Source organism: Mycobacterium lehmannii (assembly GCF_001499925.1).
Lineage (GTDB): Bacteria > Actinomycetota > Actinomycetes > Mycobacteriales > Mycobacteriaceae > Mycobacterium > Mycobacterium lehmannii.
The window spans coordinates 342,456-398,151 of record NZ_LQIR01000023.1 but is presented as its reverse complement, the minus strand read 5'-3'; the positions used below and the strand labels follow the sequence as shown (position 1 = coordinate 398,151).

The following is a 55,696-nucleotide window of genomic DNA, read 5'->3' as shown; positions in this document are numbered from 1 at the left end:
CGGGGTGTGATCACGAAATCCGGCCTGGGACGGCACATGTCGTGGTGCTTCCGGCCGATATGGGGGAGCGAGCCGCCGACGAACGTCGGCACTGGCACACGCCGTGCTGGACGCACCGCGCCACGCGCGGCCCGACCCGCAAGTGGTCTTAGTGGTCGCCGTCCGCAGCGGGCTCGACGAGCTCGACGAGAACGCCGCCGGCGTCCTTGGGATGAATGAAGTTGATCCGCGAGTTCGCGGTGCCGCGGCGCGGGGCGTCGTAGAGCAGTCGCACGCCGTCGGCGCGGAGACGCTCGCTGAGCGCGTCGATGTCGCTGACGCGATAGGCCAGTTGCTGAAGACCGGGGCCCCGCTTGTCGATGAACTTGGCGATGGTCGAGGTCTCGTCCAGCGGCGCCATCAACTGAATCTGCGCGCTGCCGACCGGGGCGCCACGCACCGAGAGCATCGCCTCGCGCACCCCCTGGTCCTCGTTGATCTCCTCGTGAAGAACGATCATGCCGAGATGATCGTGGTACCACTTGATCGCGGCGTCGAGGTCCGGAACGGCGATCCCCACGTGATCGATCGCCGTCACCAGTGCGCTGGCGAGCGCTGGACGTGCGTCTACGTGTTCGGTGGTCATAACGTAACGGTAACCTTGAGACAGATGTTTGTGGAATGTGTCATGGAACACAGATCGCTATACCCACTTTTTGGAGGTAGTAAATGACCACGTCGGTGATCGTTTCCGGGGCGCGCACACCGGTCGGCAAGCTGATGGGCTCGCTGAAGGACTTCTCTGGCAGCGACCTCGGCGCGATCGCGATCATGGCGGCGCTCGAGAAGGGCAAGGTCGACGCGGCCGCCGTCGAGTACGTGATCATGGGCCAGGTCCTCACCGCGGGCGCCGGGCAGATGCCGGCCCGGCAGGCCGCCGTCGGGGCGGGTATCGGCTGGGACGTTCCCTCGCTGACCATCAACAAGATGTGCCTGTCGGGTATCGACTCGATCGCGCTGGCCGACCAGCTGATCCGCGCCGGGGAGTTCGACGTCGTCGTCGCCGGCGGCCAGGAATCGATGACCCGGGCGCCGCACCTGCTGATGAACAGCCGGTCGGGCTACAAGTACGGCGACGTCACCGTGCTCGATCACATGGCCTACGACGGTCTGCACGACGTGTTCACCGACCAGCCGATGGGCGCGCTCACCGAGCAGCGCAACGAGGTCGACCAGTTCACCCGCGCCGAACAAGACGAGTTCGCCGCCCGGTCCCACCAGAAGGCCGCAGCCGCTTGGAAAGACGGTGTCTACGCCGACGAGGTGGTGCCGGTGCAGATCCCGCAGCGCAAGGGCGACCCGCTGGAGTTCGCCGAGGACGAAGGCATCCGCGCCAACACCACCGTCGAGTCGCTGGCCGGTCTGAAGCCGGCATTTCGCAAGGACGGGACCATCACCGCCGGGTCGGCCTCGCAGATCTCCGACGGTGCCTGCGCCGTCGTCGTGATGAACAAGGCCAAGGCCGAGGAACTGGGGCTGTCGTGGTTATGTGAGATCGGTGCGCACGGCGTCGTCGCAGGCCCGGACTCCACGCTGCAGTCGCAGCCGGCCAACGCCATCAAGAAGGCGGTTGAGCGCGAGGGCATCTCGGTCGACCAGCTCGACGTCATCGAGATCAACGAGGCGTTCTCCGCGGTCGCGCTGGCCTCGACGAAGGAGCTCGGAGTCGATCCCGACAAGGTCAACGTCAACGGCGGCGCGATCGCCATCGGACATCCGATCGGGATGTCGGGCGCCCGTATCACGTTGCATGCGGCGCTCGAGCTGGCCCGGCGCGGTTCGGGCTATGCGGTGGCGGCGCTGTGCGGGGCGGGCGGTCAGGGTGATGCGCTGATCCTCCGCGCGCGCTGAGCGCCTACGACGTCGTGTAGTAATCGACACGTGTTTCGGGCACAATGGCGGCCATGACCCGCCTGCTGAACCAGCGCACCGTCGCGAGATGGTTTCGATTCGTCGCCTTGCTCGAGGCGGTGAGCTGGGTCGGCCTGCTGGTGGGCATGTACTTCAAGTACCTCGGCACCCCGCGCACCGAGATCGGCGTCAAGGTGTTCGGGCCCGCCCACGGAGCCGTCTTCGTGGCGTTCGTCGCGCTCGGGCTGCTCGCGGCCGTGATGTTCAAATGGGCGACCGGTACGTGGTTGCTGGGGATCGTCGCGAGCATCGTGCCGCTCGCCAGTGTGGTCTTCCTCATGTGGGTGGAGCGCACCGGCCGGCTGGGAGCGGAGTCCGTCGTCGCGCCGATCGCGCAACCGGGGCAGCCGGTCGGTGAATCGACGTGACAAACTTATGGGCGTGAGTCGTCCACGCCCTTCTATCGCGGCCTCGATGGCCGGTGCGGTTGATCTGTCCGCCCTCAAGCAGCGGCCCTCGACGGGTGATAGCGAATCGTCGGCGCCCGCCGGTGGAGTGGAAGTCACCGAGGCGAACCTCGAAGCCGAGGTGCTGGTCCGGTCCAATCAAGTTCCCGTCGTGGTGCTGCTGTGGTCACCGCGTAGCGATGCCAGCGTCCAAGTGGGTGATGCCCTCGGTCAACTGGCCACAGCCGACGGCGGGAAATGGGCGTTGGCGACGGTCAACGTCGACGTCGTCCCCCGAGTGGCGCAGATGTTCGGTGTGCAGGCGATCCCGACCGTGGTCGCGCTGGCCGCCGGACAACCCCTGTCGAGTTTCCAGGGCATGCAGCCCCCCGAGCAGTTGCGCCGGTGGATCGACTCGCTGCTGAACGCGGTCGCCGGCAAGTTGTCCGGCGGGGCCGAGGAGGGGGAGCCCGAAGAGGTCGATCCCGAACTCGCGCAAGCCCGTTCGCACCTGGACGCCGGTGACTTCGACGCCGCGCGCACCGCGTACCAGGCGATTCTGGACGCCAACCCCGGTCACGCCGAAGCCAAGGGCGCCGTCCGCCAGATCGATTTCCTGCAGCGGGCCACCACCCGGACGCCCGACGCGATCGCCGCCGCCGACGCGGACCGCGGCGACATCGAGCTGGCGTTCGCCGCCGCCGACGTCGAGGTCCTCCAGCAGAACATCGCGGCGGCCTTCGACCGGCTCATCGACCTCGTCAAGCGGACGTCCGGCGACGACCGCACCACCGTGCGTACGCGACTGATCGAGCTGTTCGACCTGTTCGATCCGGCCGATCCCGAGGTCATCGCCGGTCGGCGCAAGCTGGCCAACGCGCTGTACTGACCTTCGACTCCTTTCGTCGAAGCCGACGAATTGGCGGTTTCTCGTTGTGTTTTTCCGCCATTGCGTCGGTTTCGGCGCAACCTGGCGTCCCCTACTCGGCGACGTATTCGAACCAGAGCGCGGACAGCGGGGGCAGCACCATGACCGCCGACGCCGGACGTCCGTGCCACGGCTCGTCGGTCGCCTCCACCGCACCGTAGTTACCGATGCCCGACCCGTTGTAGATGTCGGCGTCGGTGTTGAGCACCTCGCGCCAGGTGCCTGCGTGCGGTAAGCCCAGGCGATAGCGGGAGTGCTCGGCGCCGGAGAAGTTGAACACGCACGCCAGCACGGAGCCGTCGTCGCCGTAGCGCAGGAAGCTCAGCACGTTGTTGGCCGAATCGTTGGCGTCGATCCAGCTGTAGCCCTCGGGTCGGGTGTCTTGGGACCATAGCGCCCGCCGGGTTCGGTAGACGGTGTTCATGTCGTGCACCATGCGCTGGATGCCGGTCGAGAAGCTGTTCTCGTCGAGCTGATACCAGTCGACGCCGCGCTCCTCGGACCACTCGGCGCGCTGACCGAACTCCTGGCCCATGAACAGCAGCTGCTTGCCTGGATGCGCCCACTGATACGCCAGCAGGCTGCGCAGCCCGGCGGCCTTGTTGTGGTCGTTGCCCGGCATCCTGCCCCACAGCGTGCCCTTGCCGTGCACGACCTCGTCATGGCTGATCGGCAGCACATAGTTCTCGCTGAACGCGTAGAGCATCGAGAAAGTGATCTCGTGGTGGTGATAGCTGCGGTGGATCGGATCGCGCTTGATGAACTCCAGCGTGTCGTTCATCCAGCCCATATTCCACTTCATCGAGAAGCCAAGGCCGCCAAGGTTCGTCGGCCTGGTCACGCCGGGCCACGAGGTGGACTCCTCGGCGACCGTCACGATGCCGGGGGCGGCCTTATGTACGGTCGCGTTCATCTCCTGAAGGAACTGCACGGCTTCGAGGTTCTCGCGACCGCCGTAGATGTTCGGGGTCCACCCACCTTCGGGGCGCGAGTAGTCGAGGTAGAGCATCGAGGCGACCGCATCCACCCGCAGGCCGTCGATGTGATACTCCTGCAGCCAGTACAACGCGTTGGCCACCAGGAAGTTGCGCACCTCCGCACGGCCGAAATCGAAGACGTAAGTGCCCCAATCCAATTGCTCGCCGCGGCGGGGATCGGAGTGCTCGTAGAGCGCGGTGCCGTCGAAACGGCCGAGCGCCCAGGCGTCCTTCGGGAAGTGGGCGGGCACCCAGTCCATGATCACGCCGATGCCGGCCTGATGCAGCGTGTCGACGAGGTGGCGGAACTCGTCAGGGGTGCCCAGCCGCGACGTCGGCGCGTAATACGAGGTGACCTGATAACCCCACGAGCCGCCGAACGGATGCTCGGCCACGGGCATCAGCTCGACATGGGTGAACCCGTTCTCGACAATGTATTCGGTGAGCTGGGTGGCCAGTTCGCGATAGCTCAGGCCCGGACGCCACGACATCAGGTGCACCTCGAGGGTGCTCATCGGTTCGAACACCGGGTTCTGGGCCGCGCGGCGCGTCATCCACTCGTCGTCGACCCACGTGTAGTCGCTGCGGGTCACCTTCGAGGCGGTCTTGGGCGGCACCTCGGTCGCGAACGCCATCGGGTCGGCGCGCTCGCTGACCGAACCGTCGGCGCCGTGGATGCGAAACTTGTACAACCCGCCGATCTCGAAGCCCGGCCAAAACACCTCCCACACGCCGGTCGACCCGAGCACACGCAGCTGGGCTTCGTTGCCGTCCCAGTGGTTGAACTCGCCGATCAGGCTGACGCCCTTGGCGTTCGGAGCCCACACCGCGAACGAGACACCGTCGACGACGCCGTCGGGGGTGGTGTAGCTGCGGGGGTGTGCGCCGAGGATCTCCCACAGCCGCTCGTGGCGGCCCTCGGAGAACAGGTGCAAGTCGACCTCGCCGAGCGTGGGCAGGAACCGGTACGCGTCGGCCACCGTGTGCACCTGGGTCGAGCCATCGCCGCCGGAGTAGTGCACCTCGAGCCGATAGTCGGCCAGCCCGGTGAACGGCAACGCGACCGCGAACAGCCCGGATTCGATGTGCTGGAACGCATACCGCTCACCGCCGACGACCGCGACCACCTCGACGGCATGGGGCCGGTAGGCGCGGATCACGGTGTGGTCGTCGTACTCGTGGGCACCGAGCACCGAATGCGGGTCGTGGTGCTCGCCGGCCAGCAGCCGGTTGAGGTCCGCGGTGTGCGGCCGAAGATGTGGGCTGCTCGCTTGTTTGGTCTGCGTCATGTCGTCACTCCCTACGCAGCAGATTGAGTCGTTGGTCTGCGGGCACCTGCGGCATGTTCAACACGTGTGCCACCGCACGCACCGGGTCCAGGCGCACGTAATTGGACTGTCCCCATTGATATTCGTCGCCGGTGATCTCGTCGCGGACCCAGAACCGGTCGTAGGGCTCCATCCCGAGGGCGGGCATGTCCAGCCACAGCGTGGCCTCCTCGGGTCCGAAGGGGTTGAGCGTGACCACCACCAGCACCTGGTCTCCGGTGGCGGGATCGAACTTGCTGTAGGCCAGCAGCGCGTCGTTGTCGGCGTGGTGGAACGTGATGGTGCGCAACTGGTGTAGAGCGGGGTGCAGTCGACGGATCTCGTTGAGCCGGGTGATGAACGGCTCCAGCGATTCACCGTCGGCGAGCGCCGCGTCGAAGTCGCGGGGCCGCAGCTCGTACTTCTCGGAGTTGAGGTACTCCTCGCTGCCTTCCCGGACCGCACGGTGTTCGTACAGTTCGAATCCCGAGTACATCCCCCATGCCGAACTCATCGTCGACGCCAGCACCGCGCGGATAGCGAACATCCCGGGTCCTCCGTGCTGCAGGCTTTCGTGCAGGATGTCGGGCGTGTTGACGAACAGGTTCGGGCACGCGTAGTCGGCGTGTTCGGCGATCTGTTGGCCGAACTCGGTGATCTCCCACTTGGCGGTGCGCCAGGTGAAGTACGAATACGACTGTGTGAAGCCCAGTTTGGCCAATCCGTACAGCCGTGCGGGACGGGTGAACGCCTCGGAGAGGAACAGCACGTCGGGGTGCTCGTTCTTCACCTGGCCGATCAGCCAGGCCCAGAAGTTCGGCGGCTTGGTGTGGGGGTTGTCGACCCGGAAGATCTTGACGCCGTGCGAGATCCAGTGACGTACCACCCGCAGCACCTCTTCGTAGAGCCCGGCGGGGTCGTTGTCGAAGTTCAGCGGGTAGATGTCCTGGTACTTCTTCGGGGGGTTCTCCGCGTAGGCGATGGTGCCGTCGGGCAGCACGGTGAACCACTCGGGGTGTTCCTTGGCCCAGGGATGGTCGGGGGCGCACTGCAGCGCGAGGTCGAGCGCCACCTCCATGCCGTCGTCACGAGCCGCGGCGACGAAGTCGTCGAAGTCGTCGATCGTGCCCAGGTCCGGATGGACCGCGTCGTGGCCGCCCTCGTCGCTTCCGATGGCCCACGGCGAGCCGACGTCGTTGGGCGCGGCGGTGACGCTGTTGTTGCGGCCCTTGCGGTGCACCTTGCCGATCGGGTGGATCGGCGGGAGGTAGACGACGTCGAAGCCCATCCGGGCGATGCGGGGCAGCGCCTTGGTGGCGGTGGCGAAGGTGCCGTGCACCGGGTTGCCCTTGGCGTCCCAGCCGCCGGTCGAGCGGGGGAAGAACTCGTACCATGCGGTGAACCGCGCCTCGGGGCGGTCGACCCAGACGCCGTACTGCTCGCCGCGGGTCACCAACTCGCGCAGCGGATACTCGTCGAGCAGGCGGGTGACCTCCGGTGCCAGCGCAGCGCCGGCACGAGTGAACGGATCGCCCGGCTGGCGCAGCCGGGCCGCGGCCTCGATCAGCGGATAGCGATGCTGACGCGGCACACCGGTCGAGGCGCGCTCCAGCAGCCGGGCTCCGACCAGCAGGTCGTTTGACAGCTCCGATTCGCTCTGACCCGCGTCGAGCTTGGCGGTGACGCTCTTGCGCCAGGTCGCCACCGGATCACCCCAGCCGTCCACCCGGAACGTCCACAACCCGGGGCAGTCGGGGGTGAACGCACCGTGAAAGACGTCGGGAGTCCGCCCCGTCGTCATCGGCAGATGCTGCGGCTTCTTGCGCGGCGTAGCGCCGAGCACGGTTTCGATCGGCACCGCTTCGGCGGTCACCAGCCCCGGCGGATCGTCGGCGAGCTGGGGATATGCCGTGCCGTGGTAGCGCACCACCAGGGTCGCGGCGACCGCGTCGTGGCCTTCGCGCCAAACGGTGGCCGCAACCGGAACGATTTCGTCGACGACCGCCTTTGCGGGGTACCGCCCCTCGGAGACGACAGGCGCGACGTCATCGATCTCGATTCGACCGGCCACCTATCACTCCTCCTTTTGGCGCGGCCGCCGAAGTGCTCTGCCGGCACCGCCGGCGTGGCCGCTGCGTTGTCTTGGTCGCGTTCACAGTCAAGATGAATAAGCCTCGTCGCGCCCTATACCCACGTTAGTGCGCAGCCCAACCCGAAGCGGGCCAAGCAGTCCGACCGGGCGCCCTGCGAGCCGCCGGATTGTCAGTAATGTTGTTCCGCGTGATAGCCCGATGAAAGCGCTGAGAAGGTTCACCGTCCGAACGCATCTGCCCGACCGGCTGGCTGCGCTCGAACGGTTGTCGATCAACCTGCGCTGGTCCTGGGACCGACCGACCCAGGATCTGTTCGAGACGATCGACCCCGAGCTGTGGAAGCGGGTCGGCTGCGATCCTGTCGGCCTGTTGGGGCAGGTCAGTCCGCAGCGCCTGGATGCGCTCGCCGGTGACGAGGAGTTCTTGCGCCGCCTCGACGGGCTGGCCGCCGATCTCGACGACTACCTCAACCGGCCGCTGTGGTACCAGCAGGAGCTCGAACACGGTGTCCAACTGCCCAACGGCATCGCGTACTTCTCGATGGAGTTCGGGGTGGCCGAGTCCCTCCCGAACTACTCGGGGGGCCTGGGCATCCTCGCCGGCGACCACCTCAAAGCCGCGTCGGATCTGGGCCTGCCGCTGATCGCGGTCGGGCTGCTCTACCGTTCGGGTTACTTCCGCCAGTCGCTGACCGCCGATGGCTGGCAGCACGAGAGCTATCCGGCCCTGGACCCGCAGGGGCTGCCGCTTCGGCTGCTCACCGACCGCGACGGGCAACGAGTTCTCGTCGCCGTGGCGATGCCGAGCGAGAACGGTTACGACAGTCACCTGCAGGCGCGGGTGTGGATCGCCCAGGTGGGCCGAATTCCATTGCTGCTGCTGGATTCCGACGTCCCGGAGAACGACCACGACCTGCGTGGTGTTACCGACCGGCTCTACGGCGGCGATCAGGAGCACCGGATCAAACAGGAGATTCTCGCCGGTGTGGGCGGGGTGCGGGCGATCCGCGCATTCATCGAGCTGGAAGGCCGGCCCTCGCCCGAGGTGTTCCACATGAACGAGGGACATGCCGGCTTCCTCGGTGTGGAGCGCATCCGGGAACTCATCGACGCCGGCCTCGACTTCGACACCGCGCTGACGGTGGTGCGGTCCTCGACGGTGTTCACCACGCACACCCCGGTACCCGCGGGGATCGACCGGTTCCCAGTGGAGATGGTGCGCCGGTACTTCGGCGGTTCGACCGACGGCCCTTCGGGTGCGATGTCGCGGCTGCTTCCGGGCCTTCCGCTCGATCGCATCATCGCGTTCGGCGAGGAGGACGACCCGACCAAGTTCAACATGGCCCACATGGGGCTGCGCCTGGCGCAGCGCGCCAACGGTGTCTCGATGCTGCACGGCAACGTCAGCAGGCACATGTTCAACGAGCTGTGGCCGGGTTTCGATCCCGGCGAGGTGCCGATCGGATCGATCACCAACGGTGTGCACGCGCCGACCTGGGCGGCGCCGCAGTGGATGGAGCTCGGGCGCGAACTGCTCGGCAGCGAGGACCTCACCAGTGCGCGCGAACCCGCGGTGTGGGGCCGCCTGCAGCAGGTCGACACCGGCCACCTGTGGTGGATCCGCTCGCAGCTGCGCGAGCAGCTCATCGAGGACGTGCGCGCCAGGCTGCGCCGTTCCTATCTGGAACGCGGCGCGGCGGAAGCCGAATTGGGCTGGATCGCAACGGCTTTCGATCCCGACGTGCTGACGATCGGGTTTGCGCGACGGGTACCGACCTACAAGCGCCTGACGTTGATGCTGCGCGACCCCGAACGGTTGGAGCGGCTGCTGCTCGACGACGAGCGGCCGATCCAGCTCATCGTCGCGGGCAAGTCCCACCCCGCCGACGACGGCGGCAAGACCCTGATCCAGCAGGTGGTGAAGTTCGCGGACCGGCCCGAGGTCCGGCACCGGATCGCCTTCTTGCCCGACTACGACATGTCGATGGCCCGCCAGTTGTACTGGGGATGCGACGTGTGGCTCAACAATCCGCTGCGGCCGTTGGAGGCGTGCGGCACGTCGGGCATGAAGAGCGCGCTCAACGGCGGGCTGAACCTGTCCATCCGCGACGGGTGGTGGGACGAGTGGTACGACGGCGAGAACGGGTGGGAAATCCCCACTGCCGACGGTCTGGCCGACGAGAACCGGCGTGACGACCTCGAGGCGGCCGCACTGTATGACCTGCTGGAGGCGACGGTGACGCCGAAGTTCTATGACCGCGACGAGCGTGGCGTTCCGGCGCGGTGGGTGGAGATGGTGCGGCACACGCTGATCGTGTTGGGTCCCAAGGTGCTGGCGTCGCGGATGGTGCGTGACTACACCGAGAAGTACTACGCGCCGGCGGCGCAGTCTCTTCGACGGACCGTCGAACCCGGCGATGATGGTGAACCGTTCGGCGCCGCAAGGGATCTGGCCGGCTACCGGCTGCGTGCCCAGGAATCGTGGCCCAAGATCCAGATCACCGACGTCGACAGCTACGGGCTGCCCGACACCCCGCTGCTGGGTTCGGAGCTCACGTTGACCGCCACCGTGTACCTGGCGGGCCTGCGCCCCGAAGAGGTTGCCGTGCAAGCGGTGCTGGGTCGCGTCGACGCGAGCGATCAACTCGTCGAACCGGTGACGGTGCCGATGACGCACACAGGGACCGCCGACGCCGGCAGGGACGTGTTCTCCGTGACCGCCCCGTTGCCCGTCGCCGGGCCGGTGGGTTACACCGTGCGCGTCCTGCCGCACCACCCCCTGCTGGCGGGCGACAACGAGCTCGGCCTCGTCACGCTCGCGTGACACAAGCGCTCAAGGTCGCGCTCGACGGCGGGCCCTACGGGATCGCGGCAGGTCCGGACGGCGCGCTCTGGGTGACGCTGGTGCACCACGGCGCGATCGCGCGGGTCACCGACAGCGGCGAGGTCGCGACGTATCCCGTGGCGGCGGACTGCCGGCCGTCGCTCATCACCGCGGGCCCCGACGGAGCGCTGTGGTTCACCCGCAACGGCGACGACCACATCGGCCGCATCACCACCGCCGGCCAAGTGAGCGCATTCGAACTCCCTGCGGGAAGCGCTCCATACGGCATCACGGCGGGCCCCGACGGGGCGCTGTGGTTCACGGCGATGGGCTCCGGAGTGGTCGCCCGGATGTCGACGGACGGTGAGGTTTCGAAGGTCCACCCGGTCGGCGGTGCGCCGTCGATGATCGTCACGGGTCCCGACGGCGCGCTGTGGTTCACGCTGAACCAGGCCGGCGCCGTCGGCCGCCTCACCCTCGGCGGCGACCTGACCATCCGCGAAACACCCACTGCCGCTTCGGGTCCCGTCGGCATCACAGCAACCCACGACGACGCCGTGTGGTTCACCGAGATCGTCGCCGAACGCCTCGGCCGGGTACCGATCGACGATGCCATCCAGGAAATCGACCTGCCCGGCAAGCCGCATGCGGTGATCGCCGATCCCAGCGACGGCGTGTGGGTGACGCTGTGGGGCTCCAGCCAGCTCGCCCGCGTCGGCGGCGACGGTGACATCGTGACGATCGACCTGCCGCCGGGCAGTGAACCGCACGGGCTCGCGCTGGACGACGATGGCGCCGTCTGGGTCGCCCTGGAAGCCGGTCACGTCTTGCGAATGCCGACCTGACCAGGCAATCGGAACGATTCTGGGAGCATCCGCACGCGTCGCACATCGGGCGCGGTAGGTTCCCAAGCGTTGCTAACGACGGAGGGTGGCCAGTGACGATTGGGATTGTGCTGCGGCGAGGCCTCACCGTGATCACGGTCGCGGGGGTGCTCGGCAGTTTGGGCGCCGCATCCGCGTCGGCCGATCCGGAGGCCGAGCCTGTCGTGGCCGAAGTGCCCGCCGAAGGGGCGCCCCCTCCGCCGCCGCCTCCGGACGGCGCCGTCGAATCCACCCCGCCCGCGGTGACCGAGACACCCGACGGTTGGCGCCTGGAAATGAGCGCCGAGAAAGAGACCCAGGCACCGACACCTCCGCTGACGACCGCACTGTCGTCGCGCGAATATGTCGTCGGAGGCACCTATAAGGGTCGGCTGATCGGCCCGGGGGGAGGCGAAGCGCCGGAGGGCAGCCTGGAAGTCGGTTACGAGATCGGCTGCGGCATCGACATGAGCACCTCGAACGGCGTCTCGCTGACCGGCACCGCAGGCATCAACCCGTCCATCGGGCTTCTGGGGCTCACCGTGGTCGGTGGTGGAGAGGACTTCGGAATCCTGCCGAGCCTCGGCGGCAATGTCGGGGGCGGTATCACCGTGGGCCTCAAACCGGGTCTGGTCAACGTGGTGCCGGTGACGAAGAAGAAGTTCACCGGCGCGGAGCCATGGGTGATGGTGAGCAACTTCCGGGTCAAGATCGACGGCTGCGTCGGCGAGTCCTTCATCCGTTCGTATGCGTACCTCAGCCACTCCACCGACCAGTCCGAGGCGATCGTCGCCTGGTACGGCGTGACGAAAAAGATCTGATCAGTCGAAGCGCTTGAAGCAGCGTTCGGTGTCCCCGAGGACGCCGACGCGGAACGCATCGATGCGGGAGAAGCCCGACGGCACCGATTCGCCGTTGACGTCGCTGGCCACCAGGCCGTTCATCAAGATGCCCGACACGGCTTCGTCGACGTCGCCTGCGGTCAGCGCGACGGTGTTGCCGTCCGCGGTGGTCACGCTCTTCGAGAGTTTGGTGGTGGCGACACCGGTCAGGCATGCCGTGCGCAGCGCGGCCTCGGCGTTGTCCAGAGCGACACCGCCGTGCTCGTTCTGGATCGCCTGCATGTACCGCGACACCAGTATCGAGTACGCGGTGTTGTCACCGGTGGCCAAGCTGACCGGGTCCTCGATGTCGGACTGGGCGCCCATCACCGCCAGCTCGTCGAGGTCGACGGCGATGGTGTTGGTCGCCGGGCAGTAGGACACCGGCGGACTCGGTCGCGCGTTCGCGCACTGCGGGGGGTCGAAGCTGCGCTGCGGTGGGTTGGCGGGTGTGAAGAGGATGTCCATCGCGTCCATGACGGCGCGCACCGACTCTTCGGAGACCGGCCATTCACCGGTCTCGTCCTCTTGCAGGAGCACCGGCAGATCGCCCCGGCGTTGGCCGATCTCGCGCATGTCGATGGCCGCGCAGGCCGACGGGCCGTCGGTGAAGCCGAACTGGAAGGCCGACAGGCGTTCGAACGCCGAACCGTGTTCGTCGACGCCGACCTCGGGGTCGTACTCGCTCAACAACGGATCCCGGAACGCGATGACGGACGCCAACACGTTGTTGAGCCCTTCGCCGGTCGACAGCGTGAACCGCGGCGAGTTGTCTTCTGCGACCCAGCGCATGTAGGCGCCCGCCAGACAGTCGGCCTGTTGTTCGGACACCAGCGTCGGGGTGTCGTCGTCGACCAGGCCCGCCTGCCTCTGCACGGCGTGGCCGTATTCGTGGGCGAGCACCATCGTCACTCCCATGTCGCCGAACTCCTGCCGCAGGCTGGGCAGGAGCTCGCCGCGATCCCATCCGATGGTGTTGTCGGTGGTGCAGTAGCCGGCGTTGACCAAGGCGTAGGTGTCGGTGTCGCAGAACCCGGTGCTGTCGAATCCGTTGGCGTCCCAGGAATAGACGCGGTCGACCGGCTTGAACCGGCCGTCGAACGCGGCGCCGTAGGCGCCTTCCCAGAACTGTTCGATGTCGCTGATCGCCTGGCGGGCCAGCTCGTCGGAGTCACTCCCGTTGGTGCCCACCACCACTCGCGTCGGATCGCGCGGGTCCGGCCGTAAACCGGTGGGGCCGTCGGTCGCAGGCATGCCTGCGACACGGAACGGATCGTTGAACACCGATACGGGTTCGCCGCGAAGCGTTGTGGTGCATCCGGTGATGACGAGCACCGCCGACATCGCGGTCACGGCGCCCCACACGTGTCGTCGATTCATGGACGCCGCCTTTCGCGTCGAGGCGGCCGCAGGGCGCGCACTGAACCGTTGTCAGAATAGAAAACAATCACCGCGCGCGGAGACGTTCGAGCGCCTGACGCACGCGGTGCGAGTCGGTCGTTGCCCAGAACGGTGGCAGAGAGGCTCGCAGGAAGCCGCCGTAGCGGGCGGTGGCCATTCGCGAGTCCAGCACGGCGACCACGCCGCGGTCGTCGACGGTGCGCAACAGCCGACCCGCACCTTGGGCCAACAACAGCGCGGCGTGGCTGGCGGCAACGGCCATGAAACCGTTGCCCCCTCGGGCGGCCACCGACCGTTGCCGCGCCGTCAGTAGCGGGTCGTCGGGACGGGGGAACGGAATCCGGTCGATGAGCACCAGCGACAGTGACGGGCCGGGCACGTCGACGCCCTGCCACAGCGACAGCGTGCCGAACAGTGACGTCTCGGGGTCGTCGGCGAATCGTTTGACCAACGCCGACGTGGTGTCCTCGCCCTGGCACAGCACCGGGGTGTCCAGCCGCTCCCGCATGATCTCGGCGGCCGCCTTGGCCGCACGCATCGAGGAGAACAGCCCGAGGGTGCGGCCGCCCGCCGCGGTGATCAGCGCGGCGATTTCGTCGAGTTGTTCTGCGGATCCAGTGCCGTCACGTCCCGGCGGCGGCAGATGCGCTGCGACGTAGAGGATGCCGGACTTCGCGTGCTCGAACGGGGATCCGACGTCGATGCCCTTCCACTCGGTCTCCCCGCCCGTCAGCCCCCACGCCGATGCCATCGCGTCGAACGTGCCGCCGATCGTCAGCGTCGCCGATGTCAGAACCGTCGTGGTGTTCTCAAAGAGCCTGGTGCGCAACAGACCCGAGACCGAAAGCGGGGCGACGCGCAGTATGGTCCGCACCGTTGCGCGCGTGTCCTCGCGTTCGATCCACACCACGTCCGTGCGGTCGGGGATGGCGGGCAGGAAGGAGTCGAGGACGCGCGAGGCGGTGTCGCCGATATCGGTCAACGCGGTGACGGCTTCGGTGCGCGCGGATGCGGCCGCCGGGTCGCTCGGCGCGGTGTCGATCGTCGACCGGGCCCGGTACGCGGCGTCGCGCACCGCGGTCAGGTAGGTCGCCAGTTCGTCGTCGAGGACGTCGATGCGGCCAGGCTCGGTGTCGTGGATCGCCGACGACAGCGTGGCCGTCGCCGCCTCCAGCCGTTGCGCCAGTTCCTCGTCGACCAGGCGCGCGGCCCGGCGGTGGGCGACGCCGAGCGAGGTTGCGGACAGCTCGCCGGTGGCCACCGACGTCACGCGGTCCACCAACTCGTGCGCCTCGTCGACGACGAGCAGGTGGTGTTCGGGGAGTACGGCGGCGTCGGAGATCGCATCGATGGCCAGCAGGGCATGGTTGGTGACGACGACATCGGCACGGCCGGCTTTCTCCCGCGCCTTTTCTGCGAAACAGTCGGTGCCGAACGGGCACCGGGCCACTCCGATGCATTCGCGCGCCGACACGCTGACCTGCGACCAGGACCGGTCCGGAACGCCCGGGGTCAGCTCGTCGCGGTCACCGGTGTCGGTGTCCGACGACCAGGCGATGAGCCGCTTCACATCTCGGCCCAGGGCACTGGTCGCCACCGGTTCGAATAGTTCTTCTTGGGGACGGTCTCCGGTTTCGGTGACACCGCCGGCTGAACTTCCGTTGTGGATCTTGTTCAGGCACAGATAATTCCCGCGGCCCTTGAGCAGGGCGAACTCGGGGGCGCGCGGCAGCACGTCGGCCAGCGATTCCGCCAGCCGCGGAAGGTCGCGGTCGACGAGTTGACGTTGCAGCGCGATGGTCGCCGTGGACACCACGACGGGTTCGTCGGCGCCGACGGCACGTGCCAGTGCGGGCACGAGGTAGGCCAGCGACTTCCCGGTGCCCGTCCCGGCTTGGACGGCGAGGTGCTCACCGGTGTCGAAGGCGTTGCTGACGGCCTTCGCCATCTCGACCTGGCCCGCGCGTTCGCGTCCACCGAGGGCCGCGACGGCGGTGGCCAGCAACTGGGTGATGTCCGACGTGGTGACCTCCTACGCGCCGGGGGGAATCAGCCGCGTCGGCACGGCGGGTTCGCCGCGGGACAGTTTCAACCCGTCCCACGGCAGGCTCGTCAGGCCTTCTCTGACCCGGGCGCGGGCTGCGTCGAGGCCCAGATCGGCGACCGGTTCGCCATGCCGTACCAGTGGAACGGTCAGCACCCGCGCGGTGAGGCCGTCGGGGTCAGCCGGCGGGCGCTCGTAGGGGAAGACGACCTCTTCGACGATCGTGCCGGTCGCCTTGGCCATTCGCATCGCCTGTTTACGTCCGCCGTGAGACTGCTTGTGGCTGCTGCGCTTCTCCACCGGAAGGCCGTCCACCTCGGTCAGCTTGTAAACCATCCCGGCTGTCGGGGCGCCGGAACCGGTGACAAGGGATGTGCCGACGCCGTAGGTGTCGACCGGTTCGGCGCGCAGTGCGGCGATCGCGAACTCGTCGAGATCCCCGGAGACGACGATCTTCGTGTCGGTGGCGCCGAGGTCATCGAGCTGAGCGCGCACCTGGCGCGCGAGCACGCCGAGGTCTCCGGAATCGATGCGCACCGCACCGAGTTCCGGACCGGCGACCTCGACGGCCGTCGCCACCCCCGCGGTGATGTCGTAGGTGTCCACCAGCAGCGTCGTGTCCACACCGAGCGCCTCGACCTGCGCCTGGAACGCCGCACGCTCGTCGGGGCCGTCGCCGGTGGTGTACAGCAGTGTGAACGCGTGCGCGCTGGTGCCGAGCGCCGGGACCCCGTAGTCGCGCTGGGCCTGCAGATTGGACGATCCGGAGAAGCCGGCCAGGTACGCCGCACGAGCGGCGGCGACGGCGGCGTGCTCGTGGGTGCGCCGCGAGCCCATCTCGATCAGGTGGCGTCCCTCGGCGGCGCTGACCATGCGGGCGGCGGCGGATGCGATCGCGGTGTCGTGGTTGAGGATCGACAACGCCAATGTCTCCAGGACGACACATTCGCCGAACGTGCCGTGCACCGAGAGCACCGGTGAACCCGGGAAGTAGAGCTCCCCTTCGGCGTATCCGTCGACATCGCCTCCGAATCGGTACTCGGCCAGGTACGCGAGCGTCTCGGCATCGAGGAAGTCGGCGAGCGACGACAACGCCGCGTCGTCGAATTCGAACTGCGCCAAAGCATCCACGAACCGTGCGGTGCCTGCCACCACGCCGTAGCGGCGGCCTTCGGGTAGTCGGCGTGCGAAGATCTCGAAGGTGGTGCGTCGGTGCGCGGTGCCGTCGCGCAACGCGGCCCCGAGCATCGTCAGCTCATATTTGTCGGTGAGCAGGGCCGGGGATGCGGCGGTCACACCGTCACCGTAGTAGCTCGAAGTGCCGGATATGCGTTGGCTATCCTGAACGATATGGTTACGCCGGCGAAGGCTCGACCGGGGACTCGCGAAGAGCGGAACGTCAAGTCCGTCGCGACTGAAGACGCCGCCGTCGACACGCCCTGGGTGACCATCGTGTGGGACGACCCGGTGAACCTGATGACCTACGTGACCTACGTCTTGCAGAAGCTGTTCGGCTACCCCGAGGCGCACGCGACCAAGTTGATGCTCCAGGTGCACAACGAAGGCAAGGCCGTCGTCTCGGCGGGCAGTCGCGAGGCGATGGAGATCGACGTGACCAAGCTCCACGCCGCCGGGCTGTGGGCCACCATGCAGCAGGACCGCTGACAGACACGTGCGTAAGTGGAAGCGGGTGGACACTGCCGATGGAGCGCGTTTCCGGTCGGCCATCGCACCGCACGAGGCCGCCCTGTTGCGAAGCCTGGCCACCTCGGTGGTGGGCATGCTGGAGGAGCGCGAATCATCCGCGCCCGCAGACGAACTCGAAGCGATCACCGGCATGCGTACCGGCAATTCGACGCCACCCGAAGACGACACGATGAAACGGTTGCTGCCGGACTTCTACCGGCCGCAGACCGAGCACCCCGCCGGCTCCAGTGCCGCCGAGAGCCTCAACAGTGCACTGCGCGGCTTGCATGAGCCCGACATCATCGATGCCAAACGCGAAGCGGCGCAGACACTTTTGGACACCATGCCGGAGCAGGGCGGCAAGTTCGAGCTGAGCGAGGACGACGCGCACGCGTGGGCCGCCGCCGTCAACGACATGCGCTTGGCGCTGGGCACCATGCTCGCGATCTCACCGGAGGGGCCCGACGAACTGCCGCCCGACCATCCGATGGCCGGGCACCTCGACGTCTACCAGTGGCTGACCGTGCTGCAGGAGTATCTGGTGCTGGGACTGATGGGGAAATCGAGATGAACTCGATCACCGACGTGGCCGGCATCCGGGTGGGACAACACCACCGCCTCGATCCGGACGTGACGTTGGGTTCGGGTTGGGCCAGCGGCACAACCGTGGTGCTGACGCCGCCGGGCACCGTGGGAGGCGTCGACGGCAGGGGAGGGGCGCCCGGCACCCGAGAGACCGACCTGCTCGACCCGATCAATTCCGTCCGGCACGTCGACGCCGTGGTTCTGAGCGGCGGCAGCGCCTACGGGCTGGCGGCCGCCGACGGCGTGATGCAGTACCTCGAGGAGCAGGGTCGCGGCGTCGCACTGGACGGCGGCGTGGTCCCGATCGTGCCCGCCGCGGTGGTGTTCGACCTCCCGGTCGGCGGTTGGCAGTGCAGGCCGACCGCGGAGTTCGGCTATCAAGCGGCCGCAAGCGCGGGGACCGAGGTGGCGACCGGCACCGTGGGGGCGGGCACGGGAGCGCGCGCCGGTGTGCTCAAGGGCGGTGTGGGCACGGCGTCGATGCAACTGGATTGCGGCGTCACTGTCGGCGCGCTGGTGATCGTCAACTCCGCGGGCGAGGTCTTCGACACGACGACGGGCCTGCCCTGGCTGGCGTACCAGATCGAGGAGTTCGGGTTGGTCTCGCCGCCCGCCGACCAGATCGCCGCCTACGCCGACCGACACCAGGAGTTCAGCCCGCTCAACACGACGATCGCGGTGGTCGCCACCGACGCCGCGATGAGCCCCGCGGCCTGCCGGCGGGTGGCCGTCGCCGCACACGACGGCTTGGCGCGCACCATCCGGCCGTGCCATACGCCGCACGACGGGGACACGGTGTTCGCGCTGGCCACCGGTGCCGTCGAGGTGCCGCTGGATCCCACGACCCCGGCGTCGATGACCCCTGAGATGCCGCTGATCACGCAGGTCGGCGCCGCCGCGGCGGACTGTCTGGCCCGCGCGGTGATGATCGGGGTACTGGCCGCCGAGTCGGTGGCCGGAATACCGGCGTATCGCGACCTGTTGCCTGGAGCGTTCGAGTAATCGCGAAATTGCATTCCAGCAGCCGTTTACTCGATTTTTCGCTGCTGGAATACAGTTTCGTGGAGAAAGGGGTAGCTGCTGTGTTGGTGATCCGAGCGGATCTGGTCGACGCCATGGTCGCCCACGCCCGCGCTGACCATCCCGACGAGGCCTGCGGGGTGATCGCGGGACCCGAGGGCTCGGACCGACCGGAGCGCTTCATCGCGATGACCAACGCCGAGCGCTCGCCGACGTTCTACCGGTTCGATTCGATGGAGCAGCTGCGGGTGTGGCGGGAGATGGACGACGCCGACGAGGTCCCGGTCGTGATCTACCACTCGCACACCGGGACCGAGGCCTATCCCAGCCGCACCGACATCGCACTGGCCCAAGAACCCGACGCCCACTACGTGCTGGTGTCGACCCGCGACCCCCACGAGCACGAACTGCGGAGCTACCGCATCGTCGACGGCGTCGTCACCGAGGAACCCGTCAAGATCGTCGAGCAGTACTAGAAAGGCTTCACCGATGGCAGTCAACGTTTCCATCCCGACCATCCTGCGCACCCACACCGGAGGGGAGAAGCGCGTCACCGCGTCGGGCGACACCGTCGCGGCCGTGATCAGCGACCTGGAGGCCAACTACTCCGGCATCTCCGAGCGCCTGATGGACAAGGACAATCCCGGCAAGCTCAATCGGTTCGTCAACATCTACGTCAACGACGAGGACGTGCGATTCTCGGGCGGACTCGACACCACGGTCGCCGACGGCGACTCGGTGACGATCCTGCCCGCGGTCGCAGGCGGCTGATGGCGCGATACGACTCGCTGCTCGAAGCGCTGGGTGGTACGCCGCTGGTGGGCCTGCGCCGGCTCTCACCGCGCTGGGACGAGGCGCCCCATGTGCGGCTGTGGGCCAAGCTCGAGGACCGCAACCCCACCGGCTCCATCAAGGATCGGCCGGCGCTGCGGATGATCGAGGAGGCCGAACGGCAGGGCCTGCTGCAACCCGGTGCGACGATCCTGGAGCCGACGAGTGGGAACACCGGCATCTCGCTGGCGATGGCGGCCCTGCTCAAGGGCTACCAGATGATCTGCGTGATGCCGGAGAACACTTCGATAGAACGCCGCCAGCTGCTCGAGTTGTACGGTGCGCGGATCATCTACTCGCCCGCCGAGGGCGGCTCGAACACGGCCGTCGCCCACGCGAAAGAGCTTGCGCTGCAAAATCCTTCGTGGGTGATGCTCTATCAGTACGGCAACGCGGCCAATTCGTTGTCGCACTACGAGGGCACCGGCCCCGAGTTGCTCGCGGACCTGCCGGAGATCACTCATTTCGTCGCGGGCCTCGGCACCACCGGCACCCTGATGGGGACCGGGCGGTTCCTGCGCGAGCGCAAACCCGACGTCAAGATCGTCGCCGCCGAACCGCGCTACGGCGAGGGTGTCTACGCACTGCGCAACATCGACGAGGGGTTCATCCCCGAGCTGTACGACCCGGAGGTGCTCACCACGCGGTACTCCGTCGGCTCCTACGACGCGATCAGGCGCACCCGCGATCTGGTTCAGGTGGAGGGGATCTTCGCGGGCATCTCCACCGGCGCGGTACTGCACGCGGCGTTGGGCATGGCGGCCAAGGCGGTCAAGGCCGGCGAGCAGGCCGACATCGCGTTCGTCGTCGCCGACGCGGGTTGGAAGTATCTGTCGACCGGTGCGTACGCCGGTAGCCTTGATGACGCCGAAGACGCGCTCGAAGGGCAGCTATGGGCATGACCGGATATCCGGGGACCACACCGTCGCAACCGCGCAAGCGGCCCGCGTGGATGATCGGCGCCCTCACCGTCTTCAGCTTCGTCGTGCTGCTGTGGGTCATCGAACTGTTCGACTCGTTGTCGAACCATCGCCTCGACGACAACGGCATCCGGCCATTGGAGTCCGACGGGCTCGTGGGCATCCTGTTCGCCCCGCTGCTGCACTCGAACTGGGACCACCTCATCGCCAACACCGTTCCGGCCCTGGTGCTGGGCTTCCTGATGACGCTGGCGGGGATGTCGCGATTCATCTTCGCGACCGCGATCGTGTGGATCCTCGGCGGGCTGGGCACGTGGCTGATCGGCAATGTCGGCATGCACTGCCCGTACGTGGGGGTGCGGTGCGAGGCCAACCACATCGGCGCTTCGGGGCTGATCTTCGGTTGGCTGGCATTCCTCATCGTGTTCGGGTTCTTCACCCGCAAGGCCTGGGAGATCATCGTCGGCGTCATCGTGATGCTGGTCTACGGCAGCGTTCTGCTCGGTGTACTGCCCGGCACGCCGGGGGTGTCGTGGCAGGGCCACCTGAGTGGGGCGGTCGCGGGCGTCATCGCGGCGTATCTGCTGTCCGGTCCGGAGCGCAAGGCTCGCGAGAAGCGCAAAAGCGTGACGTCGAACCCGTACCTGCCGTCGTGAACCCGGCCGTGTCGGCCGAGGCGCCCGTCGGCATCTTCGACTCCGGCGTCGGCGGGCTCACCGTCGCCCGCGCGATCATCGACCAGTTGCCCGCCGAGAACATCGTCTACGTCGGCGACACGGCCAACGGGCCGTACGGGCCGCTGTCCATCCCGCAGGTCCGCGCACACGCCCTGGCGATCGGCGACGATCTCGTCTCGCGCGGGATCAAGGCTCTCGTCATCGCCTGCAACACGGCGTCGTCGGCCTGCCTGCGCGACGCCCGCGAACGCTATGCGCCGGTGCCCGTGATCGAGGTGATCCTGCCCGCGGTGCGCCGCGCGGTCGCCACCACCCGCAACGGTCGCATCGGTGTCATCGGCACCGCGGCGACGATCGCGTCCGGTGCATACCAGGACGCGTTCGCGGCGGCCCGCGACACCGAGGTGATCGGTGTGGCCTGCCCGCGGTTCGTCGACTTCGTCGAGCGGGGTGTGACCAGTGGACGCCAAGTGCTCGGGCTCGCCGAGGGATACCTCGAACCGCTTCAACGCGCCCAGGTCGACACGCTCGTGCTGGGCTGCACCCACTACCCGATGCTGTCGGGACTGATCCAGTTGGCGATGGGCGAGAACGTCACGTTGGTGTCGAGCGCCGAGGAGACCGCCAAGGACTTGCTGAGGGTGCTCACCGAACTCGATTTGCTGCGGCCGCACGACTCGGCGCCGCCGCAGCGGATCTTCGAGGCGACCGGCGACCCAGATGCCTTCACCACCCTTGCCGCACGGTTTCTCGGCCCGACGCTCGACGGCGTTCGACCTGTTCAACGTCACGTCAGCGCGCAGACATGACTTCGGTCGCTCAAAGCGGCCATGTTTTCGTCAAGTATGGACCGGGCATGGCAAGCTAGTGACTGTGCGAATCACCGTACTCGGTTGCTCCGGCAGTGTTGTCGGGCCAGATTCGCCGGCGTCCGGATATCTCGTCACCGCACCCGACACCCCGCCGTTGGTGCTCGACTTCGGCGGTGGCGTGCTCGGTGCGCTGCAACGCCACGCCGATCCCAACGACGTTCACGTGCTGCTGTCGCATCTGCATGCCGACCACTGCCTCGATCTGCCGGGCCTGTTCGTGTGGCGGCGCTACCACCCGTCGCCGGCGCAGGAACGCGGAATCATGTACGGCCCGGCCAACACCTGGGCCCGGCTCGGTGCGGCGTCGTCGCCCGAGGGTGGGGAGATCGACGATTTCTCCGATGTCTTCGAGATCCGCCACTGGGTCGACAACGAAGCGGTCACCATCGGCTCGCTGAGCGTGACACCGAAATTGGTTTGCCACCCGACCGAGTCGTACGGCATGCGCATCACCAACCAGGACGGTGCCACGCTCGTCTACAGCGGCGACACCGGCTACTGCGAGCAACTCATCGAGCTCGCCCGCGGCGCCGACGTCTTTCTGTGCGAGGCGTCCTGGACGCACTCGCCCGACCGGCCGCCGAGACTGCATCTGTCGGGCACGGAAGCGGGCCGTGCCGCCGCCGAGGCCGGCGTCGGCGAGTTGCTGCTGACCCACATTCCGCCGTGGACGTCGCGCGAGGACGTCATCAGCGAGGCCAAGGCCGAGTTCGACGGTCCGGTGCACGCGGTCGTCTGCAACGAGACGTTCGACATCGTGCGCGCGACGGCCTGATGGTCTCAAGCGATGGGGTCGGAGTCAGCCGATAGGGTTGGCTCGTGTCCCGAAGAGAAGACGGCCGGCTTGACGACGAGCTGAGGCCGGTCCGCATCACCCGCGGTTTCACCACCCATCCCGCCGGTTCTGTGCTGGTGGAATTCGGCGAGACGCGCGTCATGTGCACGGCAAGCGTCACCGAGGGTGTGCCGCGCTGGCGCAAGGGCTCCGGAAAAGGCTGGCTGACAGCCGAATACGCGATGCTGCCCGCCGCAACGCACGATCGGTCCGATCGCGAGTCGGTCAAGGGCCGTGTCGGTGGCCGCACCCAGGAGATCAGCAGGCTGGTCGGCCGGTCGTTGCGGGCGTGCATCGACCTCGCCGCGCTGGGCGAGAACACGATCGCAATCGACTGCGACGTGCTGCAGGCCGACGGGGGTACGCGAACGGCCGCGATCACCGGGGCCTACGTCGCGCTTGCCGACGCGGTGACCTATCTGTCGGCGGCGGGCAAGCTCTCCGATCCGCGACCGCTGTCGTGCGCGATCGCCGCGGTCAGCGTCGGCGTTGTCGACGGGCGCATCCGCGTCGACCTGCCGTACACCGAGGACTCGCGCGCCGAGGTCGATATGAACGTCGTGGCCACCGACACCGGCACCCTCGTCGAGATCCAGGGCACCGGCGAGGGCGCGACGTTCCCGCGCTCGACGCTGGACAAGATGCTCGACGCAGCGATGACGGCGTGTGAGCAGATCTTCGAGATCCAGCGCGAGGCGTTGGAGCTGCCCTATCCCGGGGTGCTGCCCGAGCCGAAAGACCCGCCCAAGAAGGCGTTCGGAAGCTGACCGAGCTGCTGGTGGCCAGCCGCAACCGGAAGAAGCTGGCCGAGTTGCACCGGGTGCTGGCGGCGGCGGGGGTGTCGGGGCTGACGCTGCTCTCGCTCGACGACGTGCCCGCCTTCGACGAGGCGCCAGAAACCGGTGCGACGTTCGAAGAGAACGCGTTGGCCAAAGCGCGCGATGCTCACCGCGCGACGGGCCTGGCGACGATCGCCGATGATTCCGGGTTGGAAGTCGCGGCGTTGAACGCAATGCCCGGGGTGCTCTCGGCGCGGTGGGCGGGCCGGCACGGGGACGACGCCGCGAACACGGCGCTGCTGTTGGCGCAGCTTTCGGACGTACCCGACGAGCGGCGCAGCGCGGCGTTCGTATCGGCCTGCGCGCTGGTGCACTCGGCCGGCGAGGTCGTGGTGCGCGGGGAGTGGCCGGGCAGCATCGTGCGCGCGCCGCGCGGGGACGGCGGGTTCGGCTACGACCCGGTGTTCCTGCCCGCCGGGTCGACGCGGACCGCGGCCGAACTCGACGCCGCCGAGAAGGACGCGGCCTCGCACCGAGGCCGTGCCCTGACGGCACTGCTGCCCGCGCTGCGCGAGTTGGCTGCTCGACCGTGAGCTTGTGCGCGATATTCGTCGAAGTTTTCGATCACGAGCCCACGTTCGGCACCCAAATTTTGTATAGCTCAACTAAGCGGTAGCATCCCCGAGGTGCGCCGCCCCTCCGTCGAATCTGATGTCGGCAGGACGCGACACCCGGCGATCGTCGTGGCGGTGCTCGCGGCGGCGGGCATCAGCGTGTCCCTGATGCAGACGCTCGTCATCCCGCTCATCCCGGAACTGCCCACGCTGCTGGGCACCAGCGCATCGAACGCGTCGTGGGTGATCACCGCGACGTTGCTGACGGCAGCCGTCGCCACCCCGATGTTCGGCAGGCTCGGCGACATGTACGGGCCCAAGCCCATCCTGATCATCTGCGCCGTACTGCTCACGGTGGGATCGTTGATCGCTGCGACGACGACATCGCTGGTCCCGGTGATCGTGGGCCGCGGGCTGCAGGGCTTCGGGATGCCGATCATCCCGCTGGGCATCAGCGTGATGCGCGCATCGGTGCCGGCTCATCGGGTCGGCACCGCGATGGGACTGATGAGCGCATCGCTGGGTGTCGGTGGGGCGCTTGGCCTTCCACTGTCGGCGATCATTGCCGATCGCTTCGACTGGCACGCGTTGTTCTGGTTCGGCGCCGCACTCGGGGTGCTGTCGGCGGTGTCGTTCGCCGCACTGGTACCGCGGCTGCCCTCGGTGTCGGCCGACCGCTTCGACGCGCTGGGCGCGATCGGTCTGGCGGGCGGGCTCATCACGCTGCTGCTGGGCATCTCCAAGGGCGGAAGCTGGGGCTGGACCAGCGCGATCACCGTGACGATGTTCGCGTCTTCGGTGGTGGTCTTCGGGTTGTTCGCGCTATGGCAGTTCCGGACCGTCGCCCCCATCGTCGATCTGCGCACGACGCTGAAACGGCCGGTGCTGACGACGAATCTGGCCTCGATCGCGGTGGGCTTCTCGCTGTTCGCGATGTCGTTGATCGCGCCGCAGATTCTCGAGCTACCGGCGGGCTCGGGTTACGGCCTCGGCCAGTCGCTGTTGCAGACGGGTCTGTGGATGGCGCCCGGCGGGTTGGCGATGATGCTGACGTCTCCGGTGGCGGCGCGGATCGCCGATGTGCGCGGTCCGCGGTTCACCCTGTTCGTCGGGTCGACGGTGGTAGCCGCCGGCTATTTGTCGGGTCTGGTCCTGATGAACAGCGCGTGGCAGCTGTGCGTGTTCAACATGATGGTCAGCATCGGCGTCGGTTTCGCGTTCTCGTCGTTGCCCGCGTTGATCAACGCGGCCGTCCCGGTCTCGGAAACCGCCGCTGCCAACGGAATCAACGCGCTCGCGCGCTCGCTGGGCACGTCGGTCTCCAGCGCGGTGATCGGTGCGGTGCTCACGGTGATGACGACGACGGTGGCCGGGCACGAGGTGCCGTCGCTGGCCGGTTTGCGGGTCGCGCTGTTGATCGCGGCAGGTGCGGCCGTCGTCGCCGCGCTCACCGCGCTGGCCATCCCGAAGGCCGGTGAAATGAACGAGTCAGACCTCGATCTGGTGCTGGCTACAGGCCGTAGCGGTCCTTGATCTCCCTGGTCTGGACCTGCTCGACGATGATGCCGACGAGCGGAATGGTGCCTGCGAGCAGTACGCCGATGGTCTTTCCGATCGGCCAGCGCACCTTGACCGCGAGGTTGGCGGTGAAGAGCAGGTACACGAAATACACCCAGCCGTGGACGACCGCGATCCAGTTCAGACCCTCGACGTGGTAGACGTACTTCATCACCATCTCGTAGCAGAGCGCGATGAGCCAGATGCCCGTCGTCCAGGCCAGCACCCGGTAGCCCAGAAGTGCCTTGCGGACGTTGTCGGCGGAGGTGATCGGCGGTTCGGTCATGTGGCCGGGTGTTCCTTGTCCTTCTCGGCGAGTTCGGCCAGGTAGGCGTTGTACTCGCGCAGTGCGGGGTCGTCGACGTCATCGTCGAATCGGGTTGCGGCTGAGGGCTTTTGCGGAAGCAGGTCCTCGGGGATCTCGGTGATGTCGCTTCTGACCGGCTCGGGTGGTGCTTCCTCGTAGCGCACGAACTTGTAGTAGGCGTACACCACGAAGCCGGCGAACAGCGGCCACTGCATCGCGTAGCCGAGATTCTGGAAGCTGCCCGAGGCCGACTCGAAGCGGGTCCACTGCCACCAGGCCAGCGCAAGGCAGCCGACGGCGCCGACGATCACCAAAGCGATGAGCGCCGGCCTCCTACGTTGCGTAGTGGACACCTTCCAACGGTACCGCGACGTCCTTCGGCCCGACGAACTCATCGCGGCGGGCCGACCGGCGGCAGGTAGCATCGATACGCGTCGCGGGCGTGGCGCAATCGGCTGACGCGCCGGCTTTAGGTGCCGGTGTTCGAAAGAACGTGTGGGTTCGAGTCCCACCGCCCGCACAAACTCACTTGCTAGCGAAGTAGCGCTGCCCGCCGCTGGGGATCCGCCCGAAGCCTGCCTTGAGTAGCGGCGCCAACACTTTGACCGGCAGGCTCATCGCGTTCTTCGGTTCAATGGCGACCACCCACGTGAACCGTGTCTGACCGGCGTCGGCGTCGACGATGTAATCCTCGGCGAAGCGTTTGAACAGCGGCATCGTCGACTCATAGACGTAGAAGGACTTCTGATGGCCCTCGTTCCAACCGAAGAAGCGCTCACGCAGGACGGCGCCGCCGAGGGCGGTCACGTCGCGGGTGGTCCCGACTCCGAACGGCCGCGGTGAGGTCCACGTGACGTTCTTGACTGCCGGTCCCCACGCCGCCAGCGACTCGTCCGAAGTCAGCGACTCCCACACCTGCTCCGGGGTGGCGGCATAGCGCTTCTCGTAGCGGAAGACGTGGGGCGCCGAAGCCAGAGTCAGCGTCGGCGGACAGCAGCGGAAACCAGCGGGCCATAAGTGGCAATCATCGCAGGCTTGTAACGGCGCGCGTCAGTCGTCTGCGCTCTGCTTGCCGAAGCAGACCAAGCTGGCGGTGAAGCTGATTGCGGCGACCAGTCCGGCGGCGGCGGCCAGCGGTGCGTCGGAGGCGCCCCAACTCGACAGGCTCACGGCCACCGCGATGATCGCGATGAAGATGAGGAAGAGGCCTGTGGTGGCGATCGCCTCGGCGGTCGGGTCGTCGGCGGGGGCGAGAGCGCGCTCGCGCATCGAGGTCTCCTGGTGGCTCGCGGAATCGGTTGCGCAGAGGTTGCCCGCTGGCAACGCCGGTGAAACCCGCGGCTTCGAAGATGCGGCTCAGCCCGCCTTCCGGACGGTGAACCCGTTGCGCTCGGCCAGCGACTGCAGTTGCCGCAGTGCGAACTGGCGTGCTCGGCCGGTGTCGGGAATGTAGATGCCGGCCCACACCCCGACGGCTCCGGGCGTCTGGCACGCCTCCTGGGCGCAGAGCCACCGGCGAGGACAGGTCCGGCACAGTTCCTTGGCGCCCTCATCGGCTCCGAGGGCCCACCGGTCGGGGTCCTGAATGCATGCGCCGAGTGCCGTGTCCTGGGTTGCGTTGACCGGAACGGGGCGCGCCGTCCGGCCGTTCGGCCGCTCATCGACGGGCATCTGCGTTTCCTTTCGGTCGGGACGGTTATGCGCCACGCGGGCGACAATACACGTGTATCGGTTTCCTACGATACAGGCGTATTGGCTACTGTGTGGGGGTGAGCTTTCAGACCTGCGGGTATCGATGACGGCGGCGCCGACGGAGCACCGCAGCTCCGGCGACTATCAGCGTTCGAGTGTCGAACGGATCCGCGATGCGGCTCTGCAATGCTTCGCGGCCCGGGGCACGTCGGCGACGTCGCTGCGCGCGGTAGCGGCCGAAGCCGGCGTATCGCTCGGGTTGGTACAGCACCACTTCGAGACCAAGGCCAACCTGATCAAGGCCGTCGACGATCACGTGCTCGGCGTGATGAACACCGCCCTCGTGCAGCGCATGCCCGAAGCGGCAGTCGACTCGATCACCGACGTCGGCGACCGGGTGACGTCCCTGGTCGCCGACGAACCCGACGTGGTCGCATATGTCGTACGCGCGCTGACCGACGGCAGCTCGCTCGGCACGCAGGTCTTCGACTCGTTGGCCGACCTCGGCGCCGAGCGGTGGGAGGCGCGCCGGAACGCCGGGCTGACCCGACCCGACCTCGACCGGACATGGGGCGCACTGAACCCGCTGGTGTTGGCGCTGGGTGCCTGGATCCTGCGCGAACACATCGAGCGTCACCTCCCCGAACCGTTCGACACCCCCGCACAACTTGAGCGATGGAGCAGCGCGGTGAACGCGCTGCTTCGCGGTGGCCAGATGCGCGACGAGTCGTGACGCTCCCTCCTTACAGTGAGGTGCCGCCGACCCGCTTTCGATAGCTCGTCGGCGTCTCCCCGCAGAACTGGGCGAACGCCCGGGTGAAGGAGCTGAGGCTGTCGAAGCCGACCGCCGACGACGTCTCCTGCACCGACTGACCCGGTGCGGCCAGCAACGCCATCGCTTTCAGCATGCGAGCGTGTAAAAGGTATGTGCGCCAAGGTAATCCGACCGAATTCTGGAACAGCCGCCGCAGCGTGCGTTCCGACACCGAAACCGCCCTGCCCACCTCTTCGGCGGTCACTCCGTCGAGATGCTCCTTGGTGTAGGCCATGGCGGCGGCGACGATCGGATGCTCGGACGTGGGCAGGCTCAACGGCGCCTCGTGGTCGAGCGCCTCGGCCACCAGGTTGGCCAGGGTGCGGAAGAACGCCTCGGAGACCTCCTCGTCCTCCGCGGACCCCGGCCGCCGGTCGATCGGCCAGCGCAGCGCGTAGATCATCATCTCGCGGATGAGCGGGGACACCGCGAGGATGCGCGCCCGGTCGCCCGCGTGCGCGATCAACTGTGGATCGAACATCACCGCGACGGTCCGGACGTCGGGATTCATGGTCGCCTGATGGTCCAGACCGACGGGAATCCACGCGGCCTGCTGGGGCGGTAGCAGGTAGTGCGCCGAGTCGGTCTCCACCTCGACGACTCCACCGAGCGCATACTCGATCTGGTGCACATCGTGTGAGTGCCAACCGGTGATCAGCGCATCGCCCTCGTACAAGTAGCTGCCGCCCAACGCCCGACCACCGCGCCGTAGGTCGATGACGCGTCGGTTCGCGCCGGCTGCCAGGTTGGCCGGTCGGGCAAACCCTCTGTCCGATAGCGCAGAGACGGTCACAGGGCTAGACGGTACTACTGGGGTATGAACGTTGACGACTTGATCCTGGTGAGCATCGACGACCACGTTGTGGAACCGCCCGACATGTTCCTTCGGCATGTTCCGGCCAAGTACAAGGACGAGGCGCCGATCGTGGTGACCGACGACAAGGGTGTCGACCAGTGGATGTATCAGGGCCGCCCACAGGGCGTCAGCGGGCTGAACGCCGTGGTGTCCTGGCCGGCCGAGGAGTGGGGACGCGACCCCGCGGGCTTCGCCGAGATGCGTCCCGGCGTGTACGACGTGCACGAGCGCGTGCGCGACATGAACCGCAACGGCATCCTCGCGTCGATGTGCTTCCCGACATTCACCGGCTTCTCGGCCCGGCATCTGAACATGCACCGCGAAGACACCACGCTGGTGATGGTTTCGGCCTACAACGACTGGCACATCGACGAGTGGGCGGGTTCGTATCCGGACCGGTTCATCCCGATCGCGATCATGCCGACGTGGAACCCGCAAGCCATGTGCGACGAGATTCGTCGTGTCGCGGCCAAGGGCTGCCGTGCGGTGACGATGCCGGAACTGCCGCACCTCGAGGGCCTTCCGAGCTATCACGACGAGGAGTACTGGGGCCCGGTGTTCCGCACCCTCTCCGAAGAGAACGTGGTGATGTGCCTGCACATCGGGACCGGCTTCGGTGCGATCAGCATGGCGCCCAACGCCCCGATCGACAACCTCATCATCCTGGCCACCCAGGTGTCGGCGATGTGCGCGCAGGACCTGCTCTGGGGGCCGGCGATGCGCAACTACCCGGACCTGAAATTCGCCTTCTCCGAAGGCGGTATCGGCTGGATCCCGTTCTACTTGGACCGCAGCGACCGCCACTACACGAACCAGAAGTGGTTGCGACGCGACTTCGGGGACAAGCTGCCCTCCGACGTGTTCCGCGAGCACTCGCTGGCCTGCTATGTCACCGACAAGACGTCACTGAAGCTGCGTCACGAGATCGGCATCGACATCATCGCCTGGGAGTGCGACTATCCGCACTCGGACTGCTTCTGGCCCGACGCGCCCGAGCAGGTACTTGCCGAACTGAATGCGGCCGGCGCGTCGGATTCCGACATCAACAAGATCACGTGGGAGAACTCCTGCCGGTTCTTCAGCTGGGATCCGTTCAAGCTCACACCGAAGGAGCAGGCGACCGCGGGTGCGTTGCGCGCCAAGGCAACCGACGTCGACGTGTCGATCCGGCCGCGCAAGGAGTGGGCGCGGCTCTACGAGCAGAAACAACTCGCCAAGGCGTGAGACCAGGCGTTCACGCACGCCGCTGACGTTCGGTCAGCGGCGTGCGTCGCCGTCACGCGGCGGGTCGCCCAGCCGCAGCCTCAGCACCGAGGCGATTATCGACGCCGCCCCGATGCCAACGAAAAGTACGCTCAGCATCAGAAATGTCAGGCCACCGTGCGCGAAGAACGCGTATCCGCGCAGCACACCGAGCACGAGGGCAAATATCCCGCCGAGGATCAGCCACCGCGCCTGGCGCACAGTGGGCGGTACCAGGCTGTTCACCACATCAGTCCGCGAACCATCTCGGGCGGCGGAATGTCCTCCACGGCGATGATGCCCTGCGGCGCACGACAGACCCAGTCGATCACGTTCACCGCCCGTGCCGCGGTGGAGACGCAACCGGCTTCAGTGACGTCCAACGTCGGGTGCGACAGCAGTGTGTTCACCTCGACGCGAGGCTCCCCCTCCACGATCACCTTGTGTACTCCGGAGTGGCCGTCGGGCGGATACTCCCAGTCCGGAGCGGCTGCGGGGGTGAGGCGGGTGGTGTGCTCCACGGTAATCACGGGAGCTCCGCCGCGCACACCTTCTGCGGCGAACCGGATCCCGGCCAACCCCCCGGGTTCGACGGTCATCAGCTTGCAGGTGATCTGCTTGTCGGTGTACCACGGCTCGTAGCGGTCGCGGACCTCGTCGAGTTCGACACCGAGGTGGCGGGCGAGGTTGCGCACCAGCCCGCCGAAGATCGACGTGATGACGCCGGGCTGAAACGCCATCGGTAACTCGTCGCCTGGAAATGCACCGAAACCCATTGCGGTGCCGGTGTACTCGTAGTCGTCGTAGTTCGCGTAGTCGAAGACCTCGGCCACGGTGACCGATTCCGCGCGGGTCACCAGGCTCAACGCGGCCAGTGGCGCGGTATCACCGGAATAGCCGGGGTCGATGCCGTTGACGTAGAGCGACGAATCGCCCGCCGCGCAGGCCTCTTCCAATGGCTTGCGCAGCCAGTCGTCGGCCTGATTCGGTGTCACCAACCACACCATCGACGTCCCGACGACGTTGATGCCCGCGGCCAGGAACTTCGACATCTCGGCGATGGCCTCCATCGGGCGCGGCTCGCCCAGCGCGGTGTAGACCACGCAATCGGGCTTCAGCGCGATGAGCGCGTCGATATCGTCGGTCGCGATCACCCCGGTCGGTTCGGTCAGGCCGCATAGCTCGGCCGCGTCCTTGCCGATCTTGTCGGGGCTGGCGGCGTGCACACCGACGAGTTCGATGTCGGGCCGGCCGATGAGCGCGGGCAACGAGTGCTGTCCGACGTTGCCGGTGGAAAACTGGACTACTCTGCGCATCTGGTATCCGTTCTCGGTCAGTAGTCGGGGATGGGCAGCGGCAGATTGTTCGAGTCTATTCCGCCGTCGACGTGGAAGATGGCGTTGGTCGCATAGCAGTCCTTGGTCGATAGGTAGACGCAGAGCCGACCGAGATCCTCGACGTCGCCGAGCCGATGCAGCGGAGTGAGCGAGAGCATCGTGTCCAGTGCCCCTGGCATCATATCGAGGCCGCTTTGCAGTCCCTCGGTTGCGAATGAGCCGAGTGCGATGGCGTTGACGCGGATCTTCGGCGCCAACTCCTGGGCCATCGCCCGGGTGAGCGCTTCGAGCCCACCCTTCGCGACGCAGTACGCGGTAAGCGCGCGGATGCCGAAACGTGCTGATCCCGAGGAGATGTTGACAATGTTGCCATGTCCGGCCTCGATCATGTGACGGGCGGCGAGTTGACTCATGATGAACGCTGACGTGACACACCAGTCGAAGGTGTGCCGGAAGTCCTCGTCGGTGATGTCGAGAAACGAGCCGAATGTCGAACCACCCACATTGTTGATGAGGATGTCGATGCGCCCGAACTCATTCATCGCCGTGTTCACCACACGTTCGCCGTCTGGACGGCTGATCGCGTCGGCCACCAGGGCGAGTCCTTTACCGCCGGAATCCTCGATGCCTTTGATCGTCGCGGCGATGTCGGATTCGGTGCGAGCCGTGCCGACGACGGTGGCGCCCGCTTCGGCGAGGACTCTCGCGATGCCCTGTCCGACACCCTTGCCGGCTCCGGTGACGATCGCCACCTGCCCGTCGAGATTGAACTGCTCCAACGCCATTGAGCCTCCTCCGTCAAACTGACCGCAGTCAATCACAAATGTGAAGCCAACGAAAGTATTGATATCGTCGACGTATGGCAGTGGTAGACAAGCCATCGGCACGCGAGGCCAAGCGACTACAGACGCGAGAGCGACTGATGGGCGCGGCCATCGCCGAGTTCAAGCGAGCGGGAATGGCCGATGCCGACGTGGGAGCGATCGTCGCTGCTGCCGGAGTTGCCCACGGCACCTTCTTCTTCCACTTCCCGACCAAGCAACATGTGCTACTCGAGTTGGAGCGCCGCGAGGAGGAGCGCATCGCCAAACAACTCGGCCGGTACGCGGATTCCAAACGCACCCTGCCCGCGATTCTCAAAGAGGCGGTCCGGTTGGTGCTGGGGCTGGAACGCCGTCTCGGCGCGGAGCTGTTCAAAGACTTCCTCGCACTGCACTTTTCGCAGAGCCGACCCGCCGATGAGAGCCAGGAACACCCGGTCATCGTCAGGGTGGCCCACGAGATCGAACGCGCTCAGAAAGCCGGCCGGGTGGCCCCTGACGTCAATCCGATGAACAGCGCGGTGTTCTTCCTACTCGGCCTGTACGCCCTGCTGACCACCACGACCCAGTGGCCGACCCAGAGCGCGATGCTCGACGACTACATCGCCAGGACGTTGCGAGGCATCGAGGTGCGCTGATCGGTTGACTTGAGTCAATTCCACTGACAAGCTCATGGCACTTACCGGCTACAGGAGGTGCCTGTGAATCCGCCCGCAATGACCGTAACCGCAAGCGGGCTCGACGAACATGAAGAGGCCTCGCGACTGGCGCAACGTCAGGCCGACAAGTGGCTCATCTCGGGCAGCGTGCTCATTGGCACCGCAGCGCTGGGGATCTTCGGGCTCCCCTTGTTTCTCCGCGGTGTGTGGTTGCTGCGCAAGGCTGCCCGTAGCGGGCTGTCCGTGCGGCCGATGTTGGTGACGCTGCTGGGATACTGCGTGATCGTCGATGCCGCGATCAACGTGTTCGGCTGGGCGCTGGACCTGGTCGCCCACCACACGATACTGGCCCGAGTGTTGTTGAACGGCTGGGGCGCGATGTTCGATGCCGGATATTTCTGGCACTACAACGAACTGTGGATCGGCGGTGCGGCCGGACCGGGGGAGAAGGCGCTCGAAGTCGGCCTGATCCTCACCGTTTTCTGTATGCGCATTGCCGCCGGCATCGGTTTTTTGCAGATGAAGCGCTGGGGTCACCAGTGGATGATCATCACCTGCTGGATGGGCGTGGTGATCTGGTGTGTGTACGTGTTCAACATGACGATGTATGCCGATGTTCGCTACGCCGGGGTTATCCTGCCGGTCGTCGGCTGGTGGATCTACGACATCTTCTACATCACCCCGTTCCTTGCGATTCCGTACCTGCATTCGGTGAACAGGGAAATCTTCTCCGACTAACTTTACGACTGACTGAACTCATTGACTTCAGTCAGCATGTGCGTTACAAAGAGCGGACCATGACGTCACAGGTGAAGGTGTCGGCGCGTCAAGCTCAACGGCTGCAGACGCGCCAACGCATCCTCGCCGCGGCGATCACCGAGTTCACGAAGTCCGGTATGGCCGGTGCCGACGTCAATGTGATTGCGGCGGCGGCCGGTGTCGCACACGGCACGTTCTTCTTCCATTTCCCCAGCAAGGAACATGTACTGCTCGAGTTGGAGAGCCGCCAGGAGGCGCGTATAGCCGCGGAGTTCGCCGACTTCCTTGAGTCCCGCCACGATCTGGTGACCACGTTGACCGCGGTGGTCGACCTGGTGACCGATCTGGAACACCGCTTCGGCCCCGTGCTTTTCAAGGAACTGCTGGCGCTGCACTTCTCGCCGACGAGGCCGCACAAAGACGACTGGACCGACCATCCGGTGGTCGTCCTGCTGGTGCGCGAACTGGAACGCGCCCGCGGCGACGGCGAGGTCCATCCGGAGGTCGACGCCTTCTACAGCGCGACCTTCTTTCTGCTCGGCATCTACGGCGTGCTGACCACCACCGACAACCCGAAGACCCGAGAGATCATGCTGGCCAAGTTGGTCTCGACCGCCATGCGCGGCTTGGAAGTGCGATGACGGGTTCGTACAGGCAACGACACAACAACCGAGGAGTTCGACGTGTGGGCTTGGATATGGGAGATCTTGCGCTATGTAGGGGCATGGGGCGGCGCCGCGCTGGTCATCTGGTTCTGGTACTGGATGTTCTCCAGCCTCGGCACGTTCTAGGGCAGCGATGACTGATCTGTCCGACGCTCACGCACTGGCGGTCGAACGCAGTTGCGCCGTCACCGCTGTCGCCCTGAGCGGCCAACGCCGCGAAGGGGTGCGCCTGGTGACCGGTGAGCATCGCCAATTCAGTCTGAACCCGGGACTGGACTACGTGCTCGTGCCGTACCCGTCTTTGGGCCGCGACTGGACCCGCAGAACGCTGACATGCGGTGTCGCGCTTCAATGTTCACCTTCCAAAGAGCGCCTCGCCCACTACCGGCTCAACGAACTCACCGCGCGCGAGCTTCGTGCGCTCACGCTGGTCGAAGCCGGCGTCGCGTTGGGCTGGGTCGCGGCCAACTGGCCCGGGCTGGTGGTCGAAGCGCGGCGATTGCTACCCGATCTCGAAATGCTGCCCGATGACATGACAGCCGACGCGATGCTCGAACACGCGATCTCGTTGTCGCGCAACGGACAGCCGGTCGGCGACGTCCCGGGTGTGGTGGGCAGGCTGCCGCTGGCGTACACGGTGCCGCAGGGCCTGTCGGACAAACTACGGCGCAGCTTCGGCCGGATGCCGTGGACCACGACGCAAAAGAGGCTGCCGCGTCCGTACTCCGTTCCCGTCGGCGGCGACGGGGGAGTCCGCAACCCCAACCTGCCGCCGCCCAGCCGACCCCAGGACAACGACCTCGATCTAACCCCGGATCACCGGCCCGGCATTCCGTATCCGGAATGGAACGAATGGACAAAGAGTTTCATGCGCGACCACGTCGCGGTGCTGGAACGCGCTCAGTCCAGCCGCAACCGGCAACCCGGAACGGTGTCGGCCGATCTGCGCAAGTGGTTCAGCGAACACACCCACCGTTCGATGAAGAACCGACTCGAAGACGGGTCCGACCTGGATGTCGAGCAGTATGTGAACCATTACATCGACCTCACCACTGGGGAGGCCATCGAACCGCGCATCTTCCGCGAACTGCTCCCCAGCAGCCGCGACGTCACCACCGCGCTGCTGTTGGACGGCAGTTCGTCGCTGGGGGTGCACGGCGGCCGGATCTTCAAACTCGAACTGGCCTGCGCGGACGCACTGTCACGCGCGATGACGCTCGCCCGTGAACGACACGGCATCTTCGTCTTCACCGGCAACACCCGACACCGGGTCGAGGTCAACTGCCTCAAGGACTTCGAGGACCGGCGTTTCGTGCCGCCCAGCCGCCTCGGGTTGTCGACCGGTGGCTACACCAGGCTCGGTGCACCGCTGCGGCACCTGACGAGCCGCCTCCTGGCGCAGCCCTCGGAACGTCGCCTGCTGATCGTCATCGGGGACGGGCTGATCTCCGACGAGGGTTACGAAGGCCGTTACGCATGGGCCGACGCCGCCCACGCGGTCGAGGAAGCCAACGACGCCGGCGTCTCGATGTATTACGTCGGTGTCGGACCCACCCGGGTCGACCCGCTGCCCGAGGTCTTCGGACCTCGCCGCTCCCAACGCATCCGGCGCGTCGAAGACCTGCCGCGGGTGCTCGCCCATGTCCACCGCGAACTTGTCGCCGCCTGAGTGCACAAACCAATCGAAGGAGCTCGAGCACGGATGACCAACGACACCTACTACTCGAACAACAACGAGGTCCAGTTGTTCGAGCAGGCTTACCACCAGCGCCTGCCCGTCATGCTCACCGGGCCGACGGGTTGTGGTAAGACGCGGTTGGTCGAGCACATGGGGGCGCTGCTGCGCCGCCCAGTCGTCACGATCAGCTGCCACGACGACCTGACCAGTTCGGATCTCGTCGGCCGGTTCATGGTCACCGGAGGTGACGTGGTGTGGACCGACGGACCGCTGACCCGCGCGGTCAAGGCCGGCGCGATCTGCTATCTCGACGAGGTCGTCGAGGCGCGCCACGACTCACTTGCCGTGCTGCACTCGTTGACCGACCACCGCCGCACGCTCTACCTCGACCGGGCCGACGAAATCGTCCAGGCGCCGGAGTCCTTCATGCTGGTGTGCTCGTACAACCCCGCCTACCGAAGCTCGCTCAAGGAACTCAAGCCGTCGTTTCGGCAGCGGTTCGTCACCCTGCCGATGAGATATCTCCCGCCTGACCGTGAGGCCGAGGTGATCGTCGCCGAAACGGGCATACCACTGCCGGCGGCGAGCCGGCTCGTCGCATGCGCCACCGCGATCCGCACCGCCGACGAAGCGTTTCACTTCGAGCCGCCGTCCACCCGCGTGCTGGTCACCGCCGCACACTTGATCGCCGCGGGCGCAACCGAATTGGATGCCGCCGAAGCCTGCATCCTTGCGCCGCTGTCCAGCGACGGTGCGGTCACCGACGGCCTGCGCGAAGTGGCCGTAGCCAGCCTGGCCGCCGCCAACAACTCGAGCAACCCCCAGTGAGAAAGGGAGTTTAGATGGACCCCAAGGAGAAGCAACGCAAGAAAGCGCTGATCATCCTGCAGATCGTCATCTACGGCTATCTGCTGGCGATGTTCCTCATTCAGCTCTACATGTCGATCGAGCGTGGCTGGTGGTCACTGTGACCGCGACCGCCACAGTCAGTCTCGAAGACCACCACGAAGAATCTCGGGTCGCGCAACGCCGAGCCGACAAGTGGATGATCATCGGCGCCGCGCTGATGGGCATGTGGGCGCCCGGGCTGATCGGATTCCCCATCTTCATGCGCGGGGTTTGGCTGCAACGGCAGGCTGCACGCGCGGGCCTGTCGGTGCGGCCGATGATTGTCACGCTCATCGGCTACCTGGTGCTGATCGACGGCATGCTCAACAGCCTCGGCTGGGCGCTGGATCTGGTGGCCAACCACACGCTGATCAACCGGGTGCTGATGATCGGCTGGGGCCACATGTTCGATGCCGCCTACTTCTGGCACTACAACGAGCCGTGGGTCGGCGGTTCCGCGGTGCCGGGCGAGAAGGCGTATGTCGCCGGGCTGATCCTGACCGTCTTCGCGATGCGCTGCGCCGCGGCGATCGGCTTCCTGCAGATGAAACGCTGGGGTCACCAGTGGATGATCATCACCTGCTGGATGGGCGTGGTGATCTGGTGTGCCTACGTGTTCAACATGACGATGTATGCCGACGCCCGGTACGCCGGTGTGCTGTTCCCGGTCATCGGGTGGTGGCTCTACGACATCTTCTACATAACCCCGTTCCTCGCGATCCCGTATCTGCACACGGTCAATCGCGAAATCTTCTCGGACTGAACAAAAGGAGCACGTCATGACACCACCTGCGGGCTCATCGACAACCGATGAGAAAGACCCGGCCGAAGACCTTCCCCCGGGCACCACGCCGTACTACGCGCGCATGCACAAGTACATCAAGCGCGCGGTGCTCGTCTGCCTCATCGCCCTTGTCATCGAGGGGGCGTTCACGCTGCCCTTCATGGCGGTGTGGTACGGCTACCCGACCCTGAGCCTGACCGAGATCTGCAGCGGCCTGCTCAAGGTCCGCTACTCCGACGACACGCTCGAGTGCAAGGTTCCGTATCCGCCGCTAGGCCCCCCGGAGGGTGCCGAAGGCAAAGACACCGCACGCGACGAATGGGGGATCCAGCCGGTGCCGAAGTACGACCGGATCGGGTTCCGCGAACTGGTGCGTATTCACGAAGAGAGCGAAGCCCGCAAGGCCGCCCAACAGCAGCAGGAAGATTCGGCTCCGTGAGCGGTAAGTCGGCGGCAGAACACGCGGAGAACTGGGATTTGCGCCACGAGGACTTCAACGACGACGATCTCCTCTACGACGTGTACACGGTGATGCGGCGGAAAGCCCCTTTCACCCACACCGACACCCCTTTTCTCACCACCATGCCGGACAGCGCGTGGGTGGCGGCGCGGTACACCGAGTGTTACCGAATCCTGCAGGACTGGCAGCATTTCTCGAGCAATCCGACTCCGGATGCGACCGAGGCGTTCGGCGGTGATCTGGTGATCACGCTTGATCCGCCCCGGCAGCAGAAGTTCCGCAAGGTGCTCAACCCCTACTTCTCGCCGGCGCGGATGAAGGCTCTACGGCCCCAGATTCGCGATGAGACCGACCGGCTGATTGACAACTTCATCACCACCGGGCGCGGCGATCTCGCGCAGGTGGCGTGGCGTCAGCCGGGCATCGTGTTCTTCAAGTATGTGCTCGGCATGCCGGTCGAGGACGTGCCGTTGTGCATCGAACTCACCGATACCGCGCTCAACGGCGCCACCGAGGAGGAACGGGCACCCGCCTGGGGCGGGCTGTATCAACACATCCACGACGCGGTGACCGCGCGCACCGACGCACCGCCCCGCGACGACATGATCGACGTGCTGCGCAGCGCCGAGATCGACGGGGAGCGACTGCCGTTCAACGACGTGGTGGCCAACGCCATGCTGCTTGTCCAGGCCGGTCTGGAGACGACTGCCAGCGCGATGTCGTGGTCGTTCCACTATCTGGCGACCCACCCCGCCGAGCGGGACCGGCTGATCGGCGAGCCGGAGCTACTGCCGCGCGCGGTGGAGGAGTTCATCCGTTTCGGCGGATCGATCCACGGCATACCCCGCACCGTGGCCGAAGAAGTCGAGTTGGGCGGCCGGACCTTCCGCCCCGGCGACTCGGTGATCGTCAACTACGCCTCGGCCAACCGCGACGAAGAGGCGTTCGTCGATGCACACCGTTGCATCCTGGACCGCCGGGACAACCGCCATCTGGGCTTCGGCGCCGGTGTGCATCGGTGCCTGGGCTCCAACCTGGCCCGGCTGGAATTGCAGGTGGGCTTGGAGCAGGTGCTGACGCGAATGCCGAACTTCACGCTGGACCAGGCGACATCACCTGTGTTCACCGGCAATTCCATCACCCGCGGCTTCCGCTCACTTCCCGTCATGTTCGACCCAGCCGAAACCTCGGCCGCATGACCTATCGCATCGTCCAGTGGACCACGGGCAACGTCGGCAAGCGATCCGTCCGCGCGGTCGCAGTCAACCCGCACCTGGAACTGGTCGGGTGCTACGCGTGGTCGAAGGACAAGGTCGGTCGCGACGTGGGGGAGCTGTGCGGCATCGACGCGCTCGGCGTGTCCGCGACCGATGACGTCGATGCCCTGCTGGCGCTGGCGCCGGATTGCGTTGTCTACAACCCGATGTTCGCCGATGTGGACGAGATGGTCCGGATTCTGCGCGGGGGCGTCAACATCGTCTCCACGTCCGAGTTCATCACCGGACACTTCTTCGGCGACGACCGCGACCGCATCGTCGAAGCCTGTCAGGACGGCGGCTCGACCATCTTCGGTAGCGGGATCAACCCCGGGTTCATCCAACTCTTCGCCGTCGTTTCGGCCGGGCTTTCCGAACGCGTGGACAAGGTTTCGGTCGTGGAGGCCATCGACACCACCATCTACAACTCGCCGGACACCGAGAAGCCGATGGGCTTCGGGTATCCGATCGACCATCCGGACCTCAAGTCGATCACCGAGAAGGGTTCGGCCATCTTCCGCGACGGTGTCCTGCTCGTCGCTGACGCACTCGGCGTCCAACTCGACGAGGTCCGATGCGACGTCGCATACGCCCAGACCACCGCTGACCTCCGACTGCCCGGCGACTGGTTGATCGCCAAAGGCTGTGTCGCCGGAGTCGATGTCGGCTGGAAAGGAATCGTCGGCGGCAAGGAGGTCATCGAAATCCGCGGCCGGTGGCGCAAGGGGCAGACACTCGAACCGGATTGGGAACTCGACATGGGCTACACCGTGGAGGTTCAAGGCACACCCACGATCAAGACCACCCTGAGTTTCCTTCCCCCGGAAGGCTTCGTCGGTGAGACCATCGACGACTACATCATGCTGGGCCTGTCGATCGTCGCGATGCCCGCGATCACCGCGATCCCGGCCGTCGTGGCCGCTCCACCGGGCATCGCGACCTACACCGATCTGCCGCTGCTGCTCCCGAGAGGAGTCCTCAATGTCTGAACGGAAGTATCGCGTGATCCAGTGGATGACCGGCGACGTCGGCCAGGTCGGAGTTCGACACTTCGCCCAGTGCCCGGTGTTCGAGCTTGTCGGTGTGCTGGTGCACAGCACGGACAAGGTCGGCAAGGACGCGGGGGAGATCGCCGGCATCGGGGCGACCGGGGTCATCGCCACCGACGACGTCGAGGCGGTCATGGCGCTCGACGCAGACTGCGTCTTCTACACCCCGGTGATCATGGACGTCGACACCGTGTGCCGGCTGCTGCGGTCGGGCAAGAACATCGTCACCACAAGCGGATTCTTCCATCCCACAGAACATTTCCGCGAAGCTGGCGACAAGATCCGCGCCGCGTGCGTGGACGGCGGCACGTCGTTTCACGCTGGCGGCATCCACCCCGGCTACGCCGGTGACATCCTGCCACTCACGCTCGCTCGGGTCGCCTCCCGCGTCGACAGGGTCGAGGTGTGGGAGGTCGTCAACGTGCTCACCGACGCCCCGATGGATCACATCGACTGGATGGGCTTCGGCAAGGACAAGGACAAGTTCCTCTCGGAGCCGACGATCCTCGGTCTCGGCGTCCCCTTCTTCGCCCAGTCGATGCACATGATCGCCGACGGTCTCGGCGTGACCATCGACGACGTGACCGCAGACGTCAAGGCCGCGACAGCCACCCGCGATATCCCGCACGACGAGGGCGCCATCCCGCGCGGAACCGTGGCCGCACAACACCATACGTGGACCGCGATGGTTGACGGCGCGCCGCTGATCGTGTTCCACGCCATCTACCTGACCGGCGGACCCGACGAACTCGATCCGCCGTGGGACTGGGGACGGACGCGGTACCGCATCGTCATCGAGGGAGATCCCCCGACCGAGCTGACGATGCACGGGCGGGTGGCCGCGGACGGCACCATGACCCACCCCGGATACACCTGGACGGCGATGGGCGCGATCAACGCCATCCCCGATGTCTGCGATGCGGCGCCGGGCTGGCTGACCCATTTGGACCTGGGCCTGATCCAACCGCGCGGGCTGGTGCGCAGATGACGGCCAGTGCGGAGCCGCGCTTGCACCACGTCGTGTTCGCGGTGGCGCCGGAACGTCGCGCCGAGGCGGCCGCGTTGTTCACCGAGCTCGGGTTCGCCCTTCAGGAGGCCGAACTGACCGAACTCGGTGTGCGCGTACATCTGGACTGGGATCGCGGCATCGAATTGATCAGCCCGGTACCCGGATCGACCGCTTCGGTGGCAGCGCACGTCAACGATTTCCTCGAGCGCCACGGCGACGGGGTGTACACCGTCGTGCTGCGGGTGCCGGATGCCGCGGCCGCCGAATCCGTCGCGCAGCGCTACGGTTCGAGTATCCGTTTCCGACAGGGATTCTCGGGAGAGGGCTCATATCTCGACGAGATCGATCTGTCGGTTCTGGGGCTCCCAGTGACGCTTCTGGCCACCAACGTGTCATGACCGAGGTCCCGGGGTTGACGCAGGTCCTCTACGAGGATCTGCCGATGGCGCGCGACCGCGGTGAGGGTTGGGCCAAGCTGCGGGGCCTCGGCCCGGTGCTCCACGGCGAGGGCTGGTATTACTTCACGCGGCGCGACGATGTGCTCACGGCACTGCGTGATCCGGAGACGTTCTCGTCGAGAACCGACTACGACGACATGATCAGCCCGGTGCCCCTGGTACCGCTCGGGTTCGATCCTCCCGAGCACACCCGTTACCGCCGGCTCCTGCATCCGTATCTCAGCCCGCAGACACTGAGCGCGCTGCTGCCGACGCTGCAGGCACAGGTGATTGACATCATCGACGAGATCGCCGGGCGCACCGAGTGTGAAGTGATGGCCGATCTCGCAGTCCCATACCCGTCGCAGGTGTTTCTCACGTTGTTCGGCCTTCCGCTCGAGGACCGCGAACGCCTGATCGCCTGGAAGGATGCGATCATCGCGGTCAGCCTGGCCACGGATCCGACCAGTGTGGATCTGACCCCGGCGGCCGAGCTCTTCGGCTATCTCACCGAAGCCGTTCAGACACAGCGGGAGTCGCCACGCAACGGCATACTGTCTGACGTTCTGCACGCCGAGGATGCGCTGTCGGATGCCGAAGCGACGGGGATGTCGCTGGTGTTCGTCCTCGCGGGCCTCGACACCGTCACCGCCTCGATCGGCGCCGCGATGCTGGAGCTGGCCCGCCGCCCCGATCTGCGCCGGCACCTGCGGGACAACCCCGACGACGTCGGCGCCTTCGTCGAGGAGGTGATCCGGCTGGAACCCGCCGCGCCGGTGCTCGGGCGGGTGACCACCCGACCGGTGACGGTCGCGGGGGTCACGTTGCCCGCCGGGGCGCAGGTGCGGCTTTGCGTCGGCGCCATCAACCGCGACGGAAGCGATCCGCTCTCCGGTGACGATCTGGTCATGGACGGAAAACTGCACAAGCACTGGGGCTTCGGCGGTGGCCCGCACCGGTGTCTGGGCGCCCACCTGGCCAGGATGGAGCTGCGACTCGTCGTGACCGAATGGCTGTCGCGCATACCCCGGTTCGACCTCGTCCCCGGCTACGTTCCCGAGATCACGTGGCCTTCGGCGACGTGCGCACTGCGCGAACTGCCGCTGAGGATCGAGAGGACACCGTGATTGTCGAGGCGGCCAAGCCGAGCGTCTTCGATGCCGGGCTGCCGACGTTGACCTACGACATCACCGCGACACCTCAGGAGATCTACCCGCAGTTCCAGGCAGCGCAGAAGCAAGCGCCGGTCGCGCTCGGCCCGATCGGACCGGAGGTGCTGTCCTACGAACTGGCCAGGACCGTTCTGCGCGACCCGCGGTTCGGGATTCCGCGGGGCATTCACCTGTCGGCGCACGGCATCACCTCAGGGGAGCTGTGGGACAGGGTGACTCGCAGCATCCTGAATATGGACGGCGATGAACACCGCCGGTTGCGCGGTCTGGTTTCGAAGGCCTTCACACCGCGGGCGACCGCTCGCATGGACCCCACGATCCACACCGTCGTCAACGAGCTCATCGACCGCGTCGCGGACCTCGGCCGGTGCGAGTTCGTCGACGACATCGCGAGGCCCTACCCGATCCCGATCATCTGCGCCCTGCTGGGTGCGCCCAGGCAGGACTGGCAGCGGTTTTCGCGTTGGGCCGAGGGCATCTTCAAAATCGTCAGCTTCGACTGCGATCTCGTCGAAGAGGAACCGATGATTCTGCGGGCCTGGGACGAGTTCGACGGCTACATCGACCAGATGATCGCCGACCGGCGCGAGGACCTCACCGATGATCTGCTCTCCGAGCTCATCCGCACCGAGGACGACGGCGACCGGCTCGACGCCAGCGAGCTGCGCATGCTGGCCTTCAGCGTGCTGATCGCCGGAACCGACACCACCCGAAGCCAGCTCGCGGCGTCCATGCAAGTGTTGTGTGAGCACCCAGAGCAGTGGGAACTGCTACGCGACGACCCCGGCCTGGCGATGCGCGCCGTCGAAGAAACGATGCGACATTCACCGTCGATGTGCAGCACCGTCCGAAGTGCGCTCGACGACGTCACGGTCGGTGGAGTCACGTTTCCCGCCGGAACGTTCATCATCGTCAACACCTACGCCGCCAACCGCGATCAGACCGTCTACGACGACCCGGCCCGCTTCGACATCACCCGTAGCGATCCGCCGCCCATCCTCACCTTCGGTGGCGGCGCGCACTACTGCCTGGGGGCCAACCTCGCCCGGCGCGAGCTTTGCGAGGCCCTGGTCATCATCGCGCGACGCATGCCGAATCCGCGCGTTGCTGGACCGGCACCATGGAAGCCGCTGCTGGGTATGAGCGGACCGACGAGCCTGCCGATAGAGTTCGGTTGATGCGGTACAGGATCGACCCCGATGTGCTGCACGGGGTCGCGCAGCAAGTGGTCGGATTGCCCGTCGACAGCGGCGAACTCACCACGCGCGCCGTCGAACTGCTCGCCGACGCGTACCCCGATCTCATCGATGCGGCACCGGGACGGTGGGTGGCGAGCAAAGCAGGCGGCATCCTCGGCAAGGTGCGGTTCGTGTACTTCAGCCCGCGTGAGTACATCGTGATCTTCGGTTCCCCGACGGGCACGCAGGGTTTCTCCGGTCGCTACAAGCGGGTGCAGATCCATAAGTTCTTGATGGCGGGCCGCATCGACTCCTACGACCTCGAATCCGACGACAACACCGCAATGGCATTGCTTCCGGGTGAGCGAACATGCTTGGAGAAGGGGCAGGCGCGGGGCCTGACCATCCATCCCGGGTCGTGGCACCTCGAATACGGGCGCGGTGCAGTGGCGACGACTCTGCCGTTCGCGATGGTCGACACGCTGCTGGTGTCACTCGAACTGGACTCGGTCCGCCGTTCGACGGTCGAGTTCTCGCGGTTGATCCGTCGCCGGCCGCGTCCACGCGCCCGGTAGGAAGCAGGCCGATATCGCCGAGATCACCGAAACCGCAACGAGATAGGCCACAATCGAGTTGCTCGTTCTGGTCGCCGTGTACAGGGCGGTGGCGATTGTCGGAGCGAACGCCGATCCCACCACCTGAGACAGGGTGTAACCGATCGACACGCCGCTGTAGCGGACGTCGGGGTCGAACGCGAGGCTGAACAGCGAGCCGGTCACGCCCGCGGCCGGCGCCATCGCGAGGCCGAAGACCAGCAGGAGCGCGGCACCGAAGAGTAGCGCGCTGCCAGTGTTGATCAGAGCGAACGCCGGGCCGATCGAGATGCCCATCAGGATCACGCCTGCCAGGAAGACGGGCTTTCGGCCCAGCCGGTCAGAAAGCGCCCCGAACATCGGGTAGGTAGCGACCGCTACCACCGCCGCCACGGCCACCCCGAAAAGCGCTTGCGTGCGGTCGATCCCGGCGACGGTCGTGCCGTACGACACCAAGTAGGCCACGCAGATGTATGCGAACACTCCTTGAGACAGGTACGCCCCGGCGACCAGCAGTATCTGCTTCCAGTGCCTGCGGAACGCGTCGGCGATCGGCATGCGCACCACCTGTTCGCGCCGCCGCAGAGCCGCGAAGTCCGGACTTTCCGATATGGACAGCCGGATCACCAGGCCGATGACGATGAGCAGGGCGCTGGCCACGAACGGGATGCGCCACCCCCACGCCAGAAACTGGTCGTCGGGGAGCCGTGACACCGCCCAGAAGGCCAGCGTCGCGCATGCCGTCCCGGCGGGCGCACCCATCTGAGGGAACGCCCCGTAGAGCCCTTTGCGGCGGTCCGAGGCGTGCTCCACGGCCATCAGCGTCGCACCGCCCCACTCGCCTCCGACCGCGAAACCCTGCGCGAGCCGCAACACGGTCAACAGGATCGGGGCGGCGAGGCCGATCTGGGCGTAGGTCGGCAGAAGCCCCATGAGCACCGTCGCGGTCCCCATCACGAGCAGCGAGTAGACGAGCATCTTCTTGCGCCCGACGCGGTCGCCGAAGTGGCCGAACACCACCCCGCCGAGGGGGCGCGCGACGAACCCGACGCCAAAGGTGGCGAACGACAACAGCAATCCCGTGGCAGGTGACACTGCGGGAAAGAACAGTTTCGGGAACACCAGCGCGGCGGCGGTGCCGTAGATGAGGAAGTCGTAGAACTCGACCGTTGTTCCGATGAAACTGGCCAGTCCAACGCGCATCGGCGAGACCGGTGAAGACACCGTCGACATGCATCGATTGTGTGCCATGCCCGATTTCGGTGCACCCGGTTGCGATGAGCGCGACCAAATACGCCGAAATCACCCCGCCTGTGTGCGTTATGTGTGCACCGTCGCCCGCAACGGCTGTCGGGCGGTTTCCCGCATCGTCAAGAGTGTCGCGATGCTGATCACGGCCGCGGCGATCACGTAGTAAGCCGGGGCGATCTGGTTGCCGGTGCGGTCGACGAGCCATGTCGCCACGTACGGCGCGGTCCCGCCGAAGATGGCCACGGACACGTTGTATCCGATGGAGTAGCCGCTGGAGCGGACCCTGGTGGCGAACAACTCGGCGCCGGCGGCCAGGGATGCCGACACGAACACCGACTCCAGCGCCGCCAGGGCGGCGTGGGCGGTGACGGCAGCGGCCAGCGAGCCCGAATTCAACAGCAGGAACAGCGGATAGGCGAAGACGGCGAAACCGATTGCACCCGAGTACAGCAGCGGTTTGCGTCCGATCCGGTCGGACAGCGCACCGAGTGGCGGGATCAGGAGGATCGCCACGATGCTGGCGACGGCTATCGAGATGAAGGCGTCGACCTTGGTGAACTCGAGGGACTCGGTGAAATACGTTGGCAGATAGGTGAACACGATGTAGAAGCCGACGTTGTGGATGACGACCAGGCCGGCGATCTGCAGGATGGGGCGCCACGATGTGCGCAGCGCCTCGCGCAGCGGCGACGTGGCTACCTCGCCTTTTTCGCGCAGGTTTTCGAACTCGGGTGTGTCGCTCAACTGCAGTCGGATGTAGAGGCCGACGACACCGAGCACACCGGCGATCAGGAAGGGGATCCGCCAACCGTAGGAATCCATCGCCGGCTCGGACAGGACGGTCTCGAGACCGGTGACCGTCAGCGCCCCCAGAAGGAAACCGACGACCACCGACCACACCAGGAACGACACGATGAAGCCGCGGTGTTTGTCGGTGGCGTACTCGGCGAGGAAGCAAGCCCCGCTGCCGTATTCGCCGCCCGCTGAGAAGCCCTGCAGACACCGCAGAAACAGCAAGATCAGCGGTGCCGCGACGCCGATGGAGTCGTAGCTGGGGACCAGGCCGATGACCAGGGTCGAGGCCGACATCAGCAGAATGACCAGCGCGAGAACGCGTTGACGGCCGATCCGGTCGCCGAGCGGACCGAAGAAGAAGCCGCCCAACGGCCGCATGAAGAACGCGGCCGCGAAGACGGCGAAAGTGCTCAGCAGCGCGGCGGTCTCGTCACCCGGAGGGAAGAACTTGTCGGCGATATAGGTCGCCAACAACCCGTAGATGGCGAAGTCGAACCACTCCACGGCGTTGCCGATCGACGCGCCGGTAACCGCTTTGCGAACGGCTCGGGGCTCCGCGGTGCGCACAGCCATGCCGCTGTATTCCCCGACCCTCCGCGTCTTTAACCAGGCTCGGCGGTGGGTGTCCACATCTCGGTGGGTGCCGATCGACCGCGCAGGGTTTCTGATCCCTGCGCCTCCCAGCACCGTCGTTCCGCCTCACCGGCACGTTCGATCGCGCCACCCGAGCACAGCGCTCGTGCGGGAAACTCCTTGGCGCGGTCGGCTAGTCGGGCCGCCTCGTTGACCGCGTTCCCGACAACGGTGTATTCGTACCGGTTCTCCGCGCCGATGTTGCCTGCGAACACCGGTCCGGCCGAGACGCCGATTCCGAAGTCGAGTGGTAGGCGCTGCAGGTCGGCGACCAGTTCGCGTGCGGTGGTCAGCGCCGCGGACACCGGATCGTCGGCGCGCAGGGGAGCGCCGAACACGGCGAGCGCCGCATCGCCTTGGAACTTGTTGATCAAGCCGTGCCGCTGATCCACGGCCGCGACGACGATACGGAAGAACTCGTTGAGCAGCTCGGCGACCTCGGCGGGCTCGTGAGTGACCGCCAACCGGGTCGACCCGACCAGATCGATGAACAGCACCGCGACGTCACGTTCGTCGCCTGACAACGATTCATTCTCCTCGACGGCTCGCCGGACCACGTCCTCACCGACGTGGCGGCCGAACAGGTCGCGCAGCCTGTCACGCTCGCGCAGCCCGGCCACCATGCTGTTGAAACCGCGTTGCAGGCGGCCGATCTCGGACCACTCATAGACCTCGACGGACCGCTCGATGTGACCGCGCTCGACCTCTCCCATCGCCTGCACGACCTCTTGTACGGGGTCCGAAATCGACATCGAGGTCAGGATCAGCGAGCGCAGACCGAGCACAACCGCCACCAACGCGAGCACGATCAGCGCCAACTCGATCGGAGCCGTCTCCTCGATCAGCCATCCATTGTTCCGCATCACCAACAGCGCGGCGATCGCCACACCCGGAAGCGCGGTGCACACGGTCCACATCAGCAGCAGCCGTGCCCGGACCCCGGGTGCTGTCAACCGCGATGAGCTGGAATCCACTGCCACGCTGGCCAATACGGGTCGTAACGTCCGCAGCGTGAACAGGAAGCCGGTGCACACCGTGGCGATCGTTCCGAAGAGCATCGCCGATCCGATCACCCCCAGCGCCTCGGATCCGGCGTCGAGGTTCCGCGGTACCAGGACCGCGGCTGTGAGGATCCACGGTGTCACCGTGGCCGCGGCCTGGCGACGCATCATCCTCAGCGTCGAGTGCCGTTCGTCGGCGGTGGGAGGGCGCCCCTCACGCAGATAACGCAACGGCGGACGCAAGATGTAGGCGGCACTGATACCGACGGTGGCGGTACCGACCGCGAGCAGTGCCGCCGCGGTGACCGCATTGCCGAGATTCACCACGCTGCGTCCGGCCAGCAGTCCGACGATCACGACGACCTCGATCGCCGTCAGCAGGTAGGCGGACGCAAGGCCGACCACGTACCGGGTGAGCAGGCGGCGTGGCCTCACCCCGTGGAAGGTATCAGTCGCTCGCAGGTAGCGGCTTGGCTTCTTTGAGAGACAACGGTGTGGCGCCCACGCTCAGTGTTCCGGCCCCGGCTTTGGTCACAAGGACCTCTGCGCCGTTCTCGTCGACGTAGCGCTTGCCCATCGCATTGCCGCCGGAGAGGTCGGGGTCGATCTGGGCGTCGGCTGATTTCTCGGCGTCGAGGGGCACCATGGGAACACCGCCCGCACGCAGATCGTCGAGGCTGTCCGAGCTGCGCACGACGATGACCTGGGTGTCACACACCTGGCTCTGCAGTCGCGTGCCGTTCTTGATCATGCTGGGCTCCTTGCTATTTGGTGGCTGTCAATTCGGCGATCAGTTCTCGACGCAGCACCTTGCCGGTCGCGTTGGTCGGCAACTCGTCGCGGAACACGACGCGGTCGGGCGTTCGCGATCCACGCAACTGGCGGCGAACATGCTCACGTAGTTCGTCGGCGTCCGGGGTGGCCGGGCCGTCCGGAGTGTCGGCCGGGACCACCACCGCGACGATGATCTGTCCCCACTGCGGGTCCTCGGGCCCCACCACGGCACAGTCGCGCACCGCCGGATGCTCGACCAGGACGTCCTCGATCTCGGCCGGTGCGATGTTCTCGCCACCGCGGATGATCGTGTCGTCGGAGCGCCCACCGATGAACAGGTAGCCGTCCTCATCGAGCATCGCGATGTCCTTGGTCGGGAACCACCCGTCGGCGTCGAGCACCGATCCGATCTCGGTGTAGCGGCCGGACACCTGGTCGCCGCGGACGAAGAGTTCCCCGGTCTGGCCGGGGCCCAGCACTTCGCCGTCGGCGTCGCGGATCTGAACCTCGATCCCCGGCACCGGCTGGCCGACCGAGCCCAGCCTGCGCAGCACGGACTCGACTGACGAGGCGAGCGCCTCGCGGTGGTCATCGGGTCCGAGCACGGCGATGGTCGAGCTGGTCTCGGTCAAGCCGTAGGCGTTGACGAAGCCGACCTCCGGCAGCAGCGAAAGCGCCTTGCGCACCAATGGAAGTGGCACCTTCGAGCCGCCGTAGGCCAGGCTGCGCAGGGTCGGCAGCGATACGTTGTCCGACTCCAGGGCAGCCACGATGCGGTCCAGCATCGTCGGCACGACCGTCGCCGACGTCACGCCCTCATCACGCACCAACCGGATCCATTCGCGGGCGTCGAACTGCGGCAGGTACACCATCTTTCGGCCGGCGTACAGGTTGGACAGCGCCGCACTGACACCGGCGATGTGATACGGCGGGACACAGATCAACGCGGCGTCGCCAGCTTCGGCGGAGTCGAACTCCACCGTGCCGGTGATATAGCTGGTGAGGTTGCTGTGCGTCAGCTCAACGGCTTTCGGCCGCGACGTGGTTCCCGACGTGAACAGCACGACCCCCACGTCCTCGGGGTCGGGGAACACAGGGACATCGGGGCCGGGCTCGCTATTCCGCGCGGCGTCGAGGAACTCGTCGGACCCGATCACCTGCTTGCCCGCGCCGGCCACCATCTCGCGGTATTCGGCGTCGGCGACGACGAGGGGCTGGGGGAGGCGATCGATGAGCTCACGAAGCCCGTCGGCGGACAGCCGGTAGTTCAGCGGCGTCACCGGCACCCCGGCGCGCGCGGACGAGAACAGCAGCAGGGGCAGCATCGCCCCACCCATGCCGACGTATGCGACGTGGGACGCGCCCGAGGCGGCGATGACGCCTGCGCCGCCGTCGGCCAGGGCGCTCAACTCACCTGTGGTCAGCCGCAATTCGCCCGACACCACGGCGGTGCGGTCCGGATTGCTCGAGGCCATCTCGAGCAGCAGTGAGATGCTCATGATTTGTCGACGAAGATATCAAGTATGGGGTCGTCCCCACCGCCGTAGCGCGACAGGTCCGTCACGCCGGCTTCAGCGAGCAGTTCGGAGTCGATGAAGCACTTGCCGTTCACGTCGGCCGCAGGTCGGGACAGGATCAGCGCGGCTGCGTCGCCCATGATCTGAGGGTCGCGGGACCGCTCCAGCATCTCTTGGAAGCCGGGAGCGTTGGCGACTGCGGAGGTCGCGATGTAGGTCTCGGGCCACAGGCAGCTGAATCCGATGCCTGCTTCCGCGTACTCGGCGGCCCACCCCAGCGACAGCAGGGTCATCCCATACTTCGACAGGGTGTAGGAGGGGTGGGCGCCCAGCCAGTGCGGGTTCATGTTCAGCGGCGGCGCCAGCGTGATCACGTGCGCTCCCGCCGGCTCCGCTCCTTCGGCGCGCGCCGCAGACTTGCGCAGATACGGCAGCGCTGCCTTGGTGAGCAGGAACGTGCCGCGCACGTTGATGTCCATCATCAGGTCGAACTTCTTGGCCGCCAGCTGCTCGGTGGGCTCGGTGGCGATGGCGCTGGCGTTGTTGACCACGACGTCCACGCCGCCGAAATGCTCGACGGCCGCGTCGACCGCGCGCTGCACATCCTCTTCTTTGCGGACGTCGCCGACCACCGCCACGCCCTTGCCGCCGGCGGCCTCCACCTCGGCGACCGCGGTGTGCACGGTGCCCGGCAGCTTCGGATGCCGTTCGGCGGTCTTGGCCAGCAGGACGACGTTGGCGCCGCGCCTGGCCGCGGCGAGGCCGATCGCGAGACCGATGCCGCGACTGCCGCCGGAGACGACGAGTGTGCGGTCAGTGAAGGCGGACATGGACCTCCTTTGTCTGCGACCAGCGTCGCCCCACGATGCTAGCCGACACCGGATGTGACCGGTATTAGCGTTCTCATTTTACGCAAGTGCCATATTCGCTGTGTACCGCGCCTTCGGCATCTTTTACTGCCGGGTGACGCCCCGTCCTCGGTGCACGTTTCCGGCCTGCGGTATTGGCATTCTCATTTTTTGCAAGTACGTTATCCGTGATGAGCGAGCCAGTACAGACCCCGTCGGGGATCCCGCTCGAGCCGGTTTACGGACCTGCGGACAAGCAGACCGAGCCGCCTCCGCCCGGTTCCTATCCGTTCACGCGCGGGAACTTCGCCACGGGGTACCGCGGGAAGACGTGGACGTTCCGCCAGTACTCGGGGTTCGGTACGCCTGAGGAGTCCAATCGGCGCTACCGATACCTGCTGGACCAGGGCGGCACCGGGCTGTCGGTGGCGCTTGATCTGCCCACGCAGTGCGGCTACGACTCCGACGACCCCGAATACGGCGAGGAGGTGGGCCGCGTCGGTGTCGCGGTCGATACCCTCGCCGACGCGGAGATCCTCTTCGACGGCATTCCGCTGGACAAGATCAGCACCAGCTTCACGATCAACGGCACGGCCGCCATCCTGCTGGCGTTCTACGTCGCCGCCGCGGAGAAGAAGGGGGTGCCGCGGGCCAAGCTCACCGGCACCATCCAGAACGACATCCTCAAGGAGTACGCGTCGCGCGGCACCTGGATCTGGCCGCCGGAGCCGTCGCTTCGCCTGATCGCCGACACCATCGAGTTCTGCGCGGCCGAGGTGCCCAAGTTCAACGCGATCTCGGTGGCCGGGGCGCACTTCCGCGACGCGGGCGCCAACGCGGTGCAGGAGATGGCGTTCACCCTCGCCGACGGCGTCACGTACTGCGACACCGTCGTCGAGCGCGGACGCATGACCATCGACCAGTTCGCGCCGCAGATCTCGTTCTTCTTCTACACCCACGGGGACTTCTTCGAGGAGATCGCCAAGTACCGCGCCGGCCGGCGGCGCTGGGCGACGATCGTGCGCGAGCGCTACGGGGCGTCGTCGGACAAGGCGTCGATGTTCCGGTTCGGCTGTGTGGCCGGCGGCGCATCGCTGTTCGCGCCGCAGGCCCAGAACAACCTCGTCCGCGTCGCCTATGAGGCGATGGCCGCGGTACTCGGTGGCGTGCAATCGATGTTCACCGCGGCGTGGGACGAACCGTTCGCCCTACCCAGCGAGGAGTCGGCCACGCTGGCGTTGCGCACGCAGCAGATCCTCGCCTACGAGACCGGCGTGACCAAGGTCGCCGATCCGCTCGGCGGGTCGTACTTCGTCGAGGCGCTCACCGACGCGACGGAGGAGAAGATCATCGAGATCATGCACGATCTCGAGACCCACGGCGGCATGGTCCGTGCGATCGAGGACGGCTACCTGCAGGGGCTGATCGCCGACGAGGCGTTCAAGATCCACCAGGAGATCGAGTCCGGTACGCGACCGGTGGTGGGGGTCAACAAGTTCGTCTCCGATGAGCCGCCGCCCGAGATCGCGACCTACGAACTCGACGCCGAGGGCCGCGATCTGCAACTCAAGCGGCTAGCGAAAGTCAAGGCCGAGCGCGACGCCACCGCGGTCAAGGAGGCGTTGGCGGCGCTGGCGCGTTCGGCGGAAGGCGACGACAACCTGATGCACAAGCTGGTCGACTGCGCTAACGCCTACTGCACTGTGGGAGAGATGGTTTCGACACTCAAGTCGGTGTGGGGCGAGTTCCAGCAGCCGGTGGTGTTCTGATGGCGGACTCTTCGACGGCCGGCCCGGTGCGGGTTCTGGTCGCCAAACCCGGGCTGGACGGACACGACCGCGGCGCCAAGATCGTCGCACGGACGCTGCGCGATGCGGGTTTCGAGGTGATCTACACCGGAATCCGCCAGCGCATCGAAGACATCGTGTCGATCGCTTTGCAGGAAGACGTAGCGCTGGTGGGACTTTCGATCCTCTCCGGTGCACACGTGGCGCTGACCACGCGCACGGTAGAGGCCCTGCGCGCGGCCGACGCCGGCGACATCGCGGTCGTCGTCGGTGGCACCATCCCGCAGGGCGACGTGCCCAAGCTCCTGTCCGCGGGCGCGGCTGCGGTGTTCCCAACGGGGACCTCGCTCGACACCCTTGTCGACGAGGTCCGCAAGCTGACCGCTGGGTCGCAGGTGGACGGATGAGGGTGTCGCCGAATGTGAAACGTCGGCGATTTTTCCGGGCGTTTTTCGCCAAGGATTCACATTCGGCGCTGAACTTTCGGAGGATGGACTGACATGCGGCTTGGTGTGATGATCGGGGCCGAACGCGGCGATATGGCGCGCAAGGTCAACAAGCTGGTCTCCGATATCGAGTGGGCCGAATCGGCGGGAATGGACACCGCGTGGATGCCGCAGGTGCCCAACGACTTCGACTGCCTGACCATGGTGGCGCTGATGGCCGCCCACACCTCGAAGATCGAGCTGGGTACCGCGGTGGTGCCGCTGCAGGCGCAGCACCCGATCGCACTTGCGCGTCAGGCCCTGTCGGTGCATGCGATGGCGGGCGGGCGCCTAGCGCTCGGGGTGGGACCGTCACACCACTGGATCGTGCGCGACATGCTTGGGATCCCCTATGAGAAGCCGGCCGCCTACACCCGCGACTATCTCGAGGTGCTCAACGCCGCGCTCGCAGGCCCCGGCGACGTCGACGTCGAGAACGACACCTTCACGGTGCACAACCCCACCGTCCTCGGCGCGGAGCGCCCGCTGCCGGTGCTGGTGGCCGCGTTGGGCCCGGTGATGCTGCAGATCGCCGGGGAGCGCGCCGACGGCACCGTGCTGTGGATGGCCGACGAGAAGGCCATCGGCGAGCACATCGCGCCCAAGATCAACAAGGCCGCCGCCGAGGCGGGCAGGCCCGCTCCGCGCATCGTCGCCGGAATTCCGGTGTGCCTGTGCGCGAATTCGGAGATCGAGACGGCCAAAGAGCGGGCGAACCGTATTCTCGCCGAGGCCGAGACGTCGCCGAACTACCAGCGACTGCTGGACTGTGGCGACGCGCGTGACGTGGGTGACTTGTGTGCGGCCGGCGACGAGGAAGCCATCCTGGCGCGGTTCAAGCGGTTCGCCGACGCGGGAGTCACCGACCTGTCGGTGCGCCTGCTGCCGATCGGCGAGAACCGCGACGAACTCATCGCGTC

At 66.6% G+C, this 55,696-nt stretch carries 60 protein-coding genes and 1 tRNA gene (2 of these 61 only partly in view); 40 read left to right on the top strand and 21 right to left on the bottom strand.

The features are described 5' to 3' along the window. Nucleotides 1-152, top strand: the 3' portion of a protein-coding gene (locus AU192_RS14850; RefSeq protein ID WP_064397345.1) for a hypothetical protein. Its footprint begins 145 nt before the window's first position; the window shows 152 of its 297 coding nt (coding positions 146-297); the start codon falls outside the window, past its left edge; the stop codon is at nucleotides 150-152. Here the strand turns inward: AU192_RS14850 and mce are convergent. Then, nucleotides 149-625 carry a methylmalonyl-CoA epimerase gene (mce, locus tag AU192_RS14845; RefSeq protein ID WP_064397344.1) on the bottom strand — a complete coding sequence of 159 codons (477 nt, stop codon included), beginning with the start codon at nucleotides 623-625 and terminating at the stop codon, nucleotides 149-151. The two genes, AU192_RS14850 and mce, sit on opposite strands and share 4 nt — an antisense overlap. Before the next feature lie 83 nt (nucleotides 626-708). Between mce and AU192_RS14840 the strand changes: the two genes are divergently transcribed. From AU192_RS14840 to AU192_RS14830, 3 genes are read left to right on the top strand one after another with little or no spacing between them, the layout of a single operon-like run. Beyond that, nucleotides 709-1,890, top strand: a complete 1,182-nt coding sequence (locus AU192_RS14840) for an acetyl-CoA C-acetyltransferase (RefSeq protein WP_064397342.1) — start codon at nucleotides 709-711, stop codon at nucleotides 1,888-1,890. Between the two features lie 44 nt (nucleotides 1,891-1,934). Continuing rightward, complete coding sequence (locus AU192_RS14835; RefSeq protein WP_120275641.1) at nucleotides 1,935-2,318, top strand: DUF3817 domain-containing protein; 384 nt, start codon at nucleotides 1,935-1,937, stop codon at nucleotides 2,316-2,318. A gap of 13 nt (nucleotides 2,319-2,331) precedes the next feature. Next, nucleotides 2,332-3,225, top strand: coding sequence for a tetratricopeptide repeat protein (locus AU192_RS14830; RefSeq protein ID WP_207544943.1), 894 nt, complete (start codon nucleotides 2,332-2,334; stop codon nucleotides 3,223-3,225). 91 nt (nucleotides 3,226-3,316) lie between these two features. Here AU192_RS14830 and glgB read toward each other — a convergent pair whose 3' ends face one another. Beyond that, nucleotides 3,317-5,530: a 1,4-alpha-glucan branching protein GlgB gene (glgB, locus tag AU192_RS14825; protein ID WP_064397339.1), complete on the bottom strand. Its 2,214-nt coding sequence runs from the start codon at nucleotides 5,528-5,530 to the stop codon at nucleotides 3,317-3,319. Nucleotides 5,531-5,534: 4 nt separating this feature from the next. After that, nucleotides 5,535-7,619 carry an alpha-1,4-glucan--maltose-1-phosphate maltosyltransferase gene (locus tag AU192_RS14820; RefSeq protein WP_064397337.1) on the bottom strand — a complete coding sequence of 695 codons (2,085 nt, stop codon included), beginning with the start codon at nucleotides 7,617-7,619 and terminating at the stop codon, nucleotides 5,535-5,537. A 220-nt stretch (nucleotides 7,620-7,839) separates the two neighbouring features. Between AU192_RS14820 and glgP the strand changes: the two genes are divergently transcribed. From glgP to AU192_RS14805, 3 genes are all read left to right on the top strand, one after another. After that, nucleotides 7,840-10,464, top strand: a complete 2,625-nt coding sequence (gene glgP / locus AU192_RS14815) for an alpha-glucan family phosphorylase (RefSeq protein ID WP_064397335.1) — start codon at nucleotides 7,840-7,842, stop codon at nucleotides 10,462-10,464. Beyond that, nucleotides 10,461-11,309 (top strand): virginiamycin B lyase family protein, encoded by an 849-nt coding sequence (locus AU192_RS14810; RefSeq protein ID WP_064397333.1) that lies wholly within the window; start codon nucleotides 10,461-10,463, stop codon nucleotides 11,307-11,309. The genes glgP and AU192_RS14810 overlap by 4 nt, the downstream gene beginning before the upstream one ends. Before the next feature lie 104 nt (nucleotides 11,310-11,413). After that, a complete protein-coding gene (locus tag AU192_RS14805; protein WP_369816255.1) occupies nucleotides 11,414-12,148 on the top strand; it encodes an MspA family porin in 735 nt (244 codons plus the stop codon). On the opposite strand, the gene AU192_RS14800 is transcribed toward AU192_RS14805, so the two are convergent. The 3 genes from AU192_RS14800 to AU192_RS14790 all read right to left on the bottom strand — a co-directional run bounded on the left by AU192_RS14800 (nucleotide 12,149) and on the right by AU192_RS14790 (nucleotide 16,949). Further along, nucleotides 12,149-13,588 carry a neutral zinc metallopeptidase gene (locus AU192_RS14800; RefSeq protein WP_064397330.1) on the bottom strand — a complete coding sequence of 480 codons (1,440 nt, stop codon included), beginning with the start codon at nucleotides 13,586-13,588 and terminating at the stop codon, nucleotides 12,149-12,151. A gap of 67 nt (nucleotides 13,589-13,655) precedes the next feature. Next, on the bottom strand, nucleotides 13,656-15,623 hold the full coding sequence (locus AU192_RS14795; protein ID WP_064397328.1) for an ATP-dependent DNA helicase: 1,968 nt from the start codon (nucleotides 15,621-15,623) through the stop codon (nucleotides 13,656-13,658). Between the two features lie 18 nt (nucleotides 15,624-15,641). Then, complete coding sequence (locus AU192_RS14790) at nucleotides 15,642-16,949, bottom strand: nicotinate phosphoribosyltransferase (RefSeq protein ID WP_064397326.1); 1,308 nt, start codon at nucleotides 16,947-16,949, stop codon at nucleotides 15,642-15,644. A gap of 54 nt (nucleotides 16,950-17,003) precedes the next feature. On the opposite strand from AU192_RS14790, the gene clpS reads away from it, so the two are divergent. From clpS to AU192_RS14730, 12 genes are all read left to right on the top strand, one after another. Then, nucleotides 17,004-17,318 (top strand): ATP-dependent Clp protease adapter ClpS, encoded by a 315-nt coding sequence (clpS, locus tag AU192_RS14785; protein ID WP_064397324.1) that lies wholly within the window; start codon nucleotides 17,004-17,006, stop codon nucleotides 17,316-17,318. Nucleotides 17,319-17,325: 7 nt separating this feature from the next. Further along, nucleotides 17,326-17,910 carry an oxidative stress transcriptional regulator AosR gene (aosR, locus tag AU192_RS14780; RefSeq protein WP_064397323.1) on the top strand — a complete coding sequence of 195 codons (585 nt, stop codon included), beginning with the start codon at nucleotides 17,326-17,328 and terminating at the stop codon, nucleotides 17,908-17,910. Next, entirely contained in the window at nucleotides 17,907-18,926 is a 1,020-nt protein-coding gene (locus tag AU192_RS14775; RefSeq protein WP_064397320.1) for a P1 family peptidase, read from the top strand. The genes aosR and AU192_RS14775 overlap by 4 nt, the downstream gene beginning before the upstream one ends. A gap of 59 nt (nucleotides 18,927-18,985) precedes the next feature. Next, nucleotides 18,986-19,420, top strand: a complete 435-nt coding sequence (locus AU192_RS14770; RefSeq protein ID WP_423202688.1) for a M67 family metallopeptidase — start codon at nucleotides 18,986-18,988, stop codon at nucleotides 19,418-19,420. A 13-nt stretch (nucleotides 19,421-19,433) separates the two neighbouring features. Beyond that, nucleotides 19,434-19,715 carry a MoaD/ThiS family protein gene (locus AU192_RS14765; RefSeq protein ID WP_064397316.1) on the top strand — a complete coding sequence of 94 codons (282 nt, stop codon included), beginning with the start codon at nucleotides 19,434-19,436 and terminating at the stop codon, nucleotides 19,713-19,715. Then, nucleotides 19,715-20,677: a cysteine synthase gene (locus AU192_RS14760; protein WP_064397314.1), complete on the top strand. Its 963-nt coding sequence runs from the start codon at nucleotides 19,715-19,717 to the stop codon at nucleotides 20,675-20,677. Before AU192_RS14765 ends, AU192_RS14760 begins: the two co-directional genes overlap by 1 nt. Beyond that, the gene (locus AU192_RS14755) at nucleotides 20,668-21,351 is read left to right on the top strand and encodes a rhomboid family intramembrane serine protease (RefSeq protein WP_064397312.1); all 684 of its coding nucleotides are present in this window, start codon (nucleotides 20,668-20,670) and stop codon (nucleotides 21,349-21,351) included. Before AU192_RS14760 ends, AU192_RS14755 begins: the two co-directional genes overlap by 10 nt. Nucleotides 21,352-21,359: 8 nt before the next feature. Further along, a complete protein-coding gene (gene murI / locus AU192_RS14750; RefSeq protein WP_064397471.1) occupies nucleotides 21,360-22,181 on the top strand; it encodes a glutamate racemase in 822 nt (273 codons plus the stop codon). 58 nt (nucleotides 22,182-22,239) lie between these two features. After that, nucleotides 22,240-23,019 carry a cyclic nucleotide-degrading phosphodiesterase gene (locus tag AU192_RS14745; protein WP_064397310.1) on the top strand — a complete coding sequence of 260 codons (780 nt, stop codon included), beginning with the start codon at nucleotides 22,240-22,242 and terminating at the stop codon, nucleotides 23,017-23,019. Between the two features lie 44 nt (nucleotides 23,020-23,063). Beyond that, on the top strand, nucleotides 23,064-23,846 hold the full coding sequence (gene rph / locus AU192_RS14740) for a ribonuclease PH (RefSeq protein WP_064397309.1): 783 nt from the start codon (nucleotides 23,064-23,066) through the stop codon (nucleotides 23,844-23,846). Then, nucleotides 23,843-24,451: an RdgB/HAM1 family non-canonical purine NTP pyrophosphatase gene (gene rdgB / locus AU192_RS14735; protein ID WP_064397307.1), complete on the top strand. Its 609-nt coding sequence runs from the start codon at nucleotides 23,843-23,845 to the stop codon at nucleotides 24,449-24,451. The genes rph and rdgB overlap by 4 nt, the downstream gene beginning before the upstream one ends. Nucleotides 24,452-24,544: 93 nt before the next feature. Then, nucleotides 24,545-26,005, top strand: a complete 1,461-nt coding sequence (locus tag AU192_RS14730; protein WP_064397304.1) for an MFS transporter — start codon at nucleotides 24,545-24,547, stop codon at nucleotides 26,003-26,005. Here AU192_RS14730 and AU192_RS14725 read toward each other — a convergent pair. Together AU192_RS14725 and AU192_RS14720 are read right to left on the bottom strand one after the other, a co-directional pair. Next, the gene (locus tag AU192_RS14725; protein WP_064397303.1) at nucleotides 25,983-26,315 is read right to left on the bottom strand and encodes a DUF3817 domain-containing protein; all 333 of its coding nucleotides are present in this window, start codon (nucleotides 26,313-26,315) and stop codon (nucleotides 25,983-25,985) included. The two genes, AU192_RS14730 and AU192_RS14725, sit on opposite strands and share 23 nt — an antisense overlap. Further along, nucleotides 26,312-26,689: a hypothetical protein gene (locus AU192_RS14720; RefSeq protein WP_064397469.1), complete on the bottom strand. Its 378-nt coding sequence runs from the start codon at nucleotides 26,687-26,689 to the stop codon at nucleotides 26,312-26,314. Before AU192_RS14720 ends, AU192_RS14725 begins: the two co-directional genes overlap by 4 nt. An 83-nt stretch (nucleotides 26,690-26,772) precedes the next feature. Between AU192_RS14720 and AU192_RS14715 the strand changes: the two genes are divergently transcribed. After that, nucleotides 26,773-26,856 (top strand) — tRNA-Leu (locus AU192_RS14715). A gap of 5 nt (nucleotides 26,857-26,861) precedes the next feature. Here the strand turns inward: AU192_RS14715 and AU192_RS14710 are convergent. The 3 genes from AU192_RS14710 to AU192_RS14700 form a co-directional block, all read right to left on the bottom strand. Next, nucleotides 26,862-27,251 (bottom strand): SRPBCC family protein, encoded by a 390-nt coding sequence (locus AU192_RS14710; protein WP_242656950.1) that lies wholly within the window; start codon nucleotides 27,249-27,251, stop codon nucleotides 26,862-26,864. 135 nt (nucleotides 27,252-27,386) lie between these two features. Continuing rightward, a complete protein-coding gene (locus AU192_RS14705) occupies nucleotides 27,387-27,605 on the bottom strand; it encodes a hypothetical protein (protein ID WP_064397300.1) in 219 nt (72 codons plus the stop codon). An 87-nt stretch (nucleotides 27,606-27,692) separates the two neighbouring features. Continuing rightward, complete coding sequence (locus AU192_RS14700) at nucleotides 27,693-28,007, bottom strand: WhiB family transcriptional regulator (protein ID WP_064397467.1); 315 nt, start codon at nucleotides 28,005-28,007, stop codon at nucleotides 27,693-27,695. A 124-nt stretch (nucleotides 28,008-28,131) separates the two neighbouring features. On the opposite strand from AU192_RS14700, the gene AU192_RS14695 reads away from it, so the two are divergent. After that, nucleotides 28,132-28,761, top strand: a complete 630-nt coding sequence (locus AU192_RS14695) for a TetR/AcrR family transcriptional regulator (protein ID WP_064397298.1) — start codon at nucleotides 28,132-28,134, stop codon at nucleotides 28,759-28,761. A gap of 10 nt (nucleotides 28,762-28,771) precedes the next feature. Here the strand turns inward: AU192_RS14695 and AU192_RS14690 are convergent, their stop codons facing one another. Continuing rightward, nucleotides 28,772-29,635, bottom strand: a complete 864-nt coding sequence (locus tag AU192_RS14690) for an AraC family transcriptional regulator (protein ID WP_064397296.1) — start codon at nucleotides 29,633-29,635, stop codon at nucleotides 28,772-28,774. Between the two features lie 24 nt (nucleotides 29,636-29,659). Here AU192_RS14690 and AU192_RS14685 point away from each other — a divergent pair, with 24 nt between their 5' ends. Continuing rightward, entirely contained in the window at nucleotides 29,660-30,922 is a 1,263-nt protein-coding gene (locus tag AU192_RS14685) for an amidohydrolase family protein (protein ID WP_064397294.1), read from the top strand. A gap of 33 nt (nucleotides 30,923-30,955) precedes the next feature. Here AU192_RS14685 and AU192_RS14680 read toward each other — a convergent pair whose 3' ends face one another. The 3 genes from AU192_RS14680 to AU192_RS14670 are packed head-to-tail and all read right to left on the bottom strand — an operon-like array spanning nucleotide 30,956 to nucleotide 33,062. Then, nucleotides 30,956-31,186 carry a hypothetical protein gene (locus AU192_RS14680; protein WP_131805066.1) on the bottom strand — a complete coding sequence of 77 codons (231 nt, stop codon included), beginning with the start codon at nucleotides 31,184-31,186 and terminating at the stop codon, nucleotides 30,956-30,958. Continuing rightward, nucleotides 31,183-32,256 (bottom strand): NAD(P)H-dependent amine dehydrogenase family protein, encoded by a 1,074-nt coding sequence (locus AU192_RS14675; protein ID WP_064397291.1) that lies wholly within the window; start codon nucleotides 32,254-32,256, stop codon nucleotides 31,183-31,185. The genes AU192_RS14680 and AU192_RS14675 overlap by 4 nt, the downstream gene beginning before the upstream one ends. A gap of 17 nt (nucleotides 32,257-32,273) precedes the next feature. Then, nucleotides 32,274-33,062, bottom strand: coding sequence for an SDR family NAD(P)-dependent oxidoreductase (locus AU192_RS14670; protein WP_064397290.1), 789 nt, complete (start codon nucleotides 33,060-33,062; stop codon nucleotides 32,274-32,276). A 74-nt stretch (nucleotides 33,063-33,136) separates the two neighbouring features. Here AU192_RS14670 and AU192_RS14665 point away from each other — a divergent pair, with 74 nt between their 5' ends. The 15 genes from AU192_RS14665 to AU192_RS14600 all read left to right on the top strand — a co-directional run bounded on the left by AU192_RS14665 (nucleotide 33,137) and on the right by AU192_RS14600 (nucleotide 45,667). Continuing rightward, nucleotides 33,137-33,736 carry a TetR family transcriptional regulator gene (locus AU192_RS14665; RefSeq protein ID WP_064397288.1) on the top strand — a complete coding sequence of 200 codons (600 nt, stop codon included), beginning with the start codon at nucleotides 33,137-33,139 and terminating at the stop codon, nucleotides 33,734-33,736. A 78-nt stretch (nucleotides 33,737-33,814) separates the two neighbouring features. Next, the gene (locus AU192_RS14660; RefSeq protein ID WP_064397286.1) at nucleotides 33,815-34,495 is read left to right on the top strand and encodes a hypothetical protein; all 681 of its coding nucleotides are present in this window, start codon (nucleotides 33,815-33,817) and stop codon (nucleotides 34,493-34,495) included. A gap of 59 nt (nucleotides 34,496-34,554) precedes the next feature. After that, nucleotides 34,555-35,157 (top strand): TetR/AcrR family transcriptional regulator, encoded by a 603-nt coding sequence (locus AU192_RS14655; RefSeq protein WP_064397284.1) that lies wholly within the window; start codon nucleotides 34,555-34,557, stop codon nucleotides 35,155-35,157. 157 nt (nucleotides 35,158-35,314) lie between these two features. Beyond that, nucleotides 35,315-36,850 (top strand): nitric oxide reductase activation protein NorD, encoded by a 1,536-nt coding sequence (locus AU192_RS14650; protein WP_064397281.1) that lies wholly within the window; start codon nucleotides 35,315-35,317, stop codon nucleotides 36,848-36,850. Nucleotides 36,851-36,883: 33 nt separating this feature from the next. Further along, nucleotides 36,884-37,687 (top strand): CbbQ/NirQ/NorQ/GpvN family protein, encoded by an 804-nt coding sequence (locus AU192_RS14645; protein WP_064397279.1) that lies wholly within the window; start codon nucleotides 36,884-36,886, stop codon nucleotides 37,685-37,687. 14 nt (nucleotides 37,688-37,701) lie between these two features. Further along, nucleotides 37,702-37,830: a hypothetical protein gene (locus tag AU192_RS26150; RefSeq protein ID WP_256387040.1), complete on the top strand. Its 129-nt coding sequence runs from the start codon at nucleotides 37,702-37,704 to the stop codon at nucleotides 37,828-37,830. After that, nucleotides 37,818-38,510: a hypothetical protein gene (locus AU192_RS14640; protein ID WP_233151289.1), complete on the top strand. Its 693-nt coding sequence runs from the start codon at nucleotides 37,818-37,820 to the stop codon at nucleotides 38,508-38,510. The genes AU192_RS26150 and AU192_RS14640 overlap by 13 nt, the downstream gene beginning before the upstream one ends. Before the next feature lie 16 nt (nucleotides 38,511-38,526). Next, a complete protein-coding gene (locus AU192_RS14635) occupies nucleotides 38,527-38,970 on the top strand; it encodes a hypothetical protein (protein WP_064397275.1) in 444 nt (147 codons plus the stop codon). Beyond that, the gene (locus tag AU192_RS14630) at nucleotides 38,967-40,190 is read left to right on the top strand and encodes a cytochrome P450 (RefSeq protein ID WP_064397273.1); all 1,224 of its coding nucleotides are present in this window, start codon (nucleotides 38,967-38,969) and stop codon (nucleotides 40,188-40,190) included. The genes AU192_RS14635 and AU192_RS14630 overlap by 4 nt, the downstream gene beginning before the upstream one ends. Continuing rightward, complete coding sequence (locus AU192_RS14625) at nucleotides 40,187-41,236, top strand: NAD(P)H-dependent amine dehydrogenase family protein (RefSeq protein WP_064397272.1); 1,050 nt, start codon at nucleotides 40,187-40,189, stop codon at nucleotides 41,234-41,236. The genes AU192_RS14630 and AU192_RS14625 overlap by 4 nt, the downstream gene beginning before the upstream one ends. Then, a complete protein-coding gene (locus AU192_RS14620) occupies nucleotides 41,229-42,284 on the top strand; it encodes an NAD(P)H-dependent amine dehydrogenase family protein (RefSeq protein ID WP_064397270.1) in 1,056 nt (351 codons plus the stop codon). The genes AU192_RS14625 and AU192_RS14620 overlap by 8 nt, the downstream gene beginning before the upstream one ends. Next, nucleotides 42,281-42,703, top strand: a complete 423-nt coding sequence (locus AU192_RS14615) for a VOC family protein (RefSeq protein ID WP_064397268.1) — start codon at nucleotides 42,281-42,283, stop codon at nucleotides 42,701-42,703. Before AU192_RS14620 ends, AU192_RS14615 begins: the two co-directional genes overlap by 4 nt. Next, nucleotides 42,700-43,869, top strand: coding sequence for a cytochrome P450 (locus AU192_RS14610; RefSeq protein WP_064397267.1), 1,170 nt, complete (start codon nucleotides 42,700-42,702; stop codon nucleotides 43,867-43,869). Before AU192_RS14615 ends, AU192_RS14610 begins: the two co-directional genes overlap by 4 nt. Next, nucleotides 43,866-45,092 carry a cytochrome P450 gene (locus AU192_RS14605; RefSeq protein ID WP_064397465.1) on the top strand — a complete coding sequence of 409 codons (1,227 nt, stop codon included), beginning with the start codon at nucleotides 43,866-43,868 and terminating at the stop codon, nucleotides 45,090-45,092. The genes AU192_RS14610 and AU192_RS14605 overlap by 4 nt, the downstream gene beginning before the upstream one ends. Further along, entirely contained in the window at nucleotides 45,092-45,667 is a 576-nt protein-coding gene (locus AU192_RS14600) for an isomerase (RefSeq protein WP_064397265.1), read from the top strand. Before AU192_RS14605 ends, AU192_RS14600 begins: the two co-directional genes overlap by 1 nt. On the opposite strand, the gene AU192_RS14595 is transcribed toward AU192_RS14600, so the two are convergent. The 6 genes from AU192_RS14595 to AU192_RS14570 all read right to left on the bottom strand — a co-directional run bounded on the left by AU192_RS14595 (nucleotide 45,584) and on the right by AU192_RS14570 (nucleotide 52,486). Then, complete coding sequence (locus AU192_RS14595) at nucleotides 45,584-46,918, bottom strand: MFS transporter (protein ID WP_120275634.1); 1,335 nt, start codon at nucleotides 46,916-46,918, stop codon at nucleotides 45,584-45,586. The genes AU192_RS14600 and AU192_RS14595 overlap by 84 nt on opposite strands. Nucleotides 46,919-47,005: 87 nt before the next feature. Then, a complete protein-coding gene (locus tag AU192_RS14590) occupies nucleotides 47,006-48,304 on the bottom strand; it encodes an MFS transporter (RefSeq protein ID WP_064397263.1) in 1,299 nt (432 codons plus the stop codon). Between the two features lie 29 nt (nucleotides 48,305-48,333). Further along, the gene (locus tag AU192_RS14585; RefSeq protein WP_064397261.1) at nucleotides 48,334-49,800 is read right to left on the bottom strand and encodes an adenylate/guanylate cyclase domain-containing protein; all 1,467 of its coding nucleotides are present in this window, start codon (nucleotides 49,798-49,800) and stop codon (nucleotides 48,334-48,336) included. Between the two features lie 13 nt (nucleotides 49,801-49,813). Then, on the bottom strand, nucleotides 49,814-50,116 hold the full coding sequence (locus tag AU192_RS14580; protein WP_064397259.1) for a hypothetical protein: 303 nt from the start codon (nucleotides 50,114-50,116) through the stop codon (nucleotides 49,814-49,816). A 13-nt stretch (nucleotides 50,117-50,129) separates the two neighbouring features. Continuing rightward, nucleotides 50,130-51,638, bottom strand: coding sequence for a class I adenylate-forming enzyme family protein (locus tag AU192_RS14575; protein WP_064397257.1), 1,509 nt, complete (start codon nucleotides 51,636-51,638; stop codon nucleotides 50,130-50,132). Further along, complete coding sequence (locus tag AU192_RS14570; protein WP_064397255.1) at nucleotides 51,635-52,486, bottom strand: SDR family oxidoreductase; 852 nt, start codon at nucleotides 52,484-52,486, stop codon at nucleotides 51,635-51,637. Before AU192_RS14570 ends, AU192_RS14575 begins: the two co-directional genes overlap by 4 nt. A gap of 209 nt (nucleotides 52,487-52,695) precedes the next feature. Between AU192_RS14570 and AU192_RS14565 the strand changes: the two genes are divergently transcribed. The 3 genes from AU192_RS14565 to AU192_RS14555 form a co-directional block, all read left to right on the top strand. Then, complete coding sequence (locus AU192_RS14565; RefSeq protein WP_064397253.1) at nucleotides 52,696-54,273, top strand: methylmalonyl-CoA mutase family protein; 1,578 nt, start codon at nucleotides 52,696-52,698, stop codon at nucleotides 54,271-54,273. Further along, a complete protein-coding gene (locus AU192_RS14560; protein ID WP_064397251.1) occupies nucleotides 54,273-54,698 on the top strand; it encodes a cobalamin B12-binding domain-containing protein in 426 nt (141 codons plus the stop codon). The genes AU192_RS14565 and AU192_RS14560 overlap by 1 nt, the downstream gene beginning before the upstream one ends. Before the next feature lie 93 nt (nucleotides 54,699-54,791). Beyond that, on the top strand, nucleotides 54,792-55,696 hold the 5' portion of the coding sequence (locus AU192_RS14555; protein WP_064397249.1) for an LLM class F420-dependent oxidoreductase. The gene runs 52 nt beyond the window's last position; the window shows 905 of its 957 coding nt (coding positions 1-905); it begins with the start codon at nucleotides 54,792-54,794; its stop codon lies beyond the right edge, outside the window.

Excerpts from the sequence above, each read along its gene's own strand:
- AU192_RS14700 (WP_064397467.1), bottom strand. The coding sequence starts at position 28,007 with ATGCCCGTCGATGAGCGGCCGAACGGCCGGACGGCGCGCCCCGTTCCG.
- AU192_RS14600 (WP_064397265.1), top strand. The coding sequence starts at position 45,092 with ATGCGGTACAGGATCGACCCCGATGTGCTGCACGGGGTCGCGCAGCAA.
- AU192_RS14625 (WP_064397272.1), top strand. The coding sequence starts at position 40,187 with ATGACCTATCGCATCGTCCAGTGGACCACGGGCAACGTCGGCAAGCGA.
- AU192_RS14645 (WP_064397279.1), top strand. The coding sequence starts at position 36,884 with ATGACCAACGACACCTACTACTCGAACAACAACGAGGTCCAGTTGTTC.
- mce (WP_064397344.1), bottom strand. The coding sequence starts at position 625 with ATGACCACCGAACACGTAGACGCACGTCCAGCGCTCGCCAGCGCACTG.
- AU192_RS14800 (WP_064397330.1), bottom strand. The coding sequence starts at position 13,588 with ATGAATCGACGACACGTGTGGGGCGCCGTGACCGCGATGTCGGCGGTG.
- AU192_RS14725 (WP_064397303.1), bottom strand. The coding sequence starts at position 26,315 with ATGACCGAACCGCCGATCACCTCCGCCGACAACGTCCGCAAGGCACTT.
- AU192_RS14685 (WP_064397294.1), top strand. The coding sequence starts at position 29,660 with ATGAACGTTGACGACTTGATCCTGGTGAGCATCGACGACCACGTTGTG.
- AU192_RS14635 (WP_064397275.1), top strand. The coding sequence starts at position 38,527 with ATGACACCACCTGCGGGCTCATCGACAACCGATGAGAAAGACCCGGCC.
- AU192_RS14565 (WP_064397253.1), top strand. The coding sequence starts at position 52,696 with ATGAGCGAGCCAGTACAGACCCCGTCGGGGATCCCGCTCGAGCCGGTT.
- glgP (WP_064397335.1), top strand. The coding sequence starts at position 7,840 with ATGAAAGCGCTGAGAAGGTTCACCGTCCGAACGCATCTGCCCGACCGG.
- AU192_RS14695 (WP_064397298.1), top strand. The coding sequence starts at position 28,132 with ATGACGGCGGCGCCGACGGAGCACCGCAGCTCCGGCGACTATCAGCGT.
- AU192_RS26150 (WP_256387040.1), top strand. The coding sequence starts at position 37,702 with ATGGACCCCAAGGAGAAGCAACGCAAGAAAGCGCTGATCATCCTGCAG.
- AU192_RS14760 (WP_064397314.1), top strand. The coding sequence starts at position 19,715 with ATGGCGCGATACGACTCGCTGCTCGAAGCGCTGGGTGGTACGCCGCTG.
- AU192_RS14775 (WP_064397320.1), top strand. The coding sequence starts at position 17,907 with ATGAACTCGATCACCGACGTGGCCGGCATCCGGGTGGGACAACACCAC.
- glgB (WP_064397339.1), bottom strand. The coding sequence starts at position 5,530 with ATGACGCAGACCAAACAAGCGAGCAGCCCACATCTTCGGCCGCACACC.
- clpS (WP_064397324.1), top strand. The coding sequence starts at position 17,004 with ATGGTTACGCCGGCGAAGGCTCGACCGGGGACTCGCGAAGAGCGGAAC.
- AU192_RS14575 (WP_064397257.1), bottom strand. The coding sequence starts at position 51,638 with ATGAGCATCTCACTGCTGCTCGAGATGGCCTCGAGCAATCCGGACCGC.
- AU192_RS14765 (WP_064397316.1), top strand. The coding sequence starts at position 19,434 with ATGGCAGTCAACGTTTCCATCCCGACCATCCTGCGCACCCACACCGGA.
- AU192_RS14655 (WP_064397284.1), top strand. The coding sequence starts at position 34,555 with ATGACGTCACAGGTGAAGGTGTCGGCGCGTCAAGCTCAACGGCTGCAG.
- AU192_RS14705 (WP_064397300.1), bottom strand. The coding sequence starts at position 27,605 with ATGCGCGAGCGCGCTCTCGCCCCCGCCGACGACCCGACCGCCGAGGCG.
- AU192_RS14620 (WP_064397270.1), top strand. The coding sequence starts at position 41,229 with ATGTCTGAACGGAAGTATCGCGTGATCCAGTGGATGACCGGCGACGTC.
- AU192_RS14560 (WP_064397251.1), top strand. The coding sequence starts at position 54,273 with ATGGCGGACTCTTCGACGGCCGGCCCGGTGCGGGTTCTGGTCGCCAAA.
- AU192_RS14665 (WP_064397288.1), top strand. The coding sequence starts at position 33,137 with ATGGCAGTGGTAGACAAGCCATCGGCACGCGAGGCCAAGCGACTACAG.
- AU192_RS14580 (WP_064397259.1), bottom strand. The coding sequence starts at position 50,116 with ATGATCAAGAACGGCACGCGACTGCAGAGCCAGGTGTGTGACACCCAG.
- AU192_RS14835 (WP_120275641.1), top strand. The coding sequence starts at position 1,935 with ATGGCGGCCATGACCCGCCTGCTGAACCAGCGCACCGTCGCGAGATGG.
- AU192_RS14660 (WP_064397286.1), top strand. The coding sequence starts at position 33,815 with ATGACCGTAACCGCAAGCGGGCTCGACGAACATGAAGAGGCCTCGCGA.
- AU192_RS14590 (WP_064397263.1), bottom strand. The coding sequence starts at position 48,304 with ATGGCTGTGCGCACCGCGGAGCCCCGAGCCGTTCGCAAAGCGGTTACC.
- AU192_RS14650 (WP_064397281.1), top strand. The coding sequence starts at position 35,315 with ATGACTGATCTGTCCGACGCTCACGCACTGGCGGTCGAACGCAGTTGC.
- AU192_RS14670 (WP_064397290.1), bottom strand. The coding sequence starts at position 33,062 with ATGGCGTTGGAGCAGTTCAATCTCGACGGGCAGGTGGCGATCGTCACC.
- AU192_RS14675 (WP_064397291.1), bottom strand. The coding sequence starts at position 32,256 with ATGCGCAGAGTAGTCCAGTTTTCCACCGGCAACGTCGGACAGCACTCG.
- AU192_RS14610 (WP_064397267.1), top strand. The coding sequence starts at position 42,700 with ATGACCGAGGTCCCGGGGTTGACGCAGGTCCTCTACGAGGATCTGCCG.
- AU192_RS14615 (WP_064397268.1), top strand. The coding sequence starts at position 42,281 with ATGACGGCCAGTGCGGAGCCGCGCTTGCACCACGTCGTGTTCGCGGTG.
- AU192_RS14595 (WP_120275634.1), bottom strand. The coding sequence starts at position 46,918 with ATGTCGACGGTGTCTTCACCGGTCTCGCCGATGCGCGTTGGACTGGCC.
- AU192_RS14755 (WP_064397312.1), top strand. The coding sequence starts at position 20,668 with ATGGGCATGACCGGATATCCGGGGACCACACCGTCGCAACCGCGCAAG.
- AU192_RS14570 (WP_064397255.1), bottom strand. The coding sequence starts at position 52,486 with ATGTCCGCCTTCACTGACCGCACACTCGTCGTCTCCGGCGGCAGTCGC.
- AU192_RS14840 (WP_064397342.1), top strand. The coding sequence starts at position 709 with ATGACCACGTCGGTGATCGTTTCCGGGGCGCGCACACCGGTCGGCAAG.